Here is a 57,671-nt window from a genome sequence, read left to right as displayed (position 1 = left end):
TTTTTTCCAAGAGAAATAGAAGCGTTTTGAGAAGCGATAGCGTTAAAGCCTAGAGCGATAGCATCTAAATTTGATGCATTAGCCTTATTACCTAAACTAATAGAATTGTTTCCAGATGCTATACTTTCAGACCCTAAAGAAGTACTTACTAAGCCTGTTGCTTTAGATTTAAATCCTAATGAGGTAGAACCTACCTGAGTAGATGAAGATTCAAAACCTACTGCAACAGATCTGGCTGCATTTGCCTCACTATCTCTACCTATTGCAAGAGCATCTTCCTCTTGAGCTTGAGAACTAAAACCTATAGCTATTGCATAACTTCTTATGGCTTTTGCATTATGTGCTATTGCAACTGATCCTAGTCCAGTAGCTTGTGATGCATTACCTACAGCGGTTGATGATTCAGTTGCATCTGTATTTGAACCTATTGCTACTCCATTTGCTCCATTAACATCTGCATTATAACCTACAGAAGTGGTAAAGCTAGCATTAGAATTTGCGTTACTACCTATTAATACCGAAGAGTTTCCACTACTATTTGTCGTATCTCCTATAGTTACAGAATTATTACCAGTACTTGTTCCAGAACTACCTATGGTTAGCGCATTGCTACCATCTGCTTTTGCACTATTACCTATTGCTATACCATCGTTAGAAGATGCTTCAGAAAGAGAACCTACAGCAATACTATTAGAACTAGATGCTGTTGAATTACTACCTAAAGATAAAGAACTTGCACCTGTAGCAATAGCGTTAAATCCTACCGCAGTACTTAAATTTCCTGTTGTTCTAGCCCTGTGACCTATTACTACAGAGTTAGCTGTTGATGTCGAAGTAGCGTCTGCATTAAAACCTATAAATACATTACTTGCTCCTGTAGTAGGTGTTTTACCAGAGTCTGCACCTATAGCAACCGTCTGACTACCCCTAAGTACTATAGCAGCATTATCACCTATTATAACATTGTCATTTCCTCCTGTATTTGCAATCAAAGAATTTTTACCTAAGGATATATTTCTTTGCCCACCTGAGTTAGCTAGTTGGGATCTATATCCTAAAGCTATATTTTCCTTACCACCATCATTTTCTTTTAACGCCTCGGCGCCTATAGCTATGTTATCATCACCACTTCCATTATTTTGTAAAGCATCAATTCCTACTGCAACATTGCGATCTCCACTATTACGTGATAAAGCTCCTACACCTATAGCAGTATTACTATCTCCTGAGGTACCATACCTCATTGCGTCGTTACCTATAGCCGTATTCTCATCACCATTTGTATTGCTTTGTAACGCTTCATCACCTATAGCAGTATTAAAATTACCTGTTATATTATCTGTCATAGCTAGTGTCCCTATCGCCATATTATCTCTACCTGTGGTAGTAGCTTTACCAGCTTGATAACCTATAAAGACATCTTGCTCTCCTTTTATGCTCCCACCATCTGTAGGATTATAAGACTCACCTGCTTCAAAACCTATGAAAACAGATTTATCCTTGACGAACACTTCTAATTGTCCAGTTTGTGACATTCTAAATTTAAGATCATCATTCGTTCTAAAATCAAGATCTTGAGCATTAGTTGTACCTAAAAAATTTGTTCCAGAAACAGTATCGTCATTACCTTCTGTAAGCCAACCATTTGAATTACCGCTAACTTCAAGTTTTATCCAGTCTGTGCTTAAAAAATGCCAGTAGTAAAAACCTACAGGATAATCCTTTGCACCTGATCCTGTGATATTTCTATTTACCGCTGTGTTTAAGTAAACTAACATAGAATTTTGTTCTATGGTAGGGTTTGTAGTTGGAAAATTTGATACTCTAGGTAATAATATACCAGTCTCACTAGTCGGAGAACTTGGTATAGTTGCCACTACATCTATATCTGCTTTAGGATCTATAGTATTAACACCTACTTGTCCTAAACTTAAAAAGGGAATTAATAAAAGTATAGCTTTTAATAAAAATTTCATTTGAAGGGATTTTAATCGCCTGCAAACTTAATCCCTAGATTAGGTGTAGATTGAATTTCAAATTAAAAAAAAACATAAAAACGTTAATATGTTAATTTAACAGTTTAAATCACTAATAATAAGTGTATTCCTACTTTTAAAGCTAGATAAAAAACCATTTTAAATTATTTTTTACTCAACAATTGATTCTGCTCCTTCATTAACTCTTTTAAATCATTAAGTAATTCTATATCTTTAGGAGTTACGACTTTCTTATTTTTAGGATCCTGGGCATTATTACGTAACCTATTCATTAATTTTATGACTATAAAAACCGTAAAACCTATTACTAGAAAATCTATACTCACATTTACTAGCTCTCCATAATAAATTGCTATTTCTTTAGCCCGATCTCCGGTAGCTCCTTCAATAGCTTCTCTTAAAACATACTTTTTATCTTCATAATTTACTCCATCTGTTAAATAAGATAAGGGTGGTAATAGGACTTTCTTTACTAGAGTTTGCACCACATTATTGAAGGCTGTACCTATTATGATACCTACCGCCATATCTATCATGTTTCCCTTAACTGCAAATTCCTTGAATTCTTTTAATAACCCCATTAATGTAAGTGTTTTATAAGTTGTAATTATCTCGCTTTCGCGAAAGCGGTATTGAAATAAAAAAAGCGATAAATATAGAATTTATCGCTTTTAAAAATTTTATAATAATCTTAAAATAAAATAGACTGTCCAGTATCATCTATTTCAGGATCTGGAGCATTAGGATCTTTAGGAACATCACTATCAGTAGTATCCCTTTTAGGAGTTATTTCTTCCTCAACGACCTCTTCTGGAATAGCCTCTACTGGTGCAAAAGGTATGGGATCTAATAAATTTATTTGCTTTACTTTAGCCTTAGTAAGCATATTTCCTTGGGCAGCTATTCCTTTTATAGCAATAAATTCTTCTAGATTGATCTCTTCATTATCAGGTTGTTCTTTACCTCTAGGCTTGTTAAAAACAAGTTCGGCCATGGGTTTATAATCTGTCGAGACTACTTCTAGATACGACCCTTCATGATCTGGAATAAAGGACTCTTCACGTTCTTCATTTTCCATTAAAAAACGTTTTACATAATACAAATCTCGCTCTCCATTAAAATAAATAGCGGTAAGTGGTTTATTAGGTATCCATTTTTCTAGAACTATCGTATCGTCGTCAAATCTTGCTGTAACCTCAGGAATAATAGTTTTAATAATACCTTTTTGAGTTATAATCAATAAACGATCTTCTCCTCTAAATTCACCTAATAACTCACCTCTTCCATCTACGTTAAGACGTTGCACTGTATCATCAAACCATATTTTACGTGGTTTTAATGTAGAAACTCCTTCTTCTTTAAGATCTACTCTTTTGATATTATATTTAGTTACTAGATTACCTTTTGAAGAACGACCTTTAATTAAGATGTCCGAAAAATCTATATCCCACTTGATCTTCTTGATGCTACCTTGCTGCCTTAGGCTTACCGTCACCACCTCGGCCTCTCCATTAGGGTTTGCACTAAAATAATGCATGAGCGAACCTTTATCTGCCTTACCCATAGGATATTCACGATCTCGTGTAACACTAGTTACTGCAAATCTTTTTATATAACTAGGTCCTGTTTTACCATCTCTATAAATGACATTATATATTGTACGCTTATCTTTTTTCTTAAAAACAGCTACATGAACGATGTTTTTACCTATGAAGGTTTTTGCATCTACTTTAGTAACCATCATAGTTCCTTCTTTTGTAAAGCATATGATGTCATCAATATCAGACACATCGCCTACATACTCATCTTTCTTAAGTGCCGTACCTACAAAACCTTCTTCTCTATTCACATAGAGCTTTGTACTACGTATAATCACCTTAGAAGCTACGATGTCGTCAAAGGTTTTTAATTCTGTTTTACGTTCTCGACCGTTACCATAATCTTTTTTAAGTTTAGCAAAATAATCAATAGCAAAATCGATTAAATGCTCTAGATGGTGTCTTAACTCTGCAATGCGGTCTTCTAAAGCATCTATTTTTTGTTGTGCTTTATCTATGTCAAATTTAGAAATACGTTTGATACGTATCTCTGTTAATCTTGCTATATCTTCTTCGGTAATTTCACGTTTTAAATGACCTATATGAGGTTTTAAACCTCTGTCTATGGCACTTAAAACACCTTCCCAAGTTTCTTCCTCTTCTATATCTCTATAGATACGGTTTTCAATAAAAATACGTTCTAGTGATGCAAAGTGCCATTGCTCTTCTACCTCATGTAGTAATATTTCTAATTCTGCTTTTAGTAATTCTACAGTATGGTCTGCACTGCGTCTCAGCATTTCTGACACACCTACAAATAATGGTTTGTTATCTTCAATTACACAGCTTAAAGGAGAGATACTCACCTCACAGTTAGTAAATGCAAATAAAGCATCCATAGTTTTATCTGGAGATAAACCTGCTGGTAAATGGATCATAATCTCCACGTTTGCAGCCGTATTATCTTCTATTTTTTTGATCTTGATCTTTCCCTTCTCATTTGCTTTAAGAATAGAATCTATCAAAGAACTAGTCGTTGTGGAAAAAGGGATTTCAGTAATAACAATACTATTCTTTTCTGGAGAATGCATTTTTGCGCGCACGCGTACTTTTCCACCTCTTAAACCATCATTATAATTAGAGATATCTGCCTCTCCACCAGTTGGAAAATCTGGATAAATTTTAAAGCGCTTACCTTGTAAATGCTTTATAGAAGCATCTATTAATTCATTAAAGTTATGTGGTAAGACCTTTGTAGATAATCCTACGGCGATTCCCTCAGCTCCTTGGGCAAGTAAAAGCGGAAATTTTACAGGCAAATTAATAGGTTCTTTACGACGTCCATCATAACTAGATTGCCACTCGGTAATTTTAGGATTAAATAGTACTTCTAGACCAAATTTTGATATACGGGCTTCTATATAACGAGATGCTGCAGCAGGATCTCCAGTAAGGATATTACCCCAGTTTCCTTGCATGTCTATCAACAAGTCTTTTTGACCTATTTGCACCATCGCATCACCTATACTCGCATCACCATGTGGGTGGTACTGCATTGCGTGCCCTACTATGTTTGCTACTTTATTATAACGACCGTCATCTAAATCTTTCATAGACTGCATGATACGACGTTGTACTGGTTTAAAACCATCTTCTATAGCAGGTACAGCTCGTTCTAGAATAACATAACTGGCATAATCTAGAAACCATTCTTTGTACATGCCCGTGACACGTGTTATGGTTTCTGTAGATTGCTCTTCTACGTTTTCTCCTAAATTTTCTAACTCTTCGTTTTCTTCACTCATAGGACACTAGTCCGTTATCAGTTAATTCTCTTCAGTTAATTAATAACTGTTTATTCTATTATCGTTCCGCTTTCGCGAAAGCGGAATTAATTAAACCACTATTTATTTAAAAAATCATCACCTCTAGCAGTAATTGCTTTAAAGATAAGCAGCCCAGCAGCAATAGCCCAAAACATAACTGAAATTACAATTAATTCTGGCCCACCAAAATGACTGTTTTCACCTAAAGGAAATGCCCAATGCAATATCTTAAATAATGCTCCAATTATATAGAACAATACAGCTATCACTGCTACTATTACTATGTGTTTATATTTAATCATTGTTAAATAATAAGTTATATATCACTGATCTTCAACAACATCAAGCTCTACCTTAAGGTTATTAATAATAAACTCCTGTCTATCTGGTGTGTTCTTACCCATATAGAATTTTAATAAATCTTCAATACTCATACCGTCGTCCAGCATGATAGGGTCTAGGCGTATATCTTCTCCTATAAAATGCACAAATTCATCTGGGCTTATCTCTCCAAGTCCCTTAAATCGAGTTATCTCAGGGTTTTTACCTAATTCGGCAAGAGCTTCTGCTCTTTCTTCTGGTGTGTAACAATATCTAGTTTCTTTCTTGTTTCTTACTCTAAAAAGTGGCGTTTGTAAAATATATAAATGTCCTTTTTTAATCAATTCTGGAAAAAACTGAAGAAAGAACGTTATTAATAACAAACGTATGTGCATACCGTCTACATCGGCATCTGTTGCGATTACTATTTTATTGTAACGCAGGTCTTCCATACTCTCCTCTATATTTAGGGCTGCCTGTAATAGATTGAACTCTTCGTTTTCATAAACAATTTTCTTGCTCATGTTATAAGAGTTTAATGGTTTACCTCTTAAAGAAAATACTGCTTGAGTGTTTACATTACGAGATTTTGTAATCGATCCACTTGCACTATCTCCCTCGGTAATAAATAAAGTACTATCTAGATTATTTGCTTTTTTAGTATCCCCTAAATGTACACGGCAGTCACGTAATTTTTTGTTGTGTAAATTAGATTTTTTTGCACGATCACGAGCTAGCTTTCTAATTCCAGACAGTTCTTTACGTTCTCTTTCTGCCTGTATAATTTTGCGCTGTAAAGCCTCTGCTACATCTGGATTCTTGTGTAAATAATTATCTAGATTTGTTTTAATGAAGTCGTTAATAAAGGTTCTTACCGTAGGTAAATCTCCTCCCATTTCTGTTGAGCCTAACTTAGTTTTAGTCTGTGATTCAAAAACGGGCTCCATTACCTTTATAGCAATGGCACTAACTATAGACTTGCGTATATCACTAGCATCATAACTCTTATTATAAAACTCTCTTATGGTTCTTACCACGCTTTCTCTAAATGCTGCCTGGTGTGTACCACCTTGCGTCGTATTCTGACCGTTTGCAAAGGAGTGGTATTCTTCACTATATTGAGTTCTACTATGTGTCATAGCGATCTCAATATCTTCAGACCTTAAATGTATGATAGGATATAATCTATCTGTCTCTGTTATAGTCTCTCCTAGTAGGTCTTTTAAACCATGTTCTGAGAAGAATTTCTCACCATTAAATATAATAGTAAGACCTGGATTTAAGTATACGTAGTATTTTAACATACGTACTACGTACTCTGGCCTGTATTTAAAGTTTTTAAATATGTCAGAATCTGGCACAAAAGTCATTTTTGTACCCTTGCGTCTTGTGGTTTCTTCTAGAAAATCTTTTCCAGTTAACTCACCTCTTTCAAATTCTGCACTAGCACTTTTACCTTCTCGAGAAGATTCTACTCTAAAATAAGAGGATAAAGCATTAACAGCTTTTGTACCTACACCATTTAAACCTACTGATTTTTTAAATGCTTTAGAATCATACTTACCACCAGTATTCATCTTTGAAACTACATCCACGACCTTACCTAGAGGTATACCACGACCGTAATCACGTACTATAACACGTTCTCCTTGTATGGATACTTCGATAGTTTTACCTGCACCCATGACATACTCATCTATAGAGTTATCTATAACTTCTTTAAGTAAGATATAAATACCATCATCTGCACTAGAGCCATCTCCCAGCTTCCCGATATACATTCCGGGACGCATTCTTATGTGTTCTTTCCAGTCGAGTGAGCGTATATTATCCTCGGTATATTGTGTTGTTCCGTCCATTAAAGTAAAATCTGTGGTATGTGGAAATATAAGAATTGTACTGCTTTAATTCCTAGTCTAAAAAGCTATTTTAATTAACATATTTTAAGTTATTACTGTGAATAAAAATAGTTAATCATTATAGCTAGGAATTTGAGGTGATTTAGAATCAACTTAATTGCTATTTCATCGATTTAAAAGATAGTCATTAACCCTTTTCATTTGAATTCAACAGTCGTCTAGACGACAACTTTAAAAATAAAAATAGTAAATTTTTATTCACAAAATTTGTTATGTTTTTGTGATAAAAAACTCTAAAAACCGTATTTTTAACGACATATGCGATCTCTTTGTGATATGTTGAATTATGTATTGCAAATTTGATCTAAAAACTCCTCTATAAGTAAGTTAGCTTTACATGTATATACAAATACCTTTTGATTTTTATTGTATCATTGTAGCGTTGTGGTAATTAATTCATCATTACTAAATAATTAAAATTCAAATATAATGACTACAAAAACAGCCCAAATATTAGGCTTTTTAGGTATTCTAGCCTCTATACTTGTAGGAGCTGGAGAATACCTACTTCATTACTCTCCACAAATTATGGGAGAATCTGAAAATTATAACTTTTTCTCTTACGTCCCTTTAAGTAATCTAAGTTTAGGACATACCCTAGCTATGATAGGTTTACCTTTTTATTTTGCTGGGTATTTTCATATTTATTACATGCTTAAAACTGGTAATAAATTACTCGCACAACTAGTACTTGCAACAGGTTTTATAGCATTTGCCATAGGTGGTGTATGGATAGGATCTAGAGCTTCTATTGGTAATATTGTACACCTACAAGACAGTATCAATCCTACAGATTATAAAAATCTCATAGATCATTATACGGCACACATGGAAGTACTGGTTCAGGTATTGAGAATAGTTATTGCTGTTCTTTCTATCCTCTTTATTATTGCCATACTTAAAGGAAGTACGCAATACAAAAAATGGATGGCCATCTTAAACCCTATTACCATATTAATTGCACTCGTTTTAATAGGCTTTGCTTTACCTAGTATAGGACAGCATATCATCCCTATTCTCATGAATGTTACTCATTTCATATTATTTACCATTTCACTTATTCAACTTTACAAAAACAATCGCCATGTTTAAAAAAATAGCTTTATCCCTACTCGCAATAATTGTTATTGCTTTAATTTTTATTTTCGGTAAGTTTTGGCTCGATGCCACAACCGACAAATATGATGTAGAGATTGCTGAAGATCAAATACCGCTATTTGAATCTGTTGCCATAGATTTTACTCACAAACACAATGGTGAGAAATCATTACCTCTAGCATCTTCGGCTCTTATAGATATCGACAATGATAATGTAGATGAGTTATTCTTCGGTGGTGGCATGTCTCAAGACGATGCTTTATTTGCTTACCGTGATGGACAATTTGTTGAAATAAGCGCAACTGTTAATCTACCTAAAAAAATAGATAGCACTACTACTCTAGCTGCAGTTAGTGCAGACTTTGACAACAATGGTTTTACCGATTTAATGATAAGCCGTGAAAACGGATTGGTAATTTTTTACAACACAAACGGTAAATTCACAGAGACTGTAATAGACACGCCTGTTAATGAAAAATCTACACCAGTAGGTATTACCGTAGGTGATATTAATAAAGATGGACTCTTAGACATTTTCTTGTCTACCTATTTACGCAAAGAATTAATGGAAGGTCAGACCATTTTTGAAGACTATACCTATGGTTCTACAAGTGAATTGCTACTTAATAATGGTGACAATACTTTTAAAAGTATCACTAAAGAAGCTGGACTAGATTATATACATAATACTTTTCAAGGTTCTTTGATTGATATCGATAATGATTCTTGGTTAGATATAATCGCTGTGCATGACACTGGAGAAGTAAGAACTTATAAAAACAATGGAGATCTTACTTATACCATGGTAGATAACCCTATCACAAATAGGTTTGCTTACCCTATGGGGCTTGCTATAGGAGATTATAATAATGATGGCCTTGTAGATTTCATGTTTTCTAACACAGGTAGTACCGCTCCTGTCTTTATAGTAAAAGGAGATATAAAAGATGCCTCTTTATTCACTGAGAAATGGATTTTATTTGAAAATCAAGGCGACTTTAAATTTAAAGACGTTGCCCAAGAAGCTTTAATAGCCGATTATGAATTTTCATGGGGTGCGGCATTTGCCGATATGAATAACGACGGTCTTCAAGACTTAATGGTTGCCGAAAACTACATAGATTTCCCTATGAGTAAAATCTTTAAATTAGATGGACGTCTTTTAATCCAGAAAGAAGATCATACGTTTGCTCCAGGTATTAAGAAAGGTGGTGCTACTAATCCTACATATGCTATCACTCCACTAGTTAGTGACTTTAATAAAGACGGACACTTAGATCTTATATGGGTTAACATTAATGATCAGGCCAAAGCCTTTATCAATAAAGGAAATAATAAAAACAATTATGTTCAAGTACACCTTGCAGATACCGGTAAAGAAATAGGAGCAAAAATCACCGTATATCTTAAGGATAGAAAATTAACAGACTGGCTCGTTACCGGAGAAGGACTCGTAAGTGATCAAACAGCGTTAGTTCATTTTGGTTTAAAAAACGACACTCAAATAGAAAAAATAACTATAGAATACATAGACGGTACTATAGATACTGTTAACAATCCTGCCATAAATACAGTGGTTAATGTTGCACTTCAAAAAGTACAAGATATAGAAGACACTGATTCAAACACAGACTTAGATTTAAACGAAAATACTTTATAACATGAATTTGATATCGATACTAACAGGTAGTAAAAAAGACGAAGTTCTAGAAGGATATTGCCCTAACTGTTGGGGTGATCAAGAATATGGTAACCTTGTAAGAAAAAAATTTAAAGACTCTCAAATAGATGTAAATAACCACAACGAGAGATATGCATTTATTCAAGAGTTTATGGTTACTCATCTTAATGGTATTAAATTAAAAAGCACCGTTAATGGATCTGAATGTCCAACTTGTGTGATTAATTCAAGTAAATGATATTCAAAACATTCTTATCATACCTTATCACTCTCCTGCTACTCATAGGATTATGGGGAGCAGGCGGACTGGTTTTAGAAGAGTTAAAAACGGGCAACGGCTGTCCTAAAATAGCCTTGATACCAGCTTGTATCATTATATTTTTCTGCTTTTTAATACCAGCCATATCTCACTTAACACGTAAGAAAACAGTATTTTACTACCTCTTCACAGCACTTGCTTTTGGTATAGCCGCAGTAGCATCATATCTACAATTTAACGATCTAGCACAATGCCCTAAAATGGCAAATCTTACTCCTATGTGCTATATTTCACTTCTTATTTTTTCTACTCTGATCATACTTAAATACGTAGAGCAAAAAGTATCATTGCAATATAAGTAGTTCCGCTTTCGCGAAAGCGAGATTACAACAACTCTAGTCTCTACAACAAACATTACATCACAAAGTCAATTCATCAATCAAACAAGATGAAACGATATCATACATCGATGAAATACACACGGATAAAGTTAAAATTTAAATTAATTATGGAGTAGAATATTATCTTCATTTTGAAAGTCAGAGTTTTAGACATCTTTATTAATATAAATTTAACAAACTGAAAACAAACATATTAACCTACTAAATCAGTAGGTTAATAAACAGCGCGCAGCTTCAATATCAAATTGATAATTAGTAAGCTTATTTCATACACTATTCATAGCATAATAGATGCTTTCATTGCATTATTATCAAAAGGTTCTACATTAGGCAACATATATACTAATTAAAACCCCCTATAATGAAAAAAAACTTTACTCAATTAGCACTTCTAATAGCAGTTCTTTTTACTGCGGTTAGTTTTGCTCAACAAAGAGAATGCTCGACTCATAACGACCTGGTTCTCGCTATGTCCCAAGACCCTGCACTAGCAAGAAGCGTAGCAAATGCAGAGCGGTTTACTCAACAAAAAGCAAACCAATTGCTCACTCAAAAATCTGTAAATGGTAGCGTGATCACTATCCCTGTAGTCGTTCATGTACTTTATGCAAATTCAACTCAAAACATTAGTGTTGCTCAAATACAGTCTCAGATAGATGTTCTTAATGAAGATTTTAGAAGAACAAATAGCGATGCAGATAATACCTGGTCACAAGCTGCAGATATGCAAATAGAATTCTGTCTAGCGCAAGTAGATCCTAATGGAAATGCAACAAATGGTATAACAAGAAAAGCTTCGTCGGTAACTTCATGGAATACTACTCAAAACAGAATGAAAAATTCGGCAACAGGTGGAGTTACACCATGGGACACCACACAATATCTTAACATGTGGACAGTATCTGCCTTAAATAGTAACGGTCAGGCAGGTATTCTAGGTTATGCTCAATTTCCTGGTGGCAACCGCGCAACAGACGGTGTGGTAATGGGTTATAATTACTTCGGTCGTACTGGTGCTGTATCTGCTCCTTTTGATGGTGGTAGAACGACTACTCATGAAGTAGGACACCTTTTTGGTTTGCGCCATATTTGGGGCGACGGTGGTTGTGGTGTTGATGACTTTGTAAGCGACACACCAGAATCTGACGCTTCTAACGGTGGATGTAATACAGGACATGTTTCTTGTGGATCTGTAGATATGGTGCAAAATTACATGGATTATTCTAACGACTCTTGTATGAACTTATTCACGGTAGGACAAAAAGCACGTATGAGAGCTAATTTATTAAATGGTGGTTTTCATTCTGCTCTTGCATTATCAACTAAATGTACACCTCCATCTGGCGGTGGCGGTAATGATACAGGCTGTAACAGTACTATAGATAGTTTTCCATACTCTAACGGTTTTGAAAGCTCTCTAGGCGGCTGGACACAAGACACTGGCGACTCACTAGACTGGACTAGACAGTCTGGCGGGACACCTTCTAGCAGTACTGGTCCTAGCGCTGCAGACCAAGGTTCTTTCTATGTATTTGTAGAGGCATCTAACCCTAATTTTGACAAAACTGCTATTTTAAACTCTCCATGTTTAGATTTTGCTAGCGGTTCTACTCCTACCGCTACATTTAGATACCAGATGACTGGAGACGCAGTAGGTACTTTAAGATTACAAGCTAGAGCAAGTGGCTCTACATCATGGTCTACTGTATTTACAAAATCTGGTGATCAAGGTGCAGCCTGGTTAACAGCTAGTGCTGGTTTATCAGCAAATACAGCACAAGTAAGACTCGTAGTAGATACAGCAAGCTCATGGCAAGGTGATATTGCGGTAGATGCATTTGGTATTACAACAGCTACTTCTGGTGGCGGTGGTTCTACCGGTTGTGTAAATGGCGTTTCTTCCTTCCCTTATTCTGTAGGTTTTGAAAATACTCTTGGACAGTGGTCTCAGAATGGAAGTGATTCTCTAGACTGGTCGTTACGAACTGGAGGAACTCCATCTTCTAGCACAGGCCCTAGTGCCGCTGCACAAGGTTCTTATTATATATATGTTGAGGCATCTGACCCTAACTTCAGTAAGACAGCTTCTTTAGACTCTCCTTGTTTTGATCTTTCTAGTGAGAGTAATGCGACACTATCTTTTCAATACCAAATGACTGGTAATGCCGTAGGTACTTTAAAAGTAGAAGCTAGTACAGGTGGTTCATATGCCACTATATTCACTCAGTCTGGTGATCAAGGTGCGGCATGGAAAACGGCAAGTGTTAGTCTAGCAGCTTATGCCGGTGATGATTTACAGTTAAGATTAACAGTAAACACGAGTACTTCATGGCAAGGTGATATCGCTGTAGATGATCTTAAAATAACTAATGGTGCTGCGTCTACTGATAAGTGTGATGGCGTACCAGCTTACAACAGTGCAAACAGCTACTCTGTAGGAGATCAAGTAGTATATCAAAATGTTCTTTTTGAGAGAGAAGTTTCTTCGTGGGTAAATTTAGGAGAATGTGGTACAGCAAGAACTGCGGTAACGGCAAGCAAAGTCGCTATACCAGGCAATGAGATTAACATCTATCCTAACCCTGTAAGCGGTTCTCAATTATTCACTACAGCGACTGGTGAAAAAGTAACTTATACGATTTATAACTTAACTGGTCAACGAGTTGCTGCTGGCTTGGTAAATGAAAAGTCTATCGATGTGGCTGCTCTTCAATCAAATGTTTACCTTATTCAAATCAATGACGGTGAGCAAATAGTAACTAAAAAGTTTATCAAGAAGTAATTCTAATTATCTTTTAAATTCAGAAAGCCTGTCAATTGATTTTGACAGGCTTTTTTTTACTCTTTTCTAAAGAGATATGTATGATTATCTCGCTTTCGCGAAAGCGGAATTATTAAAAATCTATGCGATCACTACGGTCTTGATATTCACAAACTCTCTGATACCGTAATGAGACAACTCTCTACCGAAACCTGAAATACCTGTCCCACCAAAAGGCAATGCTGGATGACTCGCTACTTTATGATTTATAAAAACAGCGCCATCCTTAATTTGTGTAGCTAGGCTTTCCATTTTTTTCAAATCTTGAGAAAAAAGACTTGCTCCTAGACCAAATTTTGAATTGTTCACCATTTTAATAGCTTCTGCCTCTGTTTTAAAGGTACTTACCGCCATAAGTGGGCCGAAGGTTTCATCTTTAAAAACGGGCATATCACTAGTCACATCTGTTAAGATGGTAGGTGCAAAATAAGCCTTGTCTCTAGAGCCACCATAATGCAATTCTGCACCTTTATCTATAGAGGCATTCATTAATTCTTCTAGCTCTTCAGCCAGATCTTCTCTAGCCATTACTCCTATATAAGTGTCCTCATCTTTAGGATCTCCTGATGTCAGTTCCTTTACTTTGTTAGTGAATTTTTCTAGAAACTCGTCAGCAATATTTTCTTGTAGTAACAGGCGTTTACCGGCTATGCAACTTTGCCCTGTGTTTTGAAATCTAGCTTCTACACAAGTTTGTACTGTCTTATCAATATCTGCATCATTAAAAACGACTAGTGCATTATTACCACCTAATTCAAGGACTGCTTTTTTAATGTTTTTTGCTGCAGTAGATGCCACTGCTGCTCCAGCAGGTTTTGAACCTGTAAGAGTAACCGCTTTTATAATTTTACTTTCTATGATCGCTTCTACCTCATCACTATTAATAACAAAGTTTTGAAAACAACCTTCAGGAAAACCAGCTTCTAGAAATATATCTTCTATTAACTCTGCACAACCCATAACGCTACTAGCGTGTTTTAAAACACCCACGTTACCAGCCATTAGTGCAGGCACAATAAAACGGAATACCTGCCAGAATGGATAATTCCACGGCATTACAGCTAGTACAACACCTATAGGCTCAAAAGTTACATATGATTTAAAATGCTCAGTTTCTACGTGTTCTTTAGCTAGGTAACCTTCTGCTTTTTCTGCATAGAAATCACATAACCAGGCACATTTTTCTAACTCAGCTCGAGATTGTGCAATAGGCTTACCCATCTCGTCAGTCATTAGAGCAGCATAGCTGTCTGTATTTTTTCTAAGCAACTCTCCTACTTTACGTATGTGCTCAGCACGATGTTCAAAACTCGTATTTTTCCAGTCTTCAAAAGCTAACTGAGCTATATCTAACTTTGCTTTTATCTCTTTTTTGCTAAGTTCTTGATATTCTTTAAGTTCTTTACCTGTATATGGATTTATGGTTGTTATCATTTTTTTATTTTAAAAATACAAATAGAAACGGTTTGGAAACTAAATGTTTAGAAGGGTTTAACTATAGATTTTAAATAAATTAACAGCTGAATAGTCAACAGTTAATTAATGTTTTTTTTCTGTTTAATTCTGAATTCTGACCATGAAACCTAAACGGTTCTCTTTCAGATAAAAATAACCATCAAAAAAATAAAAGCTTTTAAAACCTTAGTCCAAAGCTTTCTCCTTTTGTAAAGGGGTAAATTTAATTTGCTTGCGAATTAAATAAGGGGTTTGCGGTGATGGAAATTATAAAGAATACCAATTTTATCATCGATTCAAAAATCGCATCAAACCCTTTTGGTTTTCAGCAAAGCAGAATAACCTGTTTTCCCTTCAGACGAAGGGAAAACAGGTTATTCTGATAAGTTAAAAGGTATAGAGGTAATATTAATTGTTTTTCATCCACTCCACTACATTAGTCTCTATGCGAGTCATAATGTCTGTTGTGTTTGCTTTTTCAAAACTCTGTCCTGTTATGTTCTCGTAAAGTTCAATATAACGTTCACTTACAGATTCTATATATTCATCGCTCATCTCTGGAACTGTCTGACCTTCTAGTCCTTGAAAGTTGTTAGAAATTAACCACTGACGCACAAATTCTTTACTCAATTGCTTTTGAGCTTCTCCTTTTTCCTGACGTTCTTGATAACCGTCTGCATAGAAATATCTAGAAGAATCTGGTGTGTGAATCTCGTCTATCAAGACTATTTTACCATCTTTAGTTTTACCAAATTCATATTTAGTATCTACAAGAATTAAACCTCTTTGTGCCGCTAGTTCTGTACCGCGTTCAAATAAAGCCTTAGTATATTGTTCTAGCACTTCATAATCTGCTTGAGAGACTATGTTCTTAGAAATGATATCTTCTCTAGAAATATCTTCGTCATGGTCACCCATCTCTGCCTTAGTAGCTGGTGTGATGATAGGTGTAGGAAATTTATCGTTTTCCTTCATTCCTTCTGGCATAGCAACGCCACAAAGCATTCTTTTACCTGCTTTATATTCTCTAGCTGCATGACCAGACATATAACCACGTATCACCATTTCTACTTTAAATGGCTCACAAAGATGTCCTATAGCTACATTAGGATCTGGAGTAGCAATTAACCAGTTAGGGACTATATCTACCGTAGCTGCCATCATTTGAGTAGCAATTTGATTTAAGATTTGTCCTTTAAAAGGTATTCCCTTAGGCATTACTACATCAAATGCGCTCAATCTATCACTCGCTATCATTACTAACAACTCGTCATTAATATTATAAACTTCTCTTACTTTTCCTTTATAAACACTTTTCTGGTTAGGAAAGTTGAAATTAGTATCGGTAATGGTTGCAGCTGTTTTGGTTGCCATGATTAGATATTTTGTCTTAGGCAAATTTCTACAATTAGTTTGATTTTAGCGTACGTATCTCTATTTTTTTAATCAAGTTATCTACTAGATATGAGCAATGGGGTTTTTTAAACTCTTTCACTTTTTTAGAGATGGAGGTGGCGGGCAAATTTCATAAAGGTATTTTTCTGGTATATTCTTTAGAAATTCACTTTGGTAGAATCCAAACATTCTTTTCCACCACATATTTAAGGGCTCTTTTTCTGTAAACATGTAAGAATTTTTAAGTTCAACATGATCTCCTGATATGTCATAAGAAACTATTGCTACATAATAATAAGTTTCTTTCTTTGTATCATATGCAAAGTGATTATAAGAATATAAAGTACCTTCTGCATTAGGCATAATCACACTACCGTGTATTAAATCTTTGGATCCTAAATTCTTCTTGTATTCTTGTAGTTTTGCATAGGTCCAAGTGCCTGTAGGTGGATTTGCATTTCTTAAAGATTCAATTTTCCCTTCTTTGATAGAGCGTGTAAATAACTCACCTCGCTCATAAACTAGGTCTAGTTTTTTATCATACATTTCTTGAGCAAATAACGGCAAGTAGATTAAGTTGATAAGTAAAAGAGTAATGTATTTCATAAGTTTAATTTACTTAATTGATTTCAAAGTATACTTATCGTAAGCTATAATATCAAACACTTTAGATTGTCCAGTATTCAACCACCTCTTATAAACTAACTCTCCATCCATAAATATGTAAAGTTCGTTGTCTTTTATTATTTTTTTGAAAATCATTATTTGCTTTTATTTATATCCAAGTTCATAAACTAATGATATTTGTTGAATTTTAGTAATAATCTATACTTTCAAGGTAAATATGCTCAAAATTAAATAATGTCATTCCACTTTTTGTAGTCACTTTCTTTGAGTAGTTAAATATAAAACTGTACTTTATTGATACCGTTTTATTATTATATGATGCCGAATTAATTTCAGGCAATAATTTAAGAACCCTATTCAACTCATTCTTTATCAAAACATTACATTCTTGAGTATTTATGGCAGAGATATTACCATCCTTGTTCAAAACAAATTCAACTATTATGCTTTTTGTTTCATTTGGTAATTTATCAATAATAGATTGATCAAAATTATTAATTAAATATTGATTAAAATCATGTTTAAAACATTCTTCTCGAATTTTATCACAAATAGAATCTTTAAATGATGGATGAAATTGAAGTCTGTTTTTTACGATTGAATCTTGAATTTCTTTTTGCTTATCATTAAAATATTTATAGGACCTTATTTTTTGATCCATTTGTCTAATCTTAATCTCTGTAGAGTCATGCTTAATAAGTTCATAGAATACCGTATCATTTACTACACTTATCCATTTTAAAAATGTTTTTAAAGTATCTTTTTTAGTATTTAGAACTTTTACGGAATCAACAATTGTGTACAAATGAATATTATCACTATTAAGAGAAAAGTGCTCAAAAAAACCTATCATATCTTTTTTAGTAGCTATTCCACTTGTAGAATCTTGACACCCTATCCACTCTCCTTCTTCAAGTAATTCATTCCGTTCTATTTCAAAATATTTAATTTCATCTTTTTTACAAGAGCTAAATAGAATGAAAATAACCCCTATAAGTATGAGGGCGTAACTACGTTTCAACATATTTTTATTCAATATTTTAAAATCCTGTATCCTAGAATAAAATATATTTAGATCCAAGCCAGGTGTTAGAATTTAAAAATTATTATCACATTCTTAGAAGCTATTAACTAAACCAAGAACAAAATACTTATCTCACTTTCGCGAAAGCGGAACTATTATTCTATTAATTACTATTCTCAATATTCTTGTAGGCAGAAACGACTTTTCTAACAAGTCTGTGACGTACTACATCGCTGTCTTCTAGGTACATCATACCGATACCGCTTATATCTTTGAGAACAAGAAGTGCTTCTTTAAGTCCTGAAGTTACACGTCTAGGTAAGTCTATCTGTCCTGGATCGCCGGTAATGAAGAATTTTGCGTCCTTACCCATACGAGTTAAAAACATTTTCATTTGGGCATGAGTGGTATTTTGAGATTCGTCTAGAATCACATAGGCATTATCTAGCGTTCTACCTCTCATGAAAGCAAGAGGTGCAATTTGAATCGTCCCTTTTTCTATATAAGTAGCAAGTCGCTCTGCAGGAATCATGTCTCGCAATGCGTCATAAATAGGTTGCATGTATGGATCTAGTTTTTCTTTAAGATCTCCAGGTAAAAACCCTAAATTCTCTCCTGCTTCTACTGCTGGACGTGTGATAACGATACGTTTAACACGTTTTTCTTTGAGTGCTTTTACTGCCAGTGCCACTCCTATATAGGTTTTACCGGTTCCTGCTGGACCTACGGCAAAGACCATATCGTTTTTCTTTGCAAGTGCTACTAGCCTGCGCTGGTTAGGTGTTTTGGGACGTATCAACATACCAGAATTACCATGTACTAAGATGTCGTCATGGTTCTTACTTAGGTCTGCATCATTGCTATCAGTAGTAAGAAGACGCTCGATGACATTCTCGTCCATTTTATTATACTTTGCAAAATGCGCAAGAAGCATCTGTATGCGTTTATCAAATTCTTCTAACTGTTCCTCATCTCCAAAAACCTTCATAGTACTACCACGAGCGACTATTTTAAGTTTTGGAAAATGAGATTTTAAGAAAGCAAGGTTTTTATTTTTAACTCCAAAAAATTCTCCTGGATTAGATTCTGACAGGTCAATGATAAGTTCGTTCAAAAGCAGTAAATTATATAAGTAATTACGTGTTTAATTTTATAATTTTGTTTATCGATGATAAACAGCTTGAAAGTAGTAAAAAATCGATCGTTAAATAGGTATCTCGCCTATTTTTTAACCATAATTTAATTAACAACATTTATATTCTTTATGCCTATAATAACCCTTACGACCGATTTTGGCTGGAAAGACCCTTATGTGGGTGCGGTAAAAGGTGCTATTTATAAAGAGATAGAAAACGTGAACATAGTAGACATTTCTCATGAAGTGTCGCCTTTTAATATTGCTGAGGCTGCATACATTATAAAAAATGCTTACCATTCTTTTCCTGATGGTACGATACATATTATAGGTGTTGATGCAGAGCATACGGTAGAAAATATACACATAGCCGTTTTACTTAACGGCCATTATTTTATATGTGCAGATAACGGTGTGCTGGCATTAATCATGAATAAGCTACATCCTGAAAAACTAGTAGAGATTAATATTCATGATCGCATCTCTTCTAATTTTACGACGTTAAACGCTTTTGTAAGTACTGCGTGTCACATAGCTCGTGGCGGTACTCTTGAGGTTATAGGTAAACCTATTTCTAGAATTAGAGCACTATCTGGTGTTACTCCTAAAATCTCTGATAATAAAAACGTGATCCATGGTCAGGTTATTTATATTGATAATTATGGAAACTCTGTTTCTAATATTACCGAAGATATTTTTAATGAGGTAGGAAAAGGTCGCAAATTTGAGATATCTGCTCGTAATGAGCGTTTTAATAAGATCTTTAAAAAGTATAGTGATATCGTTAACTTTGACGATGAACAGAAGAAACGAGATGTAGATGGTAAAGGTCTCGTTATTTTTAACAGTGCTGGTTATTTAGAACTGGCTACATATAAATCAAATCCGCTTACGGTGGGCAGTGCTAGTACCTTATTCGGTCTACAAATTAATGCTCCTGTGATTATAACTTTTATAGAAGAATGATAGTACGTATAGTAAACATGCATTTTAAAGAAACCTCTGTAGGTAAGTTTCAAAATATGTTCGACGCATATAAAGAACAAATAAGAAATCAGCCTGGTTGTAGTTTTCTAGAATTATATCAAGATAAGGATGATGCACAGCGCTTTTACACCTATAGTTATTGGGAAAATGAAGAGGCTTTAAATAAATATAGAAAAAGTACGTTATTTGAAGAAGTATGGCCACAGACTAAAGCCATGTTTGATGAAAAACCGCAAGCCAACTCTGTGGTGAAAATTCACAGCCTTTTATGAAAGCTATTTTCCTCAAAGAACTCACAGGATTTTTCTCTAGTCTGACTGGTTATCTGGTTATAGCTATATTTTTATTGATAACTAGTCTCTTTGTATTCGTCTTTAAAGGCGAGTATAACGTGCTAGATTATGGATTTGCAGACCTTGCTCCTTTCTTTCTAATTATTCCCTGGCTATTCATGTTTTTAATTCCTGCCATTACTATGCGCAGTTTTACTATAGAACGCAATCTAGGAACTTTAGAAATGCTTACCACCAGACCTATTTCTACTAGAGGTCTTATAGGTGGTAAATATCTAGCTGCTTTAGTTTTAATTATTATCGCATTGATTCCTACCCTAATTTACGTGTTAAGCGTTGGACAATTAGGAGAAATTACTAATAATCTAGATTATGGTAGTACATTAGGTAGTTACCTAGGTGCTGTATTGTTAGCGACTAGTTACACGGCTATAGGTATCTTTAGCTCTACCGTTACATCTAACCAGATCGTGGCATTTTTACTCGCTGCGGTACTTTGTTTTATTCTTTATTTTGGTTTTGATGGTCTGTCTAGTTATTTATCTGACAGTGATTTTCTGGCCTCTCTAGGTCTTAAATATCACTATGAGAGTATGGCCAGAGGTGTTATCGATACTCGAGACGTGATTTACTTTGTTAGTGTTGCTGTTTTGTTTTTCGCTTTAAGCGAAATTTCACTAAAATCAATCTTCTCAAAACGTTAATCATGAAAAAAACCTACACCAGCTTTGTCGTGATCTTAATAGCGTTAATCGTTGTGAACGTAGCATCACGATCTATTTATAAACGTTTTGACCTAACTAAAGACAGTCGTTATACAGTAAGTAAAGAGACTGAAAAAATTCTAGAACAAGCTTATAAACCTATAATAATAGACGTATTTCTAGATGGTGAACTTCCTGGAGAATTCCGCAAACTGAAATTAGAGACTGGACAGTTTCTAGAAGAAATGGCGGCGATACATCCTAATCTTAAATATGATTTTATAAATCCTATTGAAAACACATCGCAACAAGAGGCAGATCAAATTACAGCACAACTCGCAAAAAGCGGTGTGAAAGGTGCTGTTGCGACCATACAAGAAGGTGGTAAAAGCACTAATGTGACTGTATTTCCATATGCACTGGTTTTATATGATGGAAAAACAACTGCCGTACCGCTATTAAAAACTGTGGCTCGTGCCAGTACGGAAGAACGTGTTAATTCTAGCATACAGCAACTAGAATATCAATTTGCCGATGGTTTACGCAAAGCGTCACAAGAAAAAACAAAAACAGTTGCGTTTTTAAGAGACAGTGGTACGTTATCCGATTTAAAAATTCGCGATTTTATACAAGGTGTGCAGGAGTATTATCGTGCAGCGCCTTTTGGGATAGAGTTTGTAACCACTAGTGACTCTATACAGCCACAGCAGGTTCTAGAGTCTTTAAACAAGTTTGATCTGGTCGTAGATCCTAAACCCACTGTAGCTTTTAGTGAGACTAAAAAATATATTCTAGATCAGTATTTAATGCAAGGCGGTAAATTACTTCTCGCGGTAGACCCTATTGTAATGGAAAATGATAGTCTCTCTAATGAAGAAGCTAAAGCTTATCCATTACCTAGAAAATTAAATCTAGACGATATGCTCTTTAAATACGGACTGCGTCTTAATAATGGTCTGGTAAAAGATATGAATCACGGTCCTATTGCTCTAGCTTCTGGCCAAGGTCGCAATATACAATATGAAGCTTATGCATGGCCGTACTACCCTATTTCTAAATCTTCTCAAGACACCAGTGCAACTGCACAATTTATTACCAAGAATCTAGAAGACGTAAAATTTGAATACACAGGAACAATAGATACTTTAAAAAACGGAATTAAAAAGACTATTCTATTAAGCACGTCTGACCGTACACAAGTTATGACTTTACCTGCTGTAGTTTCTTTAAATGAAATAGGACAAGAAATAAACCCAGAAACCTATAATAGATCTAACCTACCACTAGCCGTTCTTGCCGAAGGTTCTTTTACCAGTGCTTATAAAAACCGTGTAAAACCTATCAATTTAAAAGGCAATCTAGATCAAGGAAAAGATGCAGCCATAGTTCTTATAGCCGATGGTGATATTATGAAAAACCAAGTAGATCGTGGACAAGCACAAGAACTAGGTTATGACATGAGAACAGGACAGCTGTATGGTAATAAAGAGTTCTTAATGAATACTATCAACTATTTACTAGATGATACCGGTTTAATCAAATTGCGCAACAAGAACATAAACGTACCATTTTTAAATACTGAAAAAGTAATAGATGAAAAGTTTAAATGGCAGTTCATAAACGTTGTAATGCCTTTATTGCTTGTTGCAGGTTTTGGTTTTGTATTTATGTGGTTGAGGAAGAGGAAGTATGCGTAGTCATCAAGTCTTTTACCAAAGTACTCTTAGGTGAATCACATGAAGTTTACATATTCAGATAAAACAGTTATCGTTACATCCACCTCTAGATATAGTCAAGAAAGTTTTGACATACAGATAGATGATATTATTGCGATAGCAATATTGAATCGTATGGTAGGTGATGATGACTCTGACTATATAATTATTCTCACAAATACATTTGAGCAATTTTATATTCACCTCATCCAAGAGATGAAAAGATTTGAAGATTTAAAAGTGTTTTTAAAGAATGGATTTTCAATAGACTGTCAAGATATCGATAACATAGCTTACGATAGTAATTCTATATTGTTTCCTAAAAACTTAAAAGACGCTCCTTTATATCAGAAGAATATAAAAAGTTGGATCAAAAGAGGTCTTGACATCAATCATCCTGCCTCAGGAGTTTTACATGAGAATATTTTGGGATATTTTTCAAAATTTAGAACTGATTGAATATAATTAAACACATATTTTAGACTAGCCAAAGGAATTGTATTTTTACTCTATCTTTATTATTATAAATGTATTGAAATGATGATAATGAAAAAAATTATAAAATATTTCAAATACCTTTTCCTAACAATAGTAACTATCTTATTGATCTTTGTTCTATCAATAGGTCTCACTAATCACGAATTGAAAGGTACTTGGATCGGTGAATATGAAGTGCATCCTGACATGGATTTGTATTTACCACATGAACGTGTGATGACTCTAGGCTACTTTTCATGTGTAGAAGAGGTACCTAAATACTATGGTACTTCAAGTATAGATAATCCTGATATCATTACTTCAGAAAGAATAGGGTTCGTTCTCAACATGTTTGATGTCATCAAATCCAATAATTTTAATAAGTATGAAGTAATTAGTATAAACAAAGATTCTCTTCAGGTTAAAAGCACCGATTTTAATAAGACCAAATACCAGACTTTTCGTAGAATTAATGACTCTTTGAAAAACAATCAGAAAATTAATCTAGCTGGTAAAAGGTTTTTACTTAGTGATTCTAAAGGCACTGACACCATCCATTTTAAAAAAGATGGAAGGTATGAATACACTACAGATAATAATAAGTTTCAAATTTGGGATTTGGCTCAACACAATGGGTTTCAAATACTTTTTTTAGTAGATATTCCGCCATTTGTAATAACACATAAAGAAGGTAACGTAATTGAATTAAAAAGAATTCAATATCCTAGTTTAAATTTTAAAATGACAGAAATAGTAGAATAAGAAATGAAATATGCTTTTTAGATATTTAAATATGCTTCTGCTAAACACAAAAAAAAGCTCCTTTTTCAAAATGAAAAAGGAGCTTTTTTTTACTAACCAGTGAGCAAAGCGAGCGAGAAAAACCTCATCCCACATGCCTCATACGCAAAGCGCATGCGATGCGCCGCTTCTACACGTTAAACAAGAAGTGCATGATATCACCATCTTGTACGATATATTCTTTACCTTCTACTTTTAACTTTCCAGCTTCTTTTACTTTTGCTTCAGAACCGAATTCTGCATAAGTATCGTACTTAATCACCTCAGCACGTATAAATCCTTTTTCAAAGTCTGTATGGATCACACCAGCAGCTTGTGGCGCTGTAGAACCTATATTGACTGTCCATGCTCTTACTTCTTTAACACCAGCAGTAAAGTATGTTTGTTGATTCAATAACTGATAAGCACTACGTATTAATTTTGCGCTACCTGGCTCTTCTAGCCCCATGTCTGCAAGAAATTCTTTACGCTCTTCATAGTCTTCTAATTCTGTAATATCAGCTTCTGTTCCTACCGCTAGTACAAGAACCTCAGCATTTTCATCTTTTACAGCTTCTCTTACTAGATCTACATATTTATTTCCTGATACTGCAGACTCGTCATCTACGTTACAAAGGTACATTACAGGCTTATCTGTAATTAATTGAAGTGGTTTTACAAACTCTTCTTTTACCTCATCACTTAATTCTACCGCACGTACAGAAATACCTGCTTCTAGAGCATCCTTAAGTTTTAATAGAGTCTCTTCTTCCTTTATGGCTTCTTTATTACCAGTTCTAGCAGCTCTTTTTACTTTTTCCAGCTTTTTATCTACAGCTTCTAGATCTTTTAATTGCAGTTCTATATCGATAGTTTCTTTATCACGTATAGGATCTACATTACCATCTACGTGTACGATGTTATCGTTATCAAAACAACGCAATACATGAATAATAGCGTCTGTCTCACGTATATTACCTAGAAATTGGTTCCCTAGTCCTTCTCCTTTACTTGCTCCTTTTACAAGACCTGCAATATCTACTATCTCTACAGTAGCAGGTATCACGCGTTCTGGATTAACCAGTTCTTCTAATTTTTTAAGACGAGGATCTGGTACATTTACCACTCCTACGTTGGGTTCTATAGTACAAAAAGGAAAGTTTGCACTTTGCGCTTTTGCATTTGATAAACAGTTAAAAAGAGTTGATTTACCTACATTAGGTAGTCCTACGATTCCAGCTTTCATGTGTAATGTTATTTGTTATTGTTCCGCTTTCGCGAAAGCGTGCAAATATAACTCTTTGCGATTCATTTTTATATGATAAAATGAAGGAGCTGGACATAAAAAAATCTGCATCGAGATGATGCAGATTTTTATAATTATGTACCAGTACTATTTACTCGTTTTCTAAATCTAAATCTGAGGTATCTATACCGTTAGATTCTAGTATTGCTTTTACCGCGTCTTCATTTACATCTCCATTATGATCTGTATCGATTCCCATACCGCCTAGAATACTTTTCATACCTGCAGGGTTAATGTCTGCTTTTTCTAATTCTTTCATCATCTTCATTACACTAGAAAGATTCATTTTATCACCTAGAATACGAGCAACGCCCATACCCATTTGGTCTGATGTACCAAAAATGATAATTTCATCGATAGAATCTTTATCTCCTTCATAAAGAGACTTCACTTTCATTCCATTACTATTATATGTCATCAATAATTTGTAATCTTCATTATCAAGAATATCGCTCAACTGCTTGCTTTCTTTTTCAAATGTCGCCGTGTTCTCGTCTGTTTTAGGGTACATTAAAACATTTACTTTTTTAATGGATCTAAATGCTTTTTGAGAATCTGGTGATAGTTGATTATCATCGATTCCTAGAATAGTTTTAGGTATAGAAGTACTGATAAATCCTTCTTTATCACCACTGTCTACTATATAACTTTGTAATGTTGGGTCTGCATCGCATGAAGTAAGTGCAGCCATAATAGCGATACTTAAAAAAACGACTTTTAAAATGATCTTGTTCATAGTTAGTGTTTAATGGGGTTAGTTATAGGTTTTTAAAAGACGCTACTATTCTTTGGTAGCGTCTTCTATTTGTTTCTGTCCAGGTACGTTGATCATTTTTGTGATCTTAGAGATTTGTGCTAGATCGATGTCTCCTGTAATTTTCATTACTAGAGCCTCTGGATTACCTGCATTCATAGTCTCGTCTATTACCATTACAAGTACTTTTACCTTCTTAGAGTTAGAGCCTTTCTTAACGTGAAAAGAGAACAGTTGATCATCTTCTTTAACGCTCATTAATTTTACAAGTCCATTGCTAGAAATATAAGAATTTGCCATTGCTATCATTTTTGTAGCACTGTCTGCATTAGAAGTAGAATAGAAACGTGCATCTTTAAGACTGTCTAGAAGACCTTTACCGGCTTTTATACCGTCATCTTCTATGTCCATGTCTATTTCGGCAAGGAGTTCAAAGGCGTCTTTAGTAACTACTGTTTCAGATATATTTTTAAGATTACCCATTTTTTCAAAGGCATCTTGAGCAAATAATGGTGTTGCCATTACTGCTAGTACTAGGGTTAAGATTATTTTTTTCATGTTGACTTTTATTAAATTGTGATTGAGATTTCTATTATTATTATTTAAGATTAAAAACTGAAGCAGTTTTATTATCTAGTGTATTTATAGGTGCCATATTATTGCGGCCTTTATTGAATTTTGCACTTACTAGTTCTAACATGTTTAATGCTGCTTCTCTAGCTTCTTCTGGTGTTTCATAAGTTCCTAAGTCAGGTTGCGGTTGTGATTGGTTGTTATAATAGCCTGCTCCTACTGTCATGAGTAAAGCAAATCCAGCAGCTATAGCAAGTCCTTTCCATGTCTTTTTCTGGAATTTATTATCTTGAGATTGTTTTTGTTTCACTTTTGCAAAAGCATCAAAATCTCCTTCTTCCATTACTTGTTCTAACTCAAAAGTGTTGAACACGCTGCGGTACACTTCATGCTCTGGAGATACGTTCTCAGAACTGAAATAGGTTCTAAGTTTTTGCTCTTCTACCAGTGTAGTGTCACCGTTCCAGTATTTTTCTAATAAATCGTTCATGCGATTTCTGTTTTGTATTGTTCTTCTATTCTTTCCTTAAGCATTTTTCTTGCTCTGCTCAGCCCTACTCTTACTGCTGTAGCCTTCATGTCCATAATTTTTTCTATCGCTTCAAAGTCATATCGCTGTATATCTCTTAACTGGATAATCATTTTATACTGTTCTGGTAGTTCATTAATCACTTTCTGTACCAGTTTTACTTTGCCTATTCTTTCTAGTTCTTCTTCTACGTTGCGTTCTTCATTATCATAGTTAGTATGTACTATTTTTAAATGACTAGCTTGTTTACTTTTTAATCGGTCTAGAGAATAATTCTTTACCATTTGCATGGCATAGGCTTCTTTATTCTTAACCTCTTCTAGTTTAAAACGCTTTTCCCAGAGTCGCACCATGACTTCTTGCACCGCGTCTGCCGCCTCCTCGTGTGAGGTTAGTAGTCGCTTAGAAAGAAAGTACATTTTTTGCTGTACGTCCCTAAAGGTATTTACAAATGTTTTCTGGTTCATTAGGTTGGTTATACTCTCATGACGAGACTGCTTTTTAATTGTTACAAGGTTATAGTATTTTTTTTTTCTGTTTCATATAAAATACAAAACCTTATTATCTGTTCTAATAATATAAGCTATCATTATATTGACACTATTTTGTGACGCCTTTTCCCTATTTTTGATTCAAATAAAGCATAGAACATGAAGAAGTCTATTAAATACACATTACTCGCTCTAGTGGCATTCACTACTTTATCCAGTTGTTTCAAAGATAATGATGACGTGTTTGCAGGTAAAAGTGAGGTCAATAATTTTATATATAGAGGTATGAATGCTTTTTACCTTTATAAAGCAGACGTTGATGTTCTTGCTGATGATCGCTTTGCAAACCAAGGAGAATTAGAAGCTTTTCACGATCAGTTTGATTCTCCTGAAACGTTTTTTGAATCTCTAGTTTTTGATAGACCTAGAACAGATCGTTTTAGTGTCATCTTTAGTGACTACGTTGCTCTAGAAAATATCTTATCTGGTAACACGCTTAACAACGGTATGGAATTTGGCCTGGTGGGAGAAACAGGTAGCGCCACAGATGTATATGGTTATGTAAGATATGTACACCCTAATACCAGTGCTGCAACAGAAAACGTACAGCGTGGTATGATTTTTAACTCCATTAACGGTATACGTTTAAGCAGAACTAACGTAGCTACCTTATTAGCTCAAAACACTTATACCATAGGTCTTGCTACTTTAAGCGCTGGAGTAACTACTTCTAATGGTAATGAGATTACTTTAACCAAAGCCGTTATTCAAGAAAACCCTATTCTAGTAAGTCAGGTTATCGATCAAGGAACTCAAAAAATAGGTTATTTAATGTACAACAGTTTCTTGTCTCAATTTGATGAAGAGCTTAATGGTGTTTTTGCAGACTTCAGAGCGCAAGGTGTTACTCATCTAGTTCTTGATTTAAGATATAATGGTGGTGGGTCTGTAAACAGTGCTATTATTCTAGGTAGTTTAATATCTGGTAATCCAGTAACTGACGTATATTCTACCGAAGAATGGAATCCAGATGTACAAGCACAATTACAAGCTAGTAATCCTGACCAATTGATCAATCTATTTAGAAATCAAACTGGTGCTGGCTCTACACTTAACACATTAAACTTAAGTCAGGTTCATATTATTACTACCGGTAACAGTGCTAGTGCAAGTGAACTAGTCATAAACTCCTTAGATCCTTATATCAACGTGGTTCAAGTAGGAGATGATACGGCTGGTAAATTTCAAGCAAGTACTACTTTATACGATAGTGCAAACTTTGCAAGGTCTGGTGCAAACCCTGCTCACAGATATGCCATGCAACCGTTAATTCTTAAAAGCTTAAACTCAGTAGGAAACACAGATTATTTTGACGGTCTAGCGCCAGACATCGCTCAAGGAGAAGATTTTGAAAACTTAGGAATCTTAGGAGATATCAATGAACCACTTCTAGCACGTTGTCTAGATGACATTATGTTAAACGGTCGTGCTTCTAGACAGTCCTTCCCTACTACTACTTATGAAGAGATTATGGGTAGTAATGAGTTGAAACCTTTTGGTAACGAGATGTGGAAAGAAATTTCAAATAATTAATGAACCTCAATCAAATCACGGTACCTGTTTTAGACATTCCTAAATCCATTGCGTTTTATGAATCACTAGGTTTAAACTTGATAGTTCATACCCATGACTCCTACGCTAGGTTAGAACTACCTCATGGAGATGCTACACTTAGTCTTTCTCAGGTAAATCAAGTGCCGCAAGGCGATGGTATTAAAATCTTTTTTGAATGTGATGACCTAGATAAAAAGGTTACCTATTTAAAAACACAAGGAGTGGTGTTTAAAAATGATCCCATAGATCAGTCCTGGTTATGGAGAGAGGCGCACTTATACGACCCAGATGGCAATCATTTGGTATTGTATCGCGCAGGTGAGAATAGAAAAAATCCGCCGTGGAGGAAATAATAAATTATCTTTTTTTCATAAATTTACGAACCAACCAATCGTATTATGACCAAAGAAAACGTAGCCATTTTTTTAAGAGAAAAGGAAAGACGACATACCCTATTAACTCAAAGAAAACAACAATTAGAACAACTAGACCGATCACTTTCTTCTTCAAAATTTAGTAGGTCTTTTAGATCATTTTATTATTTAGTAAAACGTATATTTTTAATTCTCGTTGCTCTTTTTCTTTTAATAGCAGGTCTATTTCTAATTTTCAATTCTGACATAGTATTTAATGATCCTGAATTTAAACAGGTTTTTTTAGAAGGCTACAAGGATCAATATAAACAAGATGTGCTTGAAAAAATAAAAGATGGATTCTTTGGAGCTGCAATGAATAGCCAAAAACTGAATCTTCAAAATTTTGTAGCAGAAATAGATAAATCAATTGAAAAACAAGCCATTGATGATACAAAATATTTTGTGCAGTTTTTTGGAATTTGTTTTATTTTAGTTGCTTTCAGCTTTCTATATATTTCACGACTGACTAGAAAATTAAAAAAACGAAATAAATTAATAAGCACCGCAGACACACTAACTCAAGATATCATTAGATCATATACTCAAACTATTGAGGAGGAGAAATATGAACTTGCATTTTTACATGAGCTACATGGAAATCAAAATGTTTAAATTGTAGATCTAATTTAACAATTCCCGCTTTCGCGAAAGCGCAATACCAACTCAATTTATTCTAAATTTAAGTTCATGAAATATTTTCTTAGCCTTGCCTTTTTATTTATCAGTCTTTCTGTTTCTTCTCAAAATTTGCAAGAAAAAGCAGATGCTATTTTAAAAGAAGCCAAAGAATTACTGGTAATGGAGCAAGCATCTTGGCACGCTACAGATCATTTTCTTGCCACTTATCCAGATAAGAAAAACTTAATTAGAGGCTATTTTTCCTATGTAAATAAAGATAATGACCTCGTGTCTGTATTCTATGGAGAAGGTAAGGACTTAATTCTATCTAGATATTTATTTAAAGGTATTCCATCTCCAGAGCGTCTATTTGTCGATACTGAAAATTTACAAATAACCGATCTAGAAGCTGATTTACTAGAAATGAGAAAAACAGCATTTGAAGATATGATGGATAATAAAAAAGGATTCTATTCTTTCTATAAAAAGGTAAATCCTAATTTAATACCTATCATATTTGAAGGAAAGAAAAAAGTATATGTAATTTCTGGCAGCAATGAACCTAAAATGTTGATAGGTAATGATTACGAAATAACTTTTAATAAGAGAAACAAAATTAAGGATCGTAAAAAACTGCATAAGAGCATTTTGACATTTGATTATACAGAAAATGAAAACGTAGAATCTTCTTTTCATTCTCATGTAGTGTCTGATTTTATAGACGTGACAGATGTATGCACGCTGTTACTTTACAAAGATTATACTGGTATAAATAAACATATTGTAGTAAGTAAAAAGTACGTATCTATTTTAAACCTAGAAGAAGAAACTTTATTAATTCTTACTAAAAAAGCATGGGATAAGATAATGGATCATCAAGAAGAAAAAGCTAAGAAATAAACCAAGTCCATTAATTTTAAAACCTCAATTCTAAAATAGCCATGAAAAAAATAGTATTTCTCATCATAGTATTGTTAACAGCAATAGCAACTAGCCAGAATTTATACCTTAATCAGAATGGTGTGGAAATTACTAAAAAAGAGTTCAGGAAATTAAAAAGAACGGGCAGAGATAGTTTGATGGCTATTTCTTCCTATGATCAAGAGATTAATGAACTGTTTCTTAAAAGAAAACCTGTAAACATTTCAAATGCCAAAGATGAAATCATCTCCATAAATCAAATCACTGGTAATAATTTTGATACAGAAACACCATTACTCGTTTTATATTACCCTTCTATTGAAGAAGCAACTTTAGTACGAGATGAAATATTGTATTCAAAACACTGGTACACCTATCAAAACTCTATAATCTTTAAAAGCATTAAAAAAAATCTAGGCAATACACTTATCGTGTCTGCGCCTAACGGTAATGAAATTGAATTACCTGGAATTTATAATGATGATTTACTTTTTTTTCAACTCACATATTTCAATACTAACATTGCGACACCTTCCTTTTTGTGGATCTCTGAAGAAAACACCTTTACTGAGCCTATAGATTTCATTCAGAATTATACGGTAATCAATACAAAAAAGTATCTGAGAGTTACAAAAGATAGTAGCCCAGACAGTTTAGTTACGGTAGATAAAAACCTGAAGAAAATAGATTTATCTACGTTTTCAAAATCTATAAGTAGAATAGAATATGTAAATCTTGATGAAGGACAACTATTTAAAGTCATACATGAAGATCAAAGAGAAACAAAAATAGATACCGTATTAAGAAATTCTTATGCTCAATACTTCACCGAATTAACTGGGCAAACCATCAAACGAAATGATACTATAATTTTAGATTTTCATTTGTATACGAGTGATTACGAAGACTTTTATAATGAAAACCAGAGTCGTCAACAATTACAAGACAAGGTAGATAAACATGACTCTATAAATTTAGTATGGATGGCACAGGCCGGTTCTCTGTATATACCTGAAGGTTGTGTGTATGATATTAAGGACGCCGTAAGAAAAGGAATTTCCACTTTCGGACCTGCAGTAAATGGTGTGAATCTTATAATATATCCAGATGGGAAGCTGTATACCTTAGATAAGGAGCATTCTGATAATTTAAACTTAAGACGACTCAGGAATGGTAAAGAGAATTTCCTTCGTAAGAGTCCCAACAGAAAACCTATCACCTTATTATTATCTAAAGAAGAGATTAAACCACCTAAGATTTTTAATCCCTCAAAATAGTTCTATGGTAATTCCGCTTTCGCGAAAGCGAGATTATTAACAAAACATTTTCATATTATGGTTCTATATTTATAGCTTCAATCAAAAAAACAATATGAAACGTATTTTACTGCTCGCATTGTGCTTACTATCCATTCAAGCATTTGCCCAGAAACTAGATTTAGATCTAGTAAAAAATCTAGAACCTAGAAACATAGGCCCAGGCGGTATGTCTGGACGTGTCACCTCTATAGATGTGGTTCATGAAAATCCAGAAAACATTTTTGCAGGTACAGCCAGTGGTGGATTATGGAATTCTCAAAATGGCGGTATCACATGGAAACCTATTTTTGAAAATGAAGCAACAGCATCTGTAGGTGCAGTTGCCGTACAACAGTCTAACCCTAGCGTTATATGGGTAGGAACTGGAGAAGGTAACCCACGTAATTCATTAAACGGTGGTGCTGGTATTTATAAATCTCTAGATGGCGGTCACAGCTGGACTTTAATGGGACTTGAAAAAACACGCAATATTCATCGTGTGATTATCGATCCTACAAATCCAGATATCGTATATGCAGCAGCAATAGGCTCTCCATGGGGCGTGCATCCAGAACGTGGTGTTTTTAAAACTACAGATGGCGGTAAGACATGGAAAAAAATATTATACACTAACGATAAGTCTGGTGCGGCAGACCTTGTTATGGATCCTACAAATCCTAATAAACTGATTGCTGCCATGTGGGAACACAAACGTGATCCATGGTTCTTTAAATCTGGTGGAGAAGGTTCTGGAATGTACATCACTCACGATGGTGGTGATAACTGGAAAAAAATAACTAGTAAAGAAGGACTTCCTAAAGGTGAATTAGGTAGAATAGGTGTTGCCATTGCTCCTAGCGATCCTAGTGTAGTGTATGCACTAGTAGAAGCAAAGAAAAATGCATTGTATAAATCTACCGATGGTGGTTTTAAGTGGAAAATGATCAACAATAAAAGTGACATAGGTAACCGTCCTTTTTATTATTCTGAGATTTATGTAGATTCTCAAAACGAGAACCGCTTGTATTCTGTTTTTACATACATCAACGTTTCAGAAGATGGTGGTAAGAGTTTCACCCAATTAATGCCAGCTTATGGTGTAGATAATGGTGTGCATCCAGATCACCACGCGTGGTACATTCACCCTAAGAATGGTAAATTCATGATAGACGGTAACGATGGTGGTTTAAACATTACTCGCGACCGTGGTAAAACATGGCGTTTTATAGGTAACCTACCTGTTGCACAATTTTACCATATTAATGTAGATATGGAAACTCCTTATAATGTTTATGGTGGTATGCAAGATAACGGTAGCTGGCGCGGTCCTGCTTACTCGTGGAGAGCACAATCTATAAGAAACAGTTACTGGCAAGAAATCAGTTTTGGAGATGGTTTTGATGTCGTTCCAGATCCTGATAACAGCCGTTATGGTTATTCTATGAGCCAGCAAGGCTCTGTACAACGTTATGACTGGCAAACTGGTAATAACTATAGTGTAAAACCTACACATCCAGACGCTAACGTTAAATTGCGTTTTAACTGGAACAGTGCCATTAACATCGATCCTTTTGATAATTCTACCCTGTATTTTGGTAGTCAGTTTGTACATAAATCTACCGATAAAGGACTTACATGGAAGGTAATATCTCCAGACCTTACTACTAACGATCCTGAAAAACAAAAACAATCAGAATCTGGTGGTTTAACTATGGATGCCACTGGTGCAGAAAATCACACCACCATACTAGTAATAGAGCCTAGTGCTGTAGAAAAAGATGTGCTTTATGCTGCGTCTGACGACGGTCTTGTTCATATAACTAAAAACGGTGGCGATAGCTGGGATAATATAACTAGTGGTTTACGCGGCCTGCCTAAAGGTAGCTGGATCACACAGATCAAAGCTTCTCAAACTAAGAAAGGCCATGCCCTACTCGTTGCAAACGATTACCGCAGGTTTAACTTTGAGCCTTATGCCTACCGCACCACTAACTATGGTAAAAGCTGGACTCGCATCGTGGATAAAGACGACGTGATTAGTTATGCACTTTGTATTATCGAGCATCCAGAAGAGAACAACCTACTCTTTTTAGGTACTGATGACGGGCTTTATGTAAGTATAGATGCTGGTGATAACTGGACTAAATACACTAACGGTTTTCCTACCGTTTCTGTAAAAGATCTAGTAATTCACCCACGTGAGGACGATTTGATTATTGGTACCTTCGGTAGAGCTGCATGGGTTCTTGATGACCTTGCTCCTTTTACCGCTTTCGCGAAAGCGAGACCTACACAATCTATCGCATTATACGAGCCTCCTACAGCGTACTTTGCGCGTTACCAGCAACCTACAGGTAGTAGATTTGGCGCAGATGCCATGTTCCGTGGAGAAAACAGAAGCCGACCTATAGGACAGTTCAAATACTTCTTTGATAAAGATCTAAAGGCAAAATCTGACACTACAAAAACAGATTCTTTATTCTTAAAAATCTATAAAGGGGAAGAGTTAATCAGAACACTAAATCGTAAAGTTCCTAAAGAAAAAGGCATCCATAACTGGTCCTGGAGACTGGATGAAAAAGGTACAAAATCTCCATCTCGCGGTGTAAATGATTCTAAAAGAGAACCAAGTGGCAACAGCGTTTTACCTGGTACATACAAAGCCGTATTGCATTATGGAGACCTAACCAGTGAGACCATGATCGAGGTAAAAGAAGACCCACGTATTGATGAATTCACACTAACTAATCGCAAAGAAATGCGCGCTGCACAATATCAATTACAAACTTTAATGAATGATATCGAGTTGGTAACTAGTCAGCTAGCTAAAAACAAAAAAACAGCAGATAGCTTTAAAAAACTTTTAAAATCTCAAGATAAAAAAGCTTTTAAAGAACAAATAAAAACTACAGATTCCATAGTAAAACAAATAGAAAAACTACAGAATAAATACTTCGGTACTCCTGACAAGCGTCAAGGAATCACTCGCAATCCTGAGGTTACTGTTTTAAATCGTGTGAGAAGTGCGTCTGGCTATATAAGAAGCCGTCAGGGAGCACAAACAGCAACAGAGAAGCAATTGTACCAACAAGCAGAAACACTTGCAAAAGAAGTCAATATAGAAGCTCAAAACTTTTTAAATACAGAATGGAAAGCATTTATAGCAGAAATGAAACTCGTTACTGTGAATATGTTTGAGGAATAGTCTTTGAGTTCGTGAGTAAAATTATATTTTAAAAATAGGCAGAATAATTTCTGCCTATTTTTTTGTGCTTTATTTAAAAGATGGAGTAAAATATTCTTAACAAAATGCAATGCAATATTTATCTTACCCTTTATAAATTAAATAAAATCCTTTTAAGATGGAAGCGTTAGTAGGTTTAATAGCTTTATTTATTAAAATAGCTATTTTGGGCAGTGTTTATGCGACACTAGTGGTATTGATAATTATAATACTCGCAAAGTTCTTTCCTGATAGGATATTTGAAAATTTATTAAAAAATAAGAAGTCGTTGTGGTTCACTAGTGGCTTTATAATTTCTATTTTGTTATTTGGTTATTCATTTACTTTTTGGGGAGATCATGGTTTAGGCGATAGCGCTAGAATTCCTTTATCCCACTTTCAAGAGATAGATAATACCAACTGGATAGAAACTAATATTGAACCTGTAAATTATCCATATGGAGCTATGAGTATAGAAAGCTTTTCTATCATGGAAGATGTTGTAGTAGGTACAACAGCTGTAAGCCCAGTTGATAGACCACTACCCTATTTCTTATGGAATGTAAAAACTAACTATATTACGTTTTTTAAAAGCGAAGAAGATTATATCCATCATGCTAGTGTTAACCATCTAGCAATGCCAGAAACATTCCAAACATTTGGTGAAAACTATAGTGACTACTGGAATGGTTGGAGATTTTGGATGTTACCTTAAAACAGTTTAAAAAAAATCCCTAACCCAAAATACCACACAACCAAAAAGCATTTCCCTTTTTTAAAGGGAAAACAGGTTGGCAATGATGACAGCGCAGCCGCAAGAGCAACCAAAAGGGTTTTACGGTTGGAGTTTAAATCAGAATCTATTGTATCAAAAAAAGGGTGGAATAAATTCCACCCTTTTCTGTATAAATAATTTAAACCCCTAATCCACAAACGTACGCAAGTACATATCTTCTACTTTCTTCCTTGCCCAGTCTGTTTTACGTAAAAACTTAAGGCTCGATTTAATACCAGGATTGCTATTAAAAGAGTTGATTCTTATGCGATCTCCTAACTCGTCCCAACCGTAGTGATCGACAAGTTTCTCTAACATATAAGCTAGTTTAACACCATGTAAAGGGTTGTTAACTTGTTTTTTAATCTCTTTTTCTTTGATTTCTACTACGATTATTTCTTCTTCAGAGATTTCTTTAGGTACTTCAAAAAGCTCTACCTGTGTGGTATTACCTTTTAAGAAAGACTTACTTACTGCAACATGGTTCTTTAGATTTTCAAAATCGGCAGTAAGGACTGCCATTTTTTGTTCTTCAATAAAGCTATTCATATCCTTTACCTTATCCTCACTAGGTAAGAATGGTTCTACAAAGGACATATTAAAATCTCCTGCGTAACATATAGCACCTTGTATGCGCTCTAGATCATCTTTTTGTTCTACAAAGTCAGATTCAAAAAGATCTTTTTGAGCGCCGATTATAGTACCATACACATTAAGATTACCTAGAGGTGTTTCTAGCATTTGACACACGCTAGAATAATCGTCATAGGTTTTTACTTTATTCTTAAATGAAAACTTAGTAAAAATAGCTACTCTATTCTCACCAGCTTTATACGCTATACCGTCGTGCCTTTGCGGCATCTCAGTAGTATAAATTCTCTTATAAGAATCTCCTAAATGAAATTTAAGCCTTGTATTAGTAAGTATTACTATGTCTGCATCATGCTCAAGAATTAGTTCTTTGCGTGTTGCATTTGATTGATGTTCTAGATCCCCATCATGGCGATTTACATTCCAGCTTAAAATTTTCATATGGTATAAAAAAGGTAGTTGATACTATTAATAGGTGATGGTTTACTAACTGTGCTTACTCCATGAAGTCCATGGACTCTTTTGTAGCATTAGAATTTCCATCCTTATCGACACGCACGATAAAAAAGTGATTGTAATCTGATTCTTCTAGTTCTTTATAGATACTATCTTTTTGCAACGCGTTTGCATAAACATTTATGGTGTTGCTATGTCCATATAAAGCAACCGTTTTACCTCTATAAGTTTCTAATAAAGATACTCCATCTACTTTGCTTACATCATATAATTCTACTGGCAGTTTCTTAGATTTAGCCAGTGGTGCGGCGGTCTCTCTAGTCCTTTTAAAGTCTGATGATATGACGTGATCTACATCTTTAATGAAGAAATAATTTACCCACTGACTTGCTCTATTTTTTCCAGCTTCAGTAAGTTCTGGATCTCTACCTTGATCTACAGCTTTTTCTGCATGACGTATAAAATAAAAGGTAGTAAGCTGGTCTTTCTGTTGCTCTTCTGGTGTTTTATCAGATGAGTTATTCATGCAGGAAACCAGCGATAGAACAAGTAAAAAGTATAGATTTTTCATAATAAATATATCTGTTGTAAAAGTATAGAATCTAAAAAGAATGACTGTAACTATTACAATAATTAGTTAATGCAATATTGCTGTGATAAAAAGGTATTATTTTTATACAAAATCACGATCATGAACTTTGAAAAGATAAATTTTAAAAACGCACAAGGATATGAATTAAGCGGTAGGCTAGAATTACCTGCAAATCGCCATCCTCATAACTATGCTGTTTTTGCACATTGTTTTACTTGTAGTAAAAACTTCAGCGCTACAAAGAATATTTCTAGAGCATTAACCACTGCTGGATATGGTGTTTTACGTTTTGATTTTACAGGTTTAGGAGATTCTGACGGTGATTTTGCAGATACTAATTTTTCAGGAAATGTGGACGATCTTCTTGCTGCAATAGACTTTCTAGAGACTAACTATAAAGCTCCTTCTTTATTAATAGGTCATAGTTTAGGTGGTGCTGCTGTTATATTCGCTTCCGCGAAAGCGAGCTCCATAAAAGCTGTTGCAACTATAGGCGCTCCTAGTGATACTAAACATGTGAGTCATCTTTTTGGAGATCAAATTAATGCCATTACAGAAAATGGAGAAGCTACCGTACAATTGAGCGGTAGACCTTTTAAAATTAAGGAACAATTCCTCAAGGATATCAACGAGCAACATGTGACCAATACATTAAAAGAGTTGAGAAAACCTATTCTAATTGCACATTCTCCACAAGATAATACGGTAGGTATAAAACATGCCGAAAAATTATACCACGCTGCCGTACATCCTAAAAGTTTTATAAGTCTAGATGGTGCAGACCATTTATTAATGAATAAAACTGATTCTAAATATATAGGTGAGGTAATCGCAAAATGGGCTTCTAGATATATAGAAGAACCTAAAGAAGAGGTATTAAACTCTAAAGATAACGTTGCCGCTAGTCTTAATCACGAAGACGTGTTCACTACTCAAATGAAAGCTGGTAATCATTACTTTACCGCAGACGAGCCAGAAAGCGTAGGTGGTAACAACTTCGGCCCAACTCCTTTTGATTTACTTTCTAGTGGTCTAGCCGCTTGTACTGTAATGACTATACAAATGTATGCCCGTCGCAAAGAATGGAAAGTAGATAACGTACAATGCCACGTGAATTATGACAAACAATTTCCTATAAACGGTAATCTAGATGGTGTGGAAATAGACACATTTACAAGAGAAATTAAAATAACTGGCGATCTAGACGAGAAACAATTAAAAAGAATATTACAAATAGCAGATAAGTGCCCTGTGCATAAAACGCTACATTCAGAAACACAAGTAGTTACTAAATTGATGAGTTAATGGTTTTTGAATTTGACACCTATCTTAATACAGATGGTTTCATGGGTGCGCTGCCTATACCTGAAGATATTGCCGGACAGCTAGCACTAGATAAAATTAAACGTGTTGTGGCACAAATAAGTACTGGTGAGAACCAGATTACTTTATACGCTGGTGTAGTAAAAAAACACGGCTCTGTATATCTTATGTTTTCAAAGGCTAACCAGAAAAAACTAGCTATCAATCATGGAGACGCTATGAATGTAATCATGCAAGAAGATACGAGCAAATATCAAGCGCCTATGACTGAAGAGTTAGAGGCTGTTTTATTAAGTGATTATGAAGCCTACGAGATTTTTGAAAATCTATTACCTGGTAAACAGCGCAATATTATTTTTATGATTTACAATGCAAAAGGCTCTCAGAAAAAAGTAGATCTAGCATTAAATGTCATGGAAAATTTAAAGGTAGGAAATCATAACCCTATGAAATTTGAGAAACTCTTATGATAAAGTTATTTTTAACTTCTTACTTTTAAAGTATTAAGTAACCTAAAATAACCAAATTATGAAAAGAATTGCAATAGGAATAATCGCGCTTACCTTAACACTAGGTGTTACATCTTGTAAAGAAGGTAAAGAAACAGAAAAAATCACTGATGAAACCGAGCACACAGATGACGGCTCTCACGATCATGGAGAACACGACGATCATGTAAATCATGATGACACTACTTTAATGGTAGGTAAAGAGATTATGGTAACCATGTCTGCAAAAAGTGGTAGCGATGTAAACGGTGTTATCGAGTTTATGCAAACCGAAGAAGGTGTTACTATGAATGCAGACCTTGCAGGATTAACTGCAGGAACACACGCTATTCATATACACCAGAATGGAGACTGTAGCTCTGACGATGGTAAAAGCGCCGGCGGACACTGGGATCCAACTAGTGAAGATCATGGAAAATGGGGCGAAGGAATGTTTCATTCAGGAGATATAGGTAACCTAGAAGTTGCTGAGGACGGTAAAGCTACACTAGAATTTACAACAGATAAATGGTGTATAGACTGTGACGATGAGACTAGAAACATAGTAGGAAAAGGAGTTATCGTACACGCTAGTGCAGACGATTTTAAATCTCAACCTAGTGGTGCAGCTGGTGCTCGTGTCGCTTGTGGTGTGATTGAATAATCATAGCTCCCAAAACTTTAACGCCTGACTATTCCTGTAGTCAGGCTTTTTTTTGCATCTTTATCAACTAATCATTAATTAATGAGCGCACAACCAGATTTACTTATTGCCAGAATGAAAAGCGGTGATCAAACAGCATTTACACGTGTTTATGATCGATATCAAGAGGCTTTACATGGGGTTATTTATAATATTGTTAAAGATAGAGATGTCTCTGAAGAGATATTACAAGATGTTTTTATCAAAATTTGGAAAAATTCTGATTCTTACGATGTTAAGCAAGGCAGGTTTTTTACTTGGGCTTTAAACATATCTCGCAATGCTTCTATAGATTATTTAAGATCTAAGAGACATAAGGATGGTTTAAAAAACCTAAGCACAGATAATTTCGTAGATATACTAGAGACCAGTGATGATTTAGATACAGCGACTAATGCTATTTATTTGAAAAAATGGGTAGAAAAATTAGAGCCTATGTGTATTAAAATCATTGATGTAATATTCTTTAAAGGATTTACATTTCAAGATGGTGCAAAAGAATTAGACATGCCTTCTGGAACCTTGAAAACCAGACATAGAAAGTGTATGATGGCATTAAGAAACATGATATTAAACTAATGGATACTCAAGAATTAATAAATAGCGGCGATTTAGAACTCTACGTTTGTGGAGTACTGGACTTAGAACGTTCCATTGAGATCACACAGCTAATAAAGGATAACATACCTCTTCAATTAGAAGTACAACAAATTGAAGAAACGTATATAAAACTTGCCAAAGGTCTCGCTCCTACTACTAACGAGGTGGCACTATTTGATAAGTTACAAGCCATTATAGGTGATGATAAAAATGAGGTGACCACAACTGGTTCTTCATGGAGCAATTATCTAGGGTGGGCTGCTGCAGTAGCACTTCTTATAGGTAGTGGCTATTTGTATATGAATAATGCAAACCTACAAGAAACCAATACTACTTTAGAAAATCAGGTAGTTACTATAGAGCAAGAAAAAGATTTCTTATCTACAGAAATGGAACAAACTAAAGAAGTAAATAACGACTATCAAGAAGCACTTGCTTTTATAAAAGATAAGAACACACGTAGAGTAGATCTAGCTGGACAAAAAGGATTTGAAGACACCTATGCAACAGCATTTCATAACGCTGTAGAAAACGTTACTTATATAGATGTTGCCGGTTTACCAACAGCGCCACAAGGTAAATCTTATCAACTATGGTCATTAACCTTAAATCCATTAACACCTACCAGTCTAGGTGTTGTAGAGAATAGCAATGATTTAATAAGAGTAGAAAATGCAAACGCAACAGAGGCTTTTGGTATCACACTAGAAGATTATGGCGGTGCAGCAGGACCTAACTTAGAACAACTTTATACCCTAGGAGTTATTAATTAACAGTAAACTTCTTTTAAAATATGAAATGCGCAACGCTATAGTTGCGCATTTTTTTTGTGTTTTATTGATCCTTATAACTAGTTGTTTCTACAGTATCATTTTACAGTCACCTCAATACTTTATACCGGTAAACCTTTTTATTTAAGTATCTCATCTTAAAGTATTTATCCACTTGATAATAATTATAAGTAATCTTTAAAATGGTCTCGCTTTCGCGAAAGCGGACTCTATAACAGCTTTAACTACATATAGAATAGATGATTACCAGTCTACTAACTACATTATTGAAACTTCTTTTAAAGACTATTACAGATCACGAATACTTTAAATAGCCCACAAAAAAAGGTGCCTGACTCTTTCCAGAACCAGGCACCAAAACTAACCAACCAAAAAACTATTCTCTAGTAAGAATGAAATCAATCATTCTCCTTAACATTTATATATACGTATATATCAACAACTTGGTTTTAAATTTTTGAAATTAATTCAAAATAATTTTTCATTGTAACAGGACCTAATTCATAAGCCGCACCAGATAAATCACTGGTATAGGTTAGCGCTTCTTTATTCTTACCATTATCCATTAAAATCTCTAGAGAATGTAGCTGTGCAACAGGTTCAAAAGTTTTATCAATCACGTGCATCTCTTGATTTTTGAGAGCATGTTCCTTATTACCGTTTTTAAGCATAGCATAGCTTAATAGACTTTGAGTCTCTGGTGTAGATCTATTTTTAACCTCGTTAGACGCTATAACCAGCGCTTCTTTCTTCTGTGTTGCATCACCACTTAATAATTGTTCAATTTTATAGGTGTTGTACATCGCTCCATAAGCAGGTTTTGCCACCTCTGTAAGAAATGCGTTTTTTAATTTTTCAGCGCTTTCAGTATCGTTTTGATATTCTTTGATCTCGGCTATGGCTAGGTCATAATCTGGTAATGGATGGCGCTCTTTAATTTTATTTAAAATGCGCAGGGCTTCTTCAGGATTTTTTTCATGAGAATAAACGATCCATGCGATGCCTTTTAAAGCATAAGTATTACTTGGGTCTTGTTTTAAGGTCTTTAAATAATGGTCATAAGAATTTTGAATCTGTCCATCATGTCCATAATAGTCTGCGATGTTAGAATTGCTCCACAATTGTAAAGCAGGACTACCACTTTTATCAGCAAGATCTTTGGCAGTTTCCATAAGTCTAATTGTGGCGCTCAAATCCCCTTTATGATCATTCCATTTTGCTGCTCTTATCAAGTAATTATAATCGTTGCTACTCGTTAAAGAATCCAGCATTTTTCTCGCACGATCATAGTCACCTAGTTCCATAGCTATATCAAAATAAACCATCTGACTCTCTGCAGATAATTTTCCTGTCGCAAAGGACTTCATTAAACTATCTGCTTTTTTAAAGCGGTGTTGTTTTATGTAAGATTGTGCAAGAGCTCTTTTAGAACCGGCAGGATTTACATACATATTTGCCACCACAGCCTCACGCATTTCTACGGCTCTGTTTAAATCTTTTACGTTTGCTTTAAGATCGTACAGCTCGTTTAATTTTGAAGCTAGTCTACCTAAATCTAGTACACCAGTACCATTTACAGCTACTAGAGATTCTAAACTGTCTATGTCTGCACGCAATGCAGCGATATAGTTAGAATCATCCAGGTCTAGATAAGAATCATAGTCTGCTGTAGAGGTGACAACACTAGGTGCTGTTGTGGTAGAAGAAGAGGTAGTTGCTGTCTCATTTTTACAAGAAGTAACTGCTAGAAGTATTAAAAAGGTATAAAGTAATTTCATAAGTATGGGTATTAAAAATGCCGATTTCCTTCTGACAGAAAATCGGCATTCTATCAATAGAATCAATTAATTAAAACTGAGCTGCTGTTAAATATGGGAATGTACTTGTACTAACACCACCTTCTAGTGCTACATTATCAGACACAAGGTTAGGAGTACCGTTATTACCATCAAAACGTGCTCCTGTGTTACCACCAAAAAGTACGATTAAAGATACATCGATAACGTCATCTTCTAGAGTACGGCCAGTTAAGAAACTGCTCGTATCTGTAAAATAAGAAGTAGGAGCCTCTGGAGATACTTGAAGAACGTCTAGAGAAAGTACCGCCGTAGTTTGCGCCTGGTCTAGTCCTAGAATGTTATTTTCAAATGATGCACCATATGCGTCATAATACGCCTGTAATCTATCATTAAATGGTCCAGAAAAAGCAGCAATTTGCCCTGCTGGAGTAGTGATATTAAAACTGTTCTCGTCTGCATCTGTTGCAGATAGTACCGTGTTAATACCAGGTCTACCCATTTGATCTTGAGTAGTAAAAGTACCTGAGAAGTCTGTTGTTGCAGTCTCTCCACCAGTCACGTCGTCATCATTATCACAACTTACTGTAATAGTAGCCATAACTGCTACTGCCATTATATATTTGAATATTTTCATTGTATTGTCTTTTTAAATTTAAACTTTGCTTGTACTTGTTCTAGTTTCTTCTTTTAGTCTCTACCCATACATTGTAAGAGTTAGGTAAACCATATACTGGCGCGCCTAATCCTGCACGGAACTGGTCTGCAAGGTGTGTAGGTGCAGTACCTAAAAGAGTATTAGGAACTTCTAATACGATAGCATTTACGTTTGCACTAGCAAAGTCATTAGTACCTGTTGTACCAAAACCCTCAGCCGGTGCTGTACCTATTACGGTATTAAACTGTTGGAAATCAAAGAAAAATGCATCCTGACGTTGTCCTGCATAAGCACGTACACCACCGGTCAACGTCTCTCCTGTAGAACCTATAGCAACACTACCTATAGCTTCATTTACATCGATAGAACTACTTATAGTGGTTGAACTAGGTGCATAAGGACCGAAAAAGTACATGCGATCGCCCTGTCTCAATGCTTGTATTACTAGGTCTTCACTTACACCTACAGATGCTGGAAAACCTCCAGGTACGTCTGCACCAGTATTATCGATATTGATCTCGATCATCACGTTTTCATCAAAATTTGATGCTGCGCTTGCTGCTGGTAAGGTTACTATAAATGTGGTAGAGTTAGCATCTTCTCCTTCAAAAGCATAAAAATCTGCGATGTCTGACGGTTGCATAGCAACGTTAGGAGCATCAAGGTGGTCAGCCGCGATTAATGTACCAGCGATAGCTACGATCGCAAGAGTGGACCAAAGGGCAATTTTTTTCATCTTAAAATGGTTTTATTAATTTATACCATTACATACGACAGAAAGAAAGGTGCGGTTTTAACCAGAGTGTTAAAACCTTGCCAATGCCCAATTAAATAATATGTTTGATGAATAAAACTAGCGTTCTAACCAGCTTTTAAAATCCTTAACTCGCTCTCTACTAACTATTAAATCCATTTCTTTAAAAGAATTTATTTTAATTTGTATTCTAGAATTAGTATAAGAAATCATGTCATCTATGGCATTTATATTTACTATAGCCTGCCTAGAGACTCTATAAAACTGCTCTGGGTCCAGTTCTTCTACTAGAGATTCTAACTTTGAGTCTATTAAATAGTTGCGCCCATTTTCTAGATGCAAGTAGGTGCCTTTATTTTCAGAATAGAACAGTTTCACATCGTCGGTATGAAACAGTTTTAGGTGCTCGCCTACTTTTGCTGTGTATCGTTTTTTATAATTGCGCTCTATGGGATTGCCTAGTAATTTTGCTATGTCCTCAAAATTGATGGTCGCAGCTTTATTGTTTTTGTTCTCGCTTTCGCGAAAGCGTAACCTAAATTGATCTACTGCTTTTTCTAACTCTTCTTGATCGATAGGTTTTAATAGATAGTCGATGCTATTTAATTTAAAAGCCTGCAAAGCATACTCGTCATAAGCAGTAGTAAAAATAATCGCACTATGTATGTCTACCTGGTCAAAGATTTCAAAAGAGAGTCCATCACTTAACTGTATGTCTAGAAAGATAAGATCCGGTGCATCATTATTAAGCAAGTATTCTACAGACTCCTGTACAGAGTGTAGCATGACCTCTGGCTCTACTCCTATTTCTACGAGCATGCGTTGTAGACGTCGCGCTGCTGGTTTTTCATCTTCTATGATAATGGCTTTAAATGTACTCATGTGATGGTAGGTAAATGATGTGTTAATGGCTGGTTAGGTATAATAAGGTGAGCAATGGTATTTAAGAGCGTTCCTTATCCATAAGTTCTTGAATCTTGCGTTCTTCCCAATTTTTACTCGTAAACGGATTACTACCAAAGGTGCCTATCGCATGCCCTACCACACCTATACCCCAACCACCTAGGGGATATAGAAACCATGTCTCTTCCCAACCATCGTGATAATAATTTAAACCTGCGATACCTATATTAACTATAATGTAGACCGTTAAATGACTGTAAAATGCTTTTATCTCTTCTACTCGAGCCTTTGCTCTGGTATATCTTTCTTGGTAGGTTTCTTCTTTTTTCATCTCTTAAAAGTTTTTATCGTTCATTAAACTATTGATCTTTTCTTCTTCCCACTTTTTACCTAAAATTAAACTCTTATCATAGGTACGCTGGTACTGAAAAAACAATCCTATACTCATACCTATAGCAGGAAATATAACCCAAGGAAAACCACCTGTAAACGCATTAATTACAGCTAGAAAAGCGATTATTAAAATCATCTTGAGCGCGCTATCATAAAGGTCTTTTATGGCAGCGACCTTCGTCTTTGCCTGGACTAGTTTTTTATCTTCTAGATTTTCTGTAGTTAGTTCTAGGGTCTTCATATGTATGGTTTCTTGTGTGAGAACAGGCAGGCTGACTATAAAAGAAGTACTGGTCTCTTCTAGGGTCATTTTATGATCTGTGAGCAGTCCATATCTACTGGCTATATTTTGCAGCCCTACACCGGTGCTCTTTTTAATCACTTGCTTTTTTTGCAGGTTGTTTTCTATAACCAGCAGGTTATCTTTTTCATATATCTTGAGATGCAGCGGTTTACTATCGCTTACTATATTATGTTTTACGGCATTTTCTATAAGCAGTTGTAGCGATAGCGGTACGACCATAGCGTCTGTACGCGACCCATGATCTGGAATATCTATCGTGATACTATCTTCAAATCTGGTTTTGAGCAACCCTACATAAGTACGGGCAAATGCCAGCTCTTCTTCTACAGAGACCAGTTCTTTATTGCGCTGTTCCAGTACATACCTATATACTTTTGATAGAGATGTCGTAAACTTTGTTGCGGCTTTAGGATTCTCTTCTATTAGAGAAACCAATACATTTAAACTATTGAATAAAAAATGTGGATCTAGCTGATTCTTTAACGCGTCAAATTGCGCTGTGGCACTTCTTGCGATTATCTTTTGCTCATTTACCTTTTGTGTCTGCGACAGTTTATAAAAATATATCGCATGATAAATAAGTGTTACCACCAGCGTTACAATCATGCCGAATAGATACCTACTTAACCTTTGCCCTTTTATAAAGCTATCCCAACTGTTATTATAAATAAACACATAGGTAATGCCATTGAGTAAAAACAACAGTAAACAAGTAAGTAACACAGAGCCTATAGCACCGTACACGACACGTTTTACAATATTTTCTTGCCATGAAAACTTTTTGGTCATCACCTCAAACCACCACTGGTTACCTATGCTTAAAACCGTGGCAAACAAAAAGTTGATACCAAAACCCTCTAACTCTTTTTCCCATACTAAAAAATCACCACGCAGGTAGGCATTAATAAGGTTAATCCCTATGGAGATAAGGATACTCGCAATTATAAATTTTATGAACCTTTTAAAAGTCATGAATCTGTTTTAGAATTCTAAAAGTACTTTATTCCCTTAGAACACCACAAAAATGAGAACAGAAAACAAAAAGCCAAAATCAAAACAACTCAATTGTAATAAACAGCCACCCAACTGTTATCCACGCACAACCCAGTTTATTTTATAAAACAATAAAATGGTAACTGCCACGACGCATACTAGTAAACAATATATAAAAGTGTTTAAGTAGTCGCCTTCTTTGATCTATTTAAGTTTACTTTACACCTCTATTACCATTTTACATTACTAACCATAAATACCTACATGTTTTACCTTATCATTCCTTTAATAGCGGCAGTTGTACTCTATTTTTTAGTCTTTAAAGAATCTGCACCACAAAGAAAAAAGGACTATCCATCGTGGCATGCTGCACTAGAAAAGCATGTTTCTTTTTATGAGCAACTTACTACAGAGGATCAAAAGATATTTAGACAGCGCATGGTAGCCTTTCTAGAAGAAACCTATGTAGACGCCGTAGGTTTTGAGATAGAAGAACTCGATAAAATTCTAGTCGCGGCCAGTGCCGTCATACCTGTTTTTAAATTTAAAGAATGGAGTTATAACAACCTTACAGGCGTTATAATCTATCCAGATAATTTTAATGAAGACCTAGGTTATGGAGATGGCCATCCAGACCGCATGATAGGTGGACTGGTAGGTACAGGACGTTTTGAAAAACAAATGATACTCTCTAGAACAGCCCTGCACCACGGTTTTAAAAACGATACCGATAAACACAACACAGGCATCCATGAATTTGTCCACCTGCTAGATAAAATAGATGGAGAGACTAACGGTATACCAGAGGCATTTCTAGATAAATCTTATGTACTGCCGTGGATCAATCTCATGCACAAAGAGATGGACGCCATAGACCGAGATGAGTCTGACATAAGATCTTATGGGGCAACTAACCAGGCAGAATTCTTTGCCGTTACTGCAGAGTACTTTTTTTCTAGACCCAAATTAATGAGAAGAAAACACCCAGAATTATATAACATGCTGGACCTGTGCTTTAACCCACAAAAAAGAAAAAAACCTAAAAATTAAAACTTAAAAGACCTTTAATTTTAACGTCCACATAACCTTAAAACCAGACCTGCAAGTTACCTTAGTCCCCATTAAAAAAATAATCATGCGTCATTTCTTATTTATTCTAGTAGTTCTATGTACCACCGCTCCTGCCCTTGCAGACGACTGGGGAAAAACAGGACACCGCACCACTGGTGCCATCGCACAACAGTACCTTAATAAAAAAGCAAGAAAAGCCATCTCAAAATTGCTAGACGGTGAGTCTCTAGCGCTGGTTTCTACCTATGCAGACGATATAAAGAGCGATACCCTTTATAGAAAATATGGACCACATCACTATGTAAACATACCCTTTGAGGCAGACTATGACAGTCATGAAAAAAGTGAGCGTGGCGACATTATAAAAGCCATAGACACCTGTATAGCAACGCTTAAATCAAAAACGGCTAGTAAAGAAGAAAAAGCATTTCAACTGCGCATGCTCGTACATTTTATAGGCGACCTTCACCAGCCATTACACACCGGTATAAGTGAAGATAAAGGTGGTAACGATTTTCAGGTACGCTGGTTTAGAGATGGGTCTAACCTGCACCGCGTTTGGGATTCTCAAATGATAGAAAGCTACGGCATGTCTTATACAGAACTGGCTAGCAACATGCCACAATTAACTAAAAAAGAACGCAAAGCAATGGGCAGCGGTACCCATAGAGAGTGGCTAGCAGACAGCCGCGTACTTGTAAAAGATATCTATGCACATACAGAGGTAGGAGAAAAACTAAGCTACCGTTACATGTACGCCTATTTTAATAAATTACGTGGACAGTTACAAAAAGGAGGCGTGCGTCTTGCAACTCTTTTAAATGAAGTACTGGGATAAATGAAAAGAGTTGGATGGGGTTTCCGCTTTCGCGAAAGCGGAACCTAAACACCACCTATTCTTAAAATTACTCTATTCCATAGCCATGAAAAATATAAAGCAATCTCTAGGATAAACAAATTAACAATTTTAAGACTCCCAAACTACTAATTGGCCTGAACGGGCAAAGGTGTAAAAAATCAAAGATTTCGCAACATTGAAATTCACCGATTCATTTATATCTAGGTTAATTATAGCTGTGTTATTATGGATATAACAACTGTTGCAAGACCCTCCAAGTTGTTTCGATTGCATCGTTGAAAACTCTTGTTTTCAGAACGTAAGAACGTACAAACAACTTGAAAGTTATTATTTTCAGTATTGAATTCCAAAGTAACAGGCTGTTAATATGTCAGATACAGAATGATCTTACAGGAATCAACGTCCCTTATACTCAGGTATAAAGGGCATAGATTCCTTATGGAGTTTTGTTATTATGTATGGCAGTGTGGCAAATGCTTGACATTTCACAACACTAGCTATAATCCATTTTAAAGATAGAACAGTAATTTAGATCAAAGTAATATCTTTAGAGCCATCAATTAAGAATTTACGGTAAGGCTTGATGACTGAAACGAATCATAGCCTTACCGTTAGGCACAAGCTAAAAAAACATCCGTCAATAAATGAACTTACAGCAATTAACAGAAAAAGCAGAATTAATAATTACGGATTTAAAAGACAATGGTCGATTTCCTAAAGAAAATAATGGAATTGATTACAAGCTTAAATTAAATATTGCTAAAACGAAAAATCCGCTTGAAAATTTCCTTCTAAATTTTGCTAAAGACATACTTTCTTTCGCTAATTCAGATGGCGGAATGTTATTGTTGGGAATTGATGAAGATTCAAAAACGGGGATTCATACCGACACAGGTCTTGATAAAGAAAATCTTGATTTACTCAAACAGATTGACTTAAATGATGTAACTCAAAAATTCGAGAAAATTGCTAAGATTGGAATTTCAGTTGACCTACAAATATTTCAAATAAGCACAAGAAAATTTTATTATTTATTAATTGAAAAAAGTAGCCAAATATTAGTTCCAATCAACGATTTTTCTGAATTAAAAATAAAAAAAGGTGCAATTTACTATCGAGCTTCAAGTAAAAATGAACACGCTAACAAATCAACGACAGATTTTAATAGATTTTTGCAAATTAAAGCTAATGAGAAAAGTAAGGAATTTATGGAAATTTGGTCCAAATTACTTCCTGAAATGGTTGACATAAACCCAAGAGAAGTTCTTATATTAAATCCTGCACAAAATAAAGTTTATGGTTTTAATAGTAAGGAAAAAACTTTATCAGGAAGTGACATAGAAATTGACAAAACGCAAAATGGGGTTTTTAATATAATTTTAAATGCAATATCAGCAGGAGAAATTGGAAAAATAACTACAACAGAAGGAAAACCCATTTATAAAATTGTTGGAGAAATACAAAATGTTAGAGAACACATAATGCTAAGTAATCTTCATAAAGAAATTCAACGTCTTTCAAAATATAAATTTTCAAGTGGACAATTAAAGCAAGTTATGTTTAATTTAGATTGGGTTAAAAATCCTAAATTTAATGCTGTTAATCCAACTAATGGAAATATAAGCAGCAAATTTGAAAAATTTATTTGGATAGAAACTACTGACAAATTTTCTAATCGTACTAAAGTCTATTTTTCAGAAGAAGCAGTTACTGAACTTTTAAAAACAGTAGATGATGAATCAAAACATAAAGAGATTTTTGGAAAATTATTATCGCTAAAAGCCAGTGCCTAACAAAGAACTGTGGTAAAAAACAAGCGAATTTCACTTAATTTCTAACCAGTACACTTCTATATCCGTCATCGTATATTAGTCCTGATTTTGCTATAGCAAAGGCCTGTTTTAAGAGCTTATTACAGACAGCTATTAAAGGCTAGTTTTTTACTCTTTCCTTTGGCTACTATTCGATCGTAAATTGCCTTGCATGCTTTGTTGTATTTACAAGCATTAAAACTGCACATAAACAGTAGGTTTCTTAGCTTCTGGTTACCTATTTTACTTATTCGTGCTCTTCCATTTATGCTCGTTCCGCTTTGCCTTATTATAGGCGTTAATCCAGAATAACTGCATAGCTCACTTCCACTTTTAAAACGCTCAAATCCATCGGTTAAAACAACTAACATTAAAGCAGTCTTATCTCCTATCCCTGGAATGCTTTTTAAACGAGTTAAGACATCATGATGCACCTGTTTTACTAAGGCTAGCAACTTATCCTCTATTAATTTTATTTCCTTCTGTACTTGTTTTAAACTTCGTTTTATGGAACTGACAACTACTTTACTTGGGTTTCCTAAAACTGCCTCTCCATGTAGTTTATTTTTATACATAGTGCTTTGTTTAGTCAGCATGGACAGCAGTCTAGTCATTTGAAGGCATTCTATTTGATGTTTTGAATTACCTTGCCACAGCTTTAATTCTACCTGTTTTGCATAAGCGCAAATCAATTTAGAATCACTTTTGTCTGTCTTGATTTTAGACAGTTTCATCTGTATAAATCGCTTTACAGATAAAGGATTCTCTACCGACACTTTCTTACCTGATTCTAATAGATAATAAGCCAGTTGGTAATGATAATATCCAGTAGCTTCCATTACACAATGACTGTTATCATCTAACAACTTTACCAACTTTTTAAAGCCTGATACGTTATTCTTAAACTGATAGTATTTACCATCGGAATCGGTAACATCAAATACCAAATGACTGATGTCTATTCCGAAATATTTAATATCTTTATTCATTATAATATGTTTTTGGAAAGGACAACCTACGCGAGTTTCAACAACTTAAAATCGAGGTCTTAAAAGCCTCATAGAACTGTACGAAATCTGTGTAGAAAAGAGAAGGGATTTTCAATGTTGACGAGATCTGTAGTCTCTACGTATATAATAACCTTATTCCTCTCTTTTGTTCTTTCTGTTTATAAGTCTTTAATTTAGTGATTTCAAACTTAAGCCGTATATAATTTATTGCTAGTTCTAGCCTACTTACGAAAGTCCTTGCGGACTTTCTATTCGGTTTTATTTGCTAAATTAGGTGCTTAAAACACGCAACAAACCATATACAATCACGTTGTGAGCAATCTAAAAAAAATACGTTGTACTCAATAAATTAGGCAAATTTAGTATGACCAAAATTGAATTTTACGTCATCAGCCAAAAAAAAAATTATAAAAAAAATTGATTACAAATACTGATTTATTACCTAGTCTGACTATGGTGAGAATTTTGACTATTACGTTAAAAAGGAAAAGAGAAGGTAAATCGAGTATATATTCTTTTAAAAATTAAACTTACTTAAAATCTAAAAATATGAGTTCATTAACATTTGGCACAGATACAGCTAAAGAAAAATATCAAGAATTTCTAGAAGAATATACTGAATACAAAGATGATGAGACATCAATACAAAAAGCAAGTAATTTATCAAGCTCTGCTTGGCATCTTGTCGACTGGTGTTTTGAAGATTTTAAATCAATTCATAACTTTGTTAAGATTAGTGATTTTAGAGAAACTCTTTATCCGAATTGTGAATCATTAAAAATTATGCACGATTTAGCGAATGCTAAAAAACATAAGAATTTGACTAGACCTAAAGCTAATTTAAAAAACACAAAAAAACATAATGGAGCTTTTTCTCGTGAATTTAGCTCTGAATTCGATATAAGTTATTTAGAAATAGAACTAGATAACGGAACAAAATTGAGCTTTGAAGAAGAAATAGATAAAGTGAAAGCATTCTGGGAAACTTATTTTTTTGACAAGTAGTAGAAAAGACTGCTCACAACAAGGTATAAAAAACATAGGGCGTTTGTGTTAGACCGAAAGTTTTGTGAATATTAACAAAGTCCGCTAAATATAAAATTTGGCATTTATAATAGAAAAGATAAAAGCAAAATTTTTATATTTAGCTAAGTAATAAACCGAAACGATAGTGCTTATCAACTGCCCTACGATTTCTTATACTGAACGTTCAGGCCAATTACCTGCGGCCGTAGTTCTACGCTATAAAATTTTAATTTGTTCCTATTGCGAACTAAAATTACTCTACTCCATAGCCATGAAAAATATAAAGCAATCTCTAGGATAAACAAATTAACAATTTTAAGACTCCCAAACTACTAATTGGCCTGAACGGGCAAAGGTGTAAAACGCCTCGTCTTAAATCCGGTGCATACTTGCTTTTGTCATGCTGCCACAAATAACTGGCGTGAACAAAGCATAAAGCGTATCAGGCGTTTTAAAGGCTACCTGTGAGGCTGTATAATTCAAATTTAGTCTATCTTTAAAATCCTAAATTAACATCTCTAACATTGGGCCCCAAAGCAAAACGCCTCACACGCCTTATACCTTTGCCCGTTGCCCACAATTTGAAAAAACATCATCGAAACATATTAACCTTTATTTTATTTATGGGATTTTTAAGTAAAATCTTCGGACAATCTGAACCGAAAGATGAATATCAACCTGATTGGACATTTTACTTTTCGAATGTAAATGACAAATTAAGTTCAATTGCAACCGATTTGAATTTAATGAATGTTGCACCAATAAAAGGACAAGAAAATGTAGTTTATGTTTCAATCAAAATGCCAAATCCGATAGATAATGGATTGTCGAGTAACGAAGATGCGGATGAATTATGGAAAATTGAAGACGTAATAATAAGCCGATTTGACAAAAAAAATCTGAATTACACTTTTGCTGGTCGACTGACTTCTAACGGATTTCGAGATTTGTATTTTTTTGGAGAAAACACGATTTTAATGGAAAAAGAAGTCTCATCTGGAATGACCCAATTTCCGAATCACAAATTTGACTTTGGACATAATGAAGATAAAGAATGGAACGGATATTTTGACTTTCTATATCCTTTGCCAAGACAAATGCAAATAATCCAAAACAGAAGAGTTCTCGAACAATTAGAAAAAGGTGGAGACAAACTAACGAAAGAAAGAGAGGTTTTTCATTGGGTTTATTTTAAAACTAAAAATGAAATTGACCAATTTGAGAAATTTACAAATGATTTAGGTTTTAAGACAAAAAATAAAGGAAAAACAGAACAACCGAACGAATATAAATTTGTTATTCAAATATCACGAATTGACAAAGTTGGTTATGACGAAATAGATGAATATACATTGGAATTATGGCAAAAAGCATCTGAATTAAATGGAGATTATGATGGTTGGGAAACATCAATTGAGGAATAAAAACTGTGGGCAACACCGTATATAATTTATTGCTAGTTCTAGCCTACTTACGAAAATCCTCGCGGATTTTCTATTCGGTTTTTATTTCCTAAATTAGGTACTTAAACACGCAACAAACCATATACAAACACGTTCAGGCCAATTACCTGCGGCCGTAGTTCTACGCTATAAAATTTTAATTTGTTCCTATTGCGAACTAATATTACTCTACTCCATAGCCATGAAAAATATAAAGCAATCTCTAGGATAAACAAATTAACAATTTTAAGACTCCCAAACTACTAATTGGCCTGAACGGGCAAAGGTGTAAAACGCCTCGTCTTAAATCCGGTGCATACTTGCTTTTGTCATGCTGCCACAAATAACTGGCGTGAACAAAGCATAAAGCGTATCAGGCGTTTTAAAGGCTACCTGTGAGGCTGTATAATTCAAAATTAGTCTATCTTTAAAATCCTAAATTAACATCTCTAACATTGGGATACAAAGCAAAACGCCTCACACGCCTTATACCTTTGCCCGTTAGCACCAATTATGAAAAAAATCCTGCTTACCATATTATTTATTGCTATTTCAAGCAAATTATTGGCTTGCTCTTGTGGAATAGTTCCGTTAATGGATAGAATTCCAAAATCGGACTTTATTGCAACTGCAAAAATTATAAAAATTTCGCCTGATAAAGAAAATCAAGACCTACACGATATTCAAATAGAAATAATTGACCTATACAAAGGACAAGCCACAGGAAATTTAAAAATCTACAGTGCTTTGAATAGTAGTTGTGCGTTTTTTACACCTGAAAATAGCGAATGGTTGATTTTTGCTAGTAAAAATAAAAATGGAGACTTGAGTTTTGGATATTGTTCAGGTGCGAAACGAATAGATAGAAAATTCGATTCTGACAGATATCCACACGCAGAAAAAAATTACAAAAAATCAATTGAGCTCAAACTTCAAGTACTAGAATATCTGAAGAAGTCTGAAATTCAAACTTTAAACGAATTTGGATTAAGAACATCATTTTCTAGTGGTTGCTTGAAAAACTTTAAAGGTTATGAAGTAAAAACGGATAGATTCGCACTTTATGAATTGACATTTGAAAGTGATTTATCGATAAGTGAAGTTAAAGCGTTAAAAGAGTTTGACAATGATAACCTCAAAACTGACTTGTTGAATTGTGTTAGAGAAAGTGTCAAAGTTTATACTCGGAAAAAAGAAACAGAAATATTGAATAGAACAAAAATTATAATTGGACTTTACTATTATGCTTCCGAAAGAGGAAATGAAAGTTTTATTGGACAATTTGATTTATAAATAACAGGTGCTAACACCGTATAAAATTAATTGCTAGTGCAGGCTTACTTACGAAAATTCTCGCGGATTTTCTATTCGGTTCGTATTTGCTAAATTAGTTGCTTAAACACGCAACGAAATCATACACAAACACGTTAGCAACAAGTTGAACCAAGAACTGAACACAAAATATGGCAAGTAGTTTCATTGATATTAACGACATTGGATTTTGGGCAAAAGATGGTTTTGTGGAAGCTATGCAACTCTGTCTGATAAATGAAATTGAAAATCGGAATCTTGACTCTATAGAATGGATTAATGAATTCAAGAGTGAATTAGCATTACAAGCTTTGCCGATGATATATGGCGGAATGTCAATGAGACTTAATGAATTTCTTGACACTGATGAGCGAAAAACTCAAATTGTCGAAATGTTAGACGAAATAATTATAAAAATTGATTCGTCAAATAGTTATATAACAGGCTCGAATATGCACGAAATGAGGAAAAGAGCAATGACAATATTATCTGAAACTGGAAAAACAGAATTTAAAGATGAAAAAGAATTCGAAAAAACTGTCAATGATTCAAGGTGGAATGAATCTAATGGTATTTCAGATGTTAAAGATAGATACCAACATTCTTTTGTACTTTTAAAAAGATTAATCAATGGAGAAATGAGTTCAACAGCTTCTTCAAAAATAGATTACTGGAATTATTATTAAAAACCAGTTGCTAACAAAGAACTGTGGTAAAAAACAAGCGAATTTCACTTAATTTCTAACCAGTACACTTCTATATCCGTCATCATATATTAATCCTGATTTTGCTATGGCAAAAGCCTGTTTTAAGAGCTTATTACAG

General features: G+C 34.7%; 53 protein-coding genes and 1 pseudogene (1 of these 54 running past the window's edge). 30 read left to right on the top strand and 24 right to left on the bottom strand.

The genetic code is table 11. The features are described 5' to 3' along the window. The 5 genes from ACJJVN_RS00320 to ACJJVN_RS00300 form a co-directional block, all read right to left on the bottom strand. Nucleotides 1-1,976, bottom strand: the 5' portion of a protein-coding gene (locus ACJJVN_RS00320; protein ID WP_405376660.1) for a hypothetical protein. It extends 640 nt beyond the left edge of the window; 1,976 of the gene's 2,616 nt are visible here — the first part of the coding sequence; its start codon is at nt 1,974-1,976; its stop codon lies off the left edge, out of view. A 164-nt stretch (nt 1,977-2,140) separates the two neighbouring features. Then, nucleotides 2,141-2,578, bottom strand: coding sequence for a large conductance mechanosensitive channel protein MscL (mscL, locus tag ACJJVN_RS00315; protein ID WP_405376658.1), 438 nt, complete (start codon nt 2,576-2,578; stop codon nt 2,141-2,143). Between the two features lie 110 nt (nt 2,579-2,688). Continuing rightward, entirely contained in the window at nt 2,689-5,340 is a 2,652-nt protein-coding gene (locus tag ACJJVN_RS00310) for a DNA gyrase/topoisomerase IV subunit A (protein WP_405376656.1), read from the bottom strand. 98 nt (nt 5,341-5,438) lie between these two features. After that, a complete protein-coding gene (locus tag ACJJVN_RS00305; RefSeq protein ID WP_104515874.1) occupies nt 5,439-5,663 on the bottom strand; it encodes a hypothetical protein in 225 nt (74 codons plus the stop codon). A gap of 21 nt (nt 5,664-5,684) precedes the next feature. Continuing rightward, entirely contained in the window at nt 5,685-7,541 is a 1,857-nt protein-coding gene (locus ACJJVN_RS00300; RefSeq protein ID WP_104515873.1) for a DNA topoisomerase IV subunit B, read from the bottom strand. 489 nt (nt 7,542-8,030) lie between these two features. Between ACJJVN_RS00300 and ACJJVN_RS00295 the strand changes: the two genes are divergently transcribed. The 5 genes from ACJJVN_RS00295 to ACJJVN_RS00275 all read left to right on the top strand — a co-directional run bounded on the left by ACJJVN_RS00295 (nt 8,031) and on the right by ACJJVN_RS00275 (nt 13,822). Beyond that, nucleotides 8,031-8,693 carry a DUF6796 family protein gene (locus tag ACJJVN_RS00295; RefSeq protein ID WP_405376655.1) on the top strand — a complete coding sequence of 221 codons (663 nt, stop codon included), beginning with the start codon at nt 8,031-8,033 and terminating at the stop codon, nt 8,691-8,693. Continuing rightward, entirely contained in the window at nt 8,686-10,359 is a 1,674-nt protein-coding gene (locus tag ACJJVN_RS00290; protein WP_405368157.1) for a CRTAC1 family protein, read from the top strand. Before ACJJVN_RS00295 ends, ACJJVN_RS00290 begins: the two co-directional genes overlap by 8 nt. Nucleotide 10,360: 1 nt before the next feature. Continuing rightward, a complete protein-coding gene (locus tag ACJJVN_RS00285; protein WP_104515870.1) occupies nt 10,361-10,618 on the top strand; it encodes a hypothetical protein in 258 nt (85 codons plus the stop codon). After that, the gene (locus ACJJVN_RS00280; RefSeq protein WP_405376654.1) at nt 10,615-11,001 is read left to right on the top strand and encodes a hypothetical protein; all 387 of its coding nucleotides are present in this window, start codon (nt 10,615-10,617) and stop codon (nt 10,999-11,001) included. Before ACJJVN_RS00285 ends, ACJJVN_RS00280 begins: the two co-directional genes overlap by 4 nt. 400 nt (nt 11,002-11,401) lie before the next feature. Continuing rightward, the gene (locus ACJJVN_RS00275; protein ID WP_405376652.1) at nt 11,402-13,822 is read left to right on the top strand and encodes a M43 family zinc metalloprotease; all 2,421 of its coding nucleotides are present in this window, start codon (nt 11,402-11,404) and stop codon (nt 13,820-13,822) included. Nucleotides 13,823-13,942: 120 nt separating this feature from the next. Here ACJJVN_RS00275 and ACJJVN_RS00270 read toward each other — a convergent pair whose 3' ends face one another. From ACJJVN_RS00270 to ACJJVN_RS00250, 5 genes are all read right to left on the bottom strand, one after another. Beyond that, a complete protein-coding gene (locus tag ACJJVN_RS00270; protein ID WP_405376650.1) occupies nt 13,943-15,295 on the bottom strand; it encodes an NAD-dependent succinate-semialdehyde dehydrogenase in 1,353 nt (450 codons plus the stop codon). 429 nt (nt 15,296-15,724) lie between these two features. Then, nucleotides 15,725-16,690: a phosphoribosylaminoimidazolesuccinocarboxamide synthase gene (locus ACJJVN_RS00265; RefSeq protein ID WP_104515866.1), complete on the bottom strand. Its 966-nt coding sequence runs from the start codon at nt 16,688-16,690 to the stop codon at nt 15,725-15,727. 117 nt (nt 16,691-16,807) lie between these two features. Beyond that, nucleotides 16,808-17,317, bottom strand: a complete 510-nt coding sequence (locus tag ACJJVN_RS00260; protein WP_405376648.1) for a hypothetical protein — start codon at nt 17,315-17,317, stop codon at nt 16,808-16,810. Between the two features lie 208 nt (nt 17,318-17,525). Continuing rightward, nucleotides 17,526-18,374, bottom strand: a complete 849-nt coding sequence (locus ACJJVN_RS00255) for a hypothetical protein (protein WP_405376646.1) — start codon at nt 18,372-18,374, stop codon at nt 17,526-17,528. A 151-nt stretch (nt 18,375-18,525) separates the two neighbouring features. Next, nucleotides 18,526-19,476 carry a PhoH family protein gene (locus tag ACJJVN_RS00250; RefSeq protein ID WP_405376644.1) on the bottom strand — a complete coding sequence of 317 codons (951 nt, stop codon included), beginning with the start codon at nt 19,474-19,476 and terminating at the stop codon, nt 18,526-18,528. 150 nt (nt 19,477-19,626) lie between these two features. Between ACJJVN_RS00250 and ACJJVN_RS00245 the strand changes: the two genes are divergently transcribed. The 6 genes from ACJJVN_RS00245 (at nt 19,627) to ACJJVN_RS00220 (ending at nt 24,435) form a co-directional block, all read left to right on the top strand. Beyond that, a complete protein-coding gene (locus ACJJVN_RS00245) occupies nt 19,627-20,463 on the top strand; it encodes an S-adenosyl-l-methionine hydroxide adenosyltransferase family protein (RefSeq protein ID WP_405368149.1) in 837 nt (278 codons plus the stop codon). Next, nucleotides 20,460-20,756 (top strand): putative quinol monooxygenase, encoded by a 297-nt coding sequence (locus ACJJVN_RS00240; protein ID WP_104515863.1) that lies wholly within the window; start codon nt 20,460-20,462, stop codon nt 20,754-20,756. The genes ACJJVN_RS00245 and ACJJVN_RS00240 overlap by 4 nt, the downstream gene beginning before the upstream one ends. Continuing rightward, the gene (gene gldF / locus ACJJVN_RS00235; RefSeq protein WP_405368148.1) at nt 20,753-21,481 is read left to right on the top strand and encodes a gliding motility-associated ABC transporter permease subunit GldF; all 729 of its coding nucleotides are present in this window, start codon (nt 20,753-20,755) and stop codon (nt 21,479-21,481) included. Before ACJJVN_RS00240 ends, gldF begins: the two co-directional genes overlap by 4 nt. 2 nt (nt 21,482-21,483) lie before the next feature. Continuing rightward, nucleotides 21,484-23,178, top strand: a complete 1,695-nt coding sequence (gene gldG / locus ACJJVN_RS00230; RefSeq protein WP_405376642.1) for a gliding motility-associated ABC transporter substrate-binding protein GldG — start codon at nt 21,484-21,486, stop codon at nt 23,176-23,178. A 39-nt stretch (nt 23,179-23,217) separates the two neighbouring features. Next, nucleotides 23,218-23,655, top strand: a complete 438-nt coding sequence (locus tag ACJJVN_RS00225; RefSeq protein WP_405376640.1) for a hypothetical protein — start codon at nt 23,218-23,220, stop codon at nt 23,653-23,655. 87 nt (nt 23,656-23,742) lie between these two features. Then, complete coding sequence (locus tag ACJJVN_RS00220; protein ID WP_405376638.1) at nt 23,743-24,435, top strand: hypothetical protein; 693 nt, start codon at nt 23,743-23,745, stop codon at nt 24,433-24,435. A 169-nt stretch (nt 24,436-24,604) separates the two neighbouring features. Here the strand turns inward: ACJJVN_RS00220 and ychF are convergent, their stop codons facing one another. The 5 genes from ychF to ACJJVN_RS00195 form a co-directional block, all read right to left on the bottom strand. Then, nucleotides 24,605-25,699: a redox-regulated ATPase YchF gene (ychF, locus tag ACJJVN_RS00215; RefSeq protein WP_405376636.1), complete on the bottom strand. Its 1,095-nt coding sequence runs from the start codon at nt 25,697-25,699 to the stop codon at nt 24,605-24,607. Nucleotides 25,700-25,850: 151 nt separating this feature from the next. Beyond that, on the bottom strand, nt 25,851-26,495 hold the full coding sequence (locus tag ACJJVN_RS00210; RefSeq protein WP_405376634.1) for a DUF4252 domain-containing protein: 645 nt from the start codon (nt 26,493-26,495) through the stop codon (nt 25,851-25,853). A 45-nt stretch (nt 26,496-26,540) separates the two neighbouring features. Continuing rightward, nucleotides 26,541-27,071: a DUF4252 domain-containing protein gene (locus ACJJVN_RS00205; RefSeq protein ID WP_405376632.1), complete on the bottom strand. Its 531-nt coding sequence runs from the start codon at nt 27,069-27,071 to the stop codon at nt 26,541-26,543. 40 nt (nt 27,072-27,111) lie between these two features. Next, entirely contained in the window at nt 27,112-27,576 is a 465-nt protein-coding gene (locus tag ACJJVN_RS00200; RefSeq protein ID WP_104515856.1) for a hypothetical protein, read from the bottom strand. Next, a complete protein-coding gene (locus ACJJVN_RS00195) occupies nt 27,573-28,082 on the bottom strand; it encodes an RNA polymerase sigma factor (RefSeq protein WP_104515855.1) in 510 nt (169 codons plus the stop codon). The genes ACJJVN_RS00200 and ACJJVN_RS00195 overlap by 4 nt, the downstream gene beginning before the upstream one ends. A gap of 183 nt (nt 28,083-28,265) precedes the next feature. Here ACJJVN_RS00195 and ACJJVN_RS00190 point away from each other — a divergent pair, with 183 nt between their 5' ends. The 7 genes from ACJJVN_RS00190 (at nt 28,266) to ACJJVN_RS00160 (ending at nt 36,911) form a co-directional block, all read left to right on the top strand. Continuing rightward, on the top strand, nt 28,266-29,699 hold the full coding sequence (locus ACJJVN_RS00190; protein WP_405376629.1) for a S41 family peptidase: 1,434 nt from the start codon (nt 28,266-28,268) through the stop codon (nt 29,697-29,699). After that, nucleotides 29,699-30,073: a VOC family protein gene (locus ACJJVN_RS00185; protein ID WP_405368134.1), complete on the top strand. Its 375-nt coding sequence runs from the start codon at nt 29,699-29,701 to the stop codon at nt 30,071-30,073. Before ACJJVN_RS00190 ends, ACJJVN_RS00185 begins: the two co-directional genes overlap by 1 nt. 45 nt (nt 30,074-30,118) lie before the next feature. Continuing rightward, nucleotides 30,119-30,748 carry a hypothetical protein gene (locus tag ACJJVN_RS00180; protein ID WP_405376627.1) on the top strand — a complete coding sequence of 210 codons (630 nt, stop codon included), beginning with the start codon at nt 30,119-30,121 and terminating at the stop codon, nt 30,746-30,748. A gap of 75 nt (nt 30,749-30,823) precedes the next feature. Further along, nucleotides 30,824-31,654 carry a hypothetical protein gene (locus ACJJVN_RS00175; protein WP_405376625.1) on the top strand — a complete coding sequence of 277 codons (831 nt, stop codon included), beginning with the start codon at nt 30,824-30,826 and terminating at the stop codon, nt 31,652-31,654. 41 nt (nt 31,655-31,695) lie between these two features. Next, nucleotides 31,696-32,952, top strand: coding sequence for a hypothetical protein (locus tag ACJJVN_RS00170; RefSeq protein ID WP_405376623.1), 1,257 nt, complete (start codon nt 31,696-31,698; stop codon nt 32,950-32,952). Nucleotides 32,953-33,046: 94 nt separating this feature from the next. Further along, nucleotides 33,047-36,178: a WD40/YVTN/BNR-like repeat-containing protein gene (locus ACJJVN_RS00165; protein ID WP_405376621.1), complete on the top strand. Its 3,132-nt coding sequence runs from the start codon at nt 33,047-33,049 to the stop codon at nt 36,176-36,178. Between the two features lie 157 nt (nt 36,179-36,335). Next, the gene (locus ACJJVN_RS00160) at nt 36,336-36,911 is read left to right on the top strand and encodes a hypothetical protein (RefSeq protein ID WP_405376619.1); all 576 of its coding nucleotides are present in this window, start codon (nt 36,336-36,338) and stop codon (nt 36,909-36,911) included. Between the two features lie 207 nt (nt 36,912-37,118). Here the strand turns inward: ACJJVN_RS00160 and ACJJVN_RS00155 are convergent, their stop codons facing one another. After that, on the bottom strand, nt 37,119-37,337 hold the full coding sequence (locus ACJJVN_RS00155) for a VF530 family protein (RefSeq protein WP_262497520.1): 219 nt from the start codon (nt 37,335-37,337) through the stop codon (nt 37,119-37,121). Between the two features lie 721 nt (nt 37,338-38,058). After that, on the bottom strand, nt 38,059-38,589 hold the full coding sequence (locus ACJJVN_RS00150) for a histidine phosphatase family protein (RefSeq protein ID WP_104515847.1): 531 nt from the start codon (nt 38,587-38,589) through the stop codon (nt 38,059-38,061). Between the two features lie 120 nt (nt 38,590-38,709). On the opposite strand from ACJJVN_RS00150, the gene ACJJVN_RS00145 reads away from it, so the two are divergent. The 5 genes from ACJJVN_RS00145 to ACJJVN_RS00125 all read left to right on the top strand — a co-directional run bounded on the left by ACJJVN_RS00145 (nt 38,710) and on the right by ACJJVN_RS00125 (nt 42,497). Continuing rightward, nucleotides 38,710-39,915 carry an alpha/beta fold hydrolase gene (locus ACJJVN_RS00145; RefSeq protein ID WP_405368118.1) on the top strand — a complete coding sequence of 402 codons (1,206 nt, stop codon included), beginning with the start codon at nt 38,710-38,712 and terminating at the stop codon, nt 39,913-39,915. Continuing rightward, on the top strand, nt 39,915-40,403 hold the full coding sequence (locus ACJJVN_RS00140) for a YdeI/OmpD-associated family protein (protein ID WP_405376617.1): 489 nt from the start codon (nt 39,915-39,917) through the stop codon (nt 40,401-40,403). The genes ACJJVN_RS00145 and ACJJVN_RS00140 overlap by 1 nt, the downstream gene beginning before the upstream one ends. A 58-nt stretch (nt 40,404-40,461) precedes the next feature. Continuing rightward, entirely contained in the window at nt 40,462-41,085 is a 624-nt protein-coding gene (locus tag ACJJVN_RS00135) for a superoxide dismutase family protein (protein WP_405376616.1), read from the top strand. 81 nt (nt 41,086-41,166) lie between these two features. Beyond that, nucleotides 41,167-41,703, top strand: coding sequence for an RNA polymerase sigma factor (locus tag ACJJVN_RS00130; protein ID WP_405368112.1), 537 nt, complete (start codon nt 41,167-41,169; stop codon nt 41,701-41,703). Further along, nucleotides 41,703-42,497: an anti-sigma factor domain-containing protein gene (locus tag ACJJVN_RS00125; protein WP_405376614.1), complete on the top strand. Its 795-nt coding sequence runs from the start codon at nt 41,703-41,705 to the stop codon at nt 42,495-42,497. The genes ACJJVN_RS00130 and ACJJVN_RS00125 overlap by 1 nt, the downstream gene beginning before the upstream one ends. Nucleotides 42,498-42,964: 467 nt before the next feature. Here ACJJVN_RS00125 and ACJJVN_RS00120 read toward each other — a convergent pair whose 3' ends face one another. The 6 genes from ACJJVN_RS00120 to ACJJVN_RS00095 form a co-directional block, all read right to left on the bottom strand. After that, complete coding sequence (locus ACJJVN_RS00120) at nt 42,965-44,293, bottom strand: tetratricopeptide repeat protein (protein WP_405376612.1); 1,329 nt, start codon at nt 44,291-44,293, stop codon at nt 42,965-42,967. Nucleotides 44,294-44,363: 70 nt separating this feature from the next. Beyond that, entirely contained in the window at nt 44,364-44,948 is a 585-nt protein-coding gene (locus ACJJVN_RS00115) for a DUF4331 family protein (RefSeq protein ID WP_405376610.1), read from the bottom strand. A gap of 40 nt (nt 44,949-44,988) precedes the next feature. Further along, nucleotides 44,989-45,705, bottom strand: a complete 717-nt coding sequence (locus ACJJVN_RS00110) for a DUF4331 family protein (RefSeq protein ID WP_405376608.1) — start codon at nt 45,703-45,705, stop codon at nt 44,989-44,991. Between the two features lie 117 nt (nt 45,706-45,822). Continuing rightward, entirely contained in the window at nt 45,823-46,605 is a 783-nt protein-coding gene (locus ACJJVN_RS00105; protein WP_405368104.1) for a LytR/AlgR family response regulator transcription factor, read from the bottom strand. 61 nt (nt 46,606-46,666) lie between these two features. Further along, a complete protein-coding gene (locus ACJJVN_RS00100; protein ID WP_405376606.1) occupies nt 46,667-46,957 on the bottom strand; it encodes a 2TM domain-containing protein in 291 nt (96 codons plus the stop codon). Between the two features lie 3 nt (nt 46,958-46,960). Continuing rightward, a complete protein-coding gene (locus ACJJVN_RS00095; RefSeq protein WP_405376604.1) occupies nt 46,961-48,295 on the bottom strand; it encodes a histidine kinase in 1,335 nt (444 codons plus the stop codon). 285 nt (nt 48,296-48,580) lie between these two features. On the opposite strand from ACJJVN_RS00095, the gene ACJJVN_RS00090 reads away from it, so the two are divergent. The 3 genes from ACJJVN_RS00090 (at nt 48,581) to ACJJVN_RS00080 (ending at nt 52,039) form a co-directional block, all read left to right on the top strand. Next, nucleotides 48,581-49,366 (top strand): zinc-dependent peptidase, encoded by a 786-nt coding sequence (locus ACJJVN_RS00090; protein ID WP_405376602.1) that lies wholly within the window; start codon nt 48,581-48,583, stop codon nt 49,364-49,366. Nucleotides 49,367-49,451: 85 nt separating this feature from the next. Beyond that, nucleotides 49,452-50,225 carry a S1/P1 nuclease gene (locus tag ACJJVN_RS00085; RefSeq protein ID WP_405376600.1) on the top strand — a complete coding sequence of 258 codons (774 nt, stop codon included), beginning with the start codon at nt 49,452-49,454 and terminating at the stop codon, nt 50,223-50,225. 665 nt (nt 50,226-50,890) lie between these two features. Further along, a complete protein-coding gene (locus ACJJVN_RS00080; protein WP_405376598.1) occupies nt 50,891-52,039 on the top strand; it encodes an ATP-binding protein in 1,149 nt (382 codons plus the stop codon). Nucleotides 52,040-52,073: 34 nt separating this feature from the next. Here the strand turns inward: ACJJVN_RS00080 and ACJJVN_RS00075 are convergent. Next, nucleotides 52,074-53,046: pseudogene (locus ACJJVN_RS00075) on the bottom strand (IS110 family transposase). 570 nt (nt 53,047-53,616) lie between these two features. Between ACJJVN_RS00075 and ACJJVN_RS00070 the strand changes: the two are divergent. The 4 genes from ACJJVN_RS00070 to ACJJVN_RS00055 all read left to right on the top strand — a co-directional run bounded on the left by ACJJVN_RS00070 (nt 53,617) and on the right by ACJJVN_RS00055 (nt 57,532). After that, nucleotides 53,617-54,072 carry a hypothetical protein gene (locus ACJJVN_RS00070; RefSeq protein WP_405376596.1) on the top strand — a complete coding sequence of 152 codons (456 nt, stop codon included), beginning with the start codon at nt 53,617-53,619 and terminating at the stop codon, nt 54,070-54,072. A gap of 545 nt (nt 54,073-54,617) precedes the next feature. Beyond that, nucleotides 54,618-55,517 (top strand): DUF695 domain-containing protein, encoded by a 900-nt coding sequence (locus tag ACJJVN_RS00065; RefSeq protein ID WP_405376595.1) that lies wholly within the window; start codon nt 54,618-54,620, stop codon nt 55,515-55,517. Between the two features lie 531 nt (nt 55,518-56,048). After that, the gene (locus ACJJVN_RS00060) at nt 56,049-56,828 is read left to right on the top strand and encodes a hypothetical protein (RefSeq protein ID WP_405376593.1); all 780 of its coding nucleotides are present in this window, start codon (nt 56,049-56,051) and stop codon (nt 56,826-56,828) included. 170 nt (nt 56,829-56,998) lie between these two features. Continuing rightward, nucleotides 56,999-57,532 (top strand): hypothetical protein, encoded by a 534-nt coding sequence (locus ACJJVN_RS00055; protein WP_405376591.1) that lies wholly within the window; start codon nt 56,999-57,001, stop codon nt 57,530-57,532. Nucleotides 57,533-57,671: the final 139 nt, after the last annotated feature.

Source organism: Nonlabens sp. Asnod3-A02 (assembly GCF_045063755.1).
Lineage (GTDB): Bacteria > Bacteroidota > Bacteroidia > Flavobacteriales > Flavobacteriaceae > Nonlabens > Nonlabens xylanidelens.
This window is presented reverse-complemented; position numbering and strand designations above follow the sequence as displayed.

What these genes read in the sequence shown, in the direction of transcription:
- ACJJVN_RS00145 (WP_405368118.1), top strand. Translation starts at nt 38,710, where the DNA reads ATGAACTTTGAAAAGATAAATTTTAAAAACGCACAAGGATATGAATTA.
- ACJJVN_RS00190 (WP_405376629.1), top strand. Translation starts at nt 28,266, where the DNA reads ATGAAGAAGTCTATTAAATACACATTACTCGCTCTAGTGGCATTCACT.
- ACJJVN_RS00100 (WP_405376606.1), bottom strand. Translation starts at nt 46,957, where the DNA reads ATGAAAAAAGAAGAAACCTACCAAGAAAGATATACCAGAGCAAAGGCT.
- ychF (WP_405376636.1), bottom strand. Translation starts at nt 25,699, where the DNA reads ATGAAAGCTGGAATCGTAGGACTACCTAATGTAGGTAAATCAACTCTT.
- ACJJVN_RS00180 (WP_405376627.1), top strand. Translation starts at nt 30,119, where the DNA reads ATGACCAAAGAAAACGTAGCCATTTTTTTAAGAGAAAAGGAAAGACGA.
- ACJJVN_RS00270 (WP_405376650.1), bottom strand. Translation starts at nt 15,295, where the DNA reads ATGATAACAACCATAAATCCATATACAGGTAAAGAACTTAAAGAATAT.
- ACJJVN_RS00090 (WP_405376602.1), top strand. Translation starts at nt 48,581, where the DNA reads ATGTTTTACCTTATCATTCCTTTAATAGCGGCAGTTGTACTCTATTTT.
- ACJJVN_RS00205 (WP_405376632.1), bottom strand. Translation starts at nt 27,071, where the DNA reads ATGAAAAAAATAATCTTAACCCTAGTACTAGCAGTAATGGCAACACCA.
- ACJJVN_RS00185 (WP_405368134.1), top strand. Translation starts at nt 29,699, where the DNA reads ATGAACCTCAATCAAATCACGGTACCTGTTTTAGACATTCCTAAATCC.
- ACJJVN_RS00305 (WP_104515874.1), bottom strand. Translation starts at nt 5,663, where the DNA reads ATGATTAAATATAAACACATAGTAATAGTAGCAGTGATAGCTGTATTG.
- ACJJVN_RS00175 (WP_405376625.1), top strand. Translation starts at nt 30,824, where the DNA reads ATGAAATATTTTCTTAGCCTTGCCTTTTTATTTATCAGTCTTTCTGTT.
- ACJJVN_RS00085 (WP_405376600.1), top strand. Translation starts at nt 49,452, where the DNA reads ATGCGTCATTTCTTATTTATTCTAGTAGTTCTATGTACCACCGCTCCT.
- ACJJVN_RS00285 (WP_104515870.1), top strand. Translation starts at nt 10,361, where the DNA reads ATGAATTTGATATCGATACTAACAGGTAGTAAAAAAGACGAAGTTCTA.
- ACJJVN_RS00280 (WP_405376654.1), top strand. Translation starts at nt 10,615, where the DNA reads ATGATATTCAAAACATTCTTATCATACCTTATCACTCTCCTGCTACTC.
- ACJJVN_RS00160 (WP_405376619.1), top strand. Translation starts at nt 36,336, where the DNA reads ATGGAAGCGTTAGTAGGTTTAATAGCTTTATTTATTAAAATAGCTATT.
- ACJJVN_RS00275 (WP_405376652.1), top strand. Translation starts at nt 11,402, where the DNA reads ATGAAAAAAAACTTTACTCAATTAGCACTTCTAATAGCAGTTCTTTTT.
- ACJJVN_RS00115 (WP_405376610.1), bottom strand. Translation starts at nt 44,948, where the DNA reads ATGAAAATATTCAAATATATAATGGCAGTAGCAGTTATGGCTACTATT.
- ACJJVN_RS00140 (WP_405376617.1), top strand. Translation starts at nt 39,915, where the DNA reads ATGGTTTTTGAATTTGACACCTATCTTAATACAGATGGTTTCATGGGT.
- ACJJVN_RS00125 (WP_405376614.1), top strand. Translation starts at nt 41,703, where the DNA reads ATGGATACTCAAGAATTAATAAATAGCGGCGATTTAGAACTCTACGTT.
- ACJJVN_RS00080 (WP_405376598.1), top strand. Translation starts at nt 50,891, where the DNA reads ATGAACTTACAGCAATTAACAGAAAAAGCAGAATTAATAATTACGGAT.
- ACJJVN_RS00105 (WP_405368104.1), bottom strand. Translation starts at nt 46,605, where the DNA reads ATGAGTACATTTAAAGCCATTATCATAGAAGATGAAAAACCAGCAGCG.
- ACJJVN_RS00120 (WP_405376612.1), bottom strand. Translation starts at nt 44,293, where the DNA reads ATGAAATTACTTTATACCTTTTTAATACTTCTAGCAGTTACTTCTTGT.
- mscL (WP_405376658.1), bottom strand. Translation starts at nt 2,578, where the DNA reads ATGGGGTTATTAAAAGAATTCAAGGAATTTGCAGTTAAGGGAAACATG.
- ACJJVN_RS00300 (WP_104515873.1), bottom strand. Translation starts at nt 7,541, where the DNA reads ATGGACGGAACAACACAATATACCGAGGATAATATACGCTCACTCGAC.
- ACJJVN_RS00220 (WP_405376638.1), top strand. Translation starts at nt 23,743, where the DNA reads ATGAAAAAAATTATAAAATATTTCAAATACCTTTTCCTAACAATAGTA.
- gldF (WP_405368148.1), top strand. Translation starts at nt 20,753, where the DNA reads ATGAAAGCTATTTTCCTCAAAGAACTCACAGGATTTTTCTCTAGTCTG.
- ACJJVN_RS00135 (WP_405376616.1), top strand. Translation starts at nt 40,462, where the DNA reads ATGAAAAGAATTGCAATAGGAATAATCGCGCTTACCTTAACACTAGGT.
- ACJJVN_RS00210 (WP_405376634.1), bottom strand. Translation starts at nt 26,495, where the DNA reads ATGAACAAGATCATTTTAAAAGTCGTTTTTTTAAGTATCGCTATTATG.
- ACJJVN_RS00225 (WP_405376640.1), top strand. Translation starts at nt 23,218, where the DNA reads ATGAAGTTTACATATTCAGATAAAACAGTTATCGTTACATCCACCTCT.
- ACJJVN_RS00310 (WP_405376656.1), bottom strand. Translation starts at nt 5,340, where the DNA reads ATGAGTGAAGAAAACGAAGAGTTAGAAAATTTAGGAGAAAACGTAGAA.
- ACJJVN_RS00070 (WP_405376596.1), top strand. Translation starts at nt 53,617, where the DNA reads ATGAGTTCATTAACATTTGGCACAGATACAGCTAAAGAAAAATATCAA.
- ACJJVN_RS00245 (WP_405368149.1), top strand. Translation starts at nt 19,627, where the DNA reads ATGCCTATAATAACCCTTACGACCGATTTTGGCTGGAAAGACCCTTAT.
- ACJJVN_RS00195 (WP_104515855.1), bottom strand. Translation starts at nt 28,082, where the DNA reads ATGAACCAGAAAACATTTGTAAATACCTTTAGGGACGTACAGCAAAAA.
- ACJJVN_RS00240 (WP_104515863.1), top strand. Translation starts at nt 20,460, where the DNA reads ATGATAGTACGTATAGTAAACATGCATTTTAAAGAAACCTCTGTAGGT.
- ACJJVN_RS00060 (WP_405376593.1), top strand. Translation starts at nt 56,049, where the DNA reads ATGAAAAAAATCCTGCTTACCATATTATTTATTGCTATTTCAAGCAAA.
- gldG (WP_405376642.1), top strand. Translation starts at nt 21,484, where the DNA reads ATGAAAAAAACCTACACCAGCTTTGTCGTGATCTTAATAGCGTTAATC.
- ACJJVN_RS00055 (WP_405376591.1), top strand. Translation starts at nt 56,999, where the DNA reads ATGGCAAGTAGTTTCATTGATATTAACGACATTGGATTTTGGGCAAAA.
- ACJJVN_RS00295 (WP_405376655.1), top strand. Translation starts at nt 8,031, where the DNA reads ATGACTACAAAAACAGCCCAAATATTAGGCTTTTTAGGTATTCTAGCC.
- ACJJVN_RS00095 (WP_405376604.1), bottom strand. Translation starts at nt 48,295, where the DNA reads ATGACTTTTAAAAGGTTCATAAAATTTATAATTGCGAGTATCCTTATC.
- ACJJVN_RS00170 (WP_405376623.1), top strand. Translation starts at nt 31,696, where the DNA reads ATGAAAAAAATAGTATTTCTCATCATAGTATTGTTAACAGCAATAGCA.
- ACJJVN_RS00200 (WP_104515856.1), bottom strand. Translation starts at nt 27,576, where the DNA reads ATGAACGATTTATTAGAAAAATACTGGAACGGTGACACTACACTGGTA.
- ACJJVN_RS00130 (WP_405368112.1), top strand. Translation starts at nt 41,167, where the DNA reads ATGAGCGCACAACCAGATTTACTTATTGCCAGAATGAAAAGCGGTGAT.
- ACJJVN_RS00165 (WP_405376621.1), top strand. Translation starts at nt 33,047, where the DNA reads ATGAAACGTATTTTACTGCTCGCATTGTGCTTACTATCCATTCAAGCA.
- ACJJVN_RS00290 (WP_405368157.1), top strand. Translation starts at nt 8,686, where the DNA reads ATGTTTAAAAAAATAGCTTTATCCCTACTCGCAATAATTGTTATTGCT.
- ACJJVN_RS00110 (WP_405376608.1), bottom strand. Translation starts at nt 45,705, where the DNA reads ATGAAAAAAATTGCCCTTTGGTCCACTCTTGCGATCGTAGCTATCGCT.
- ACJJVN_RS00150 (WP_104515847.1), bottom strand. Translation starts at nt 38,589, where the DNA reads ATGAAAAATCTATACTTTTTACTTGTTCTATCGCTGGTTTCCTGCATG.
- ACJJVN_RS00260 (WP_405376648.1), bottom strand. Translation starts at nt 17,317, where the DNA reads ATGAAATACATTACTCTTTTACTTATCAACTTAATCTACTTGCCGTTA.
- ACJJVN_RS00265 (WP_104515866.1), bottom strand. Translation starts at nt 16,690, where the DNA reads ATGGCAACCAAAACAGCTGCAACCATTACCGATACTAATTTCAACTTT.